The sequence below is a fragment of the Pirellulales bacterium genome (genome assembly GCA_035533075.1).
GTDB lineage: Bacteria > Planctomycetota > Planctomycetia > Pirellulales > JAICIG01 > DASSFG01.
The window spans coordinates 1-41,226 of sequence record DATLUO010000154.1 but is presented as its reverse complement, the minus strand read 5'-3'; the positions used below and the strand labels follow the sequence as shown (position 1 = coordinate 41,226).

Here is a 41,226-nt window from a genome sequence, read left to right as displayed (position 1 = left end):
AATCAAGGAATCTCAGGGTAACAGCTTTCGCCGCCCTGCGTGGGCCGCGTCAGGACGTAACCAACGCAGCGGCAGGTACTTCCGGCAGGAGGTGCTGGCAGAACTCCAACGGGAAGTGTTACCCTGCTTTGAACCACGCCGGAGTTTCCCATGATCGGCGCGGGCGGCGGCGCCGCATCGATTTTGCGGCGCTGCGCGAGCGAATACAGTCCGACCCGCTCTTCGGCCATCACGAGCGCGCTCAAAAACCCGGCCCCGTTCTGGTCCGCCGCGGCCTCGCGCGGCGGCTCGAGCAGGATGATGAAGCCGTGCCGCGGAGCGAAGACGACGGAGACCTGCTCGTCCGGAAAACGAATCAGCAGTTCCTCGTCTCTCTCATCGAACCGTTCGACCCATTCGGCCAGCTTCAACAGCGCCGCCTCTTCGCGGGTGAGCGGTCCGTCAAGCGGCGGCGCCGGCTTGTACTCTTCGACGTAGAGCAGCGGCCGCCATTCGTCGTCGCGTTTTTCGGGATCTCCCAACCTCCATTGAACTCGCACGAATCGCCCGGACCGCTCCAACCGCTGCTCGATCCGCTCGCGCAGGCCGCGCGTCAACGGCGCTCGCGGGTCGAGGGCAAGATACGGTCTCAGCGCCTCGCGATCACGTTCGACGCCTGCGTAGACAATATCACTCGCCTTCGAGCACGCTCCCTCGTCGGCAACTTCCACCTTCAGCGTCCCTTTTTTCGTCTCCCGGTCCGGCTCGATGCTCACTTTTAACGTCGCTCGATAATAGCCCTGATCGCCGGCCAATTCGGTGACCTTCGACCTCAGCCAGGTCTGGTATTCGGCGTTGAACGACGCCGGCGCATCACCGGCCCAAAGCGGCGGCGTGCCGCCCTTGGCTTTGGGCTGGGTCAGCTCCTGCTGGATTCGATCGGCATCGATGGCCTGGCATCCGATCACGCGGACTTCGCCTTGCGTGTAGCGGTCGCCTTCGTCGAGCGTCACCCCGATTTGGTCTCCACCCGCCGCGACGGCGACTTTGACGTCGGGGAAGCCGGCACACTGGTAACCGGCGATCATTTTCTCGGCGACGATCGCGGTGAAAGTGTCGAGCAGCGCGACTTTGTTGCTGGCGGCGACGACCTCCAGTTCGTTGAACAGGGCCTCGCGTATCTCGTCGCGCGAAAACGTCTTCGCGCCTTCAATGGCCAGCCGCACGCGGTCGCCAAGGCCGCCGGCTCGCGGTGTATCGTCGGCGGCCGAGGCCACCACCGTCAACAGAGCAACGCAAAACGGTGCGAACCATCCCTGGACCTTCATCGTTCGACTCCCTTCGAAGAAAACAGCATGGGGCGCGTGACCGACGCTCGCGCGTGTCAGGTCCGCCCAATTTAACGCGGTTCTTCCCATGGGGGCAATGCCATGTTGCCGGAATCGTCACCAGCGGATGATGACGTTGCTGGACGCGGACTACCACCGCCCCGAAAAGCCGGCGCCCGTGAAGAAGTCGTTCACGCGGTCGCTGATCTGTCGGCCGACGCGGACGTCGAATTGCACGTTGGGAGTGGCGTAAAGATAAAGCCCCATGTCCAGAAAGTGCTGGGCGCGCGTGTCGCCGCCGCCGGTGCCGGAGATCATGAACCACTCGTGAAACGCGCCCACCCGCTTGGTCCACTGCGTCAACAGCGACAGCGATTCGTGCCAGGAGTTCGGCGGTGACCGCACGGCGACGAAGCCGGGATTCGACGATCCGGTCAGCGGTGTGACGAACTGCGGGCTCGATGTATGGACAAAATCACAGCCGGTTTGCCACTTCAAATAGAGCCAGCGGCGGAGGCCCCAGCCGGCAAGCAGATTGAAGTGCGGCTGCACGAAGTTGGCGCTGACGCCTGGCGCGCCGGTGGGCAAGGTCATGCCCGCCACCAGCGTCGTCATCGGCCGCCAGCCCCTCTGTTGCAGAATCTCATACTTGAACCCCACGTCGATGTCTTCGCTGCCGAAGTTGTTTTGCTGCGCGCCGGTGTGCGGGTCGCGGATGTTCGACATCAGATAGCCCGGCCACTTCAAGCGCAACTCGAACTCGTCGGTCAGCCCGTGGCGCAGCAGCGATTCGGGCAACTGCCGCGTGTTGACCTGCTGGTCGAAGGTGTTGATCTTGCTGTACGTGAAGCCGGTTTCAAGATAGGTCACGCCTTTGCCCACGGTATAAACGGCGTCGGTGAAGTCGGGCCGGTCGGTGTTGATAATGTTGTAAAAGTCCCACTCCGCTTCAACCGGGACGTTGAAGATGTTGGGCCGCAGCGAATACCAGAAGCTGCCCGGGTCGTCGTTCTCCAGACTTTCCGGCCGCGGATATTCGGCCGGATCGGTAACGACGATATTTGGCGAGCCCCAGTAAGGCCGGCGCGGAAAACCGCTTTGATTGTTCGGCGACAAATCCTCGGCCCGTACCGGCGTCGCGGCAAGCAGCACGACGAGCGACGCGAGAACCCCCAGCGCCCATTTCCGCCACACCGGCGGCAGCCGGGCACGCAAGGACCTCGATGAGTCGGGCGAGCTCAGTGCCTGGGCATTTTTGTCGCGTGCCCGGCGCCGCCCAGTCCGAAGGGAAAGCCGGCCCTTTTTCGGCGGCAGCCATATTCGTGGATCGGACGCCGCGTCGTCGGCCACCGGCGGTTGCCCATTGGGTTGATCGAGCGCGAGTACACCGGGCAGCAACGAATGAACGGCCGCTCGCGGCAAGCCGTCAGATCGCTCGGCCGACGATCCTATTACCGCCGCGGTCGCCAAAACGAGTGTCGCTAGCATCCAAGCATCCGCCGACTTGTGCATTGCAAGTAGAATCGGCATGACCGGCACATTCGCTACATTCGTTTCTCGCAGGGCGACGTCACGCGCGGACACCTGGAATAAGTCAAGCAGCGATTTCCCGGCAACCGATAACCACACGAGGCCGGCGTGGCACAGCCGAACTACTCCTCCACGAACGAGCAGAGCGGCTTGGGCACTTTGCCCCGCTTCGGCTCGGCCAAAAGTTCGGCGATCGTCGAAGCGCCGAGCGCCTTTTCCACCATCGCCGCGGCGTTGTCGAGCCGCCGGTGCAGCGGGCAGAGCGATTGATGCCCTTCGATCCCCAACGGGCAATGCTCGATCCGCCGCAAGGGATCGACGGCCTGCACCACATCGAGCACGGTCAATTTCTTGGCCGGCACGGCCAGCGTAAAGCCGCCGTGCAGGCCGCGTTGCGCTCGGACCAGGCCGGCCCGGCTGAGGCCCTGCATGACCTTGGCCAGGTAGCCGGCAGGCACGCGGGTGATCTCGGCGATTTGCTGCGTCGTCTGCGGTGCGTCGCTTTGGTCGGCCAGGTAGACGATGGCCCGCAGGGCGTATTCGGCGGTCTGTGAAATCATGGCGGCTTGCAGAAAAAGGATAACTGGACCTTGACATCCAGTTTAGGTCGGGTATCTTCGGGCCTGAAACGGATAACTGGACTTTATTATCCGCTATCCGCCGCGTAGAGCAAGCGTTCCCGCTTGAATCGTCGCTCGCAACGCCCCGCCCGGCCGGGCGAAAAGCAAGCGGGACGCTTGCTCTACGAACGTTCCCACCCCTTTTACCCCGCCCGGAGGACTTTGTCGATGTCTCACTTCTCTGCTCGAACTCTTGCCGCCAGCGGTTTGATCCTGGCACTTTCCGCGGCGTCGGTCGCCGTGTTGCGTGAACCCGCCGCGGACGCCGCCGACGCCGCGACCGCCGCAAAAAATCCCGACGTCGAACGGGCACGCCGCGAGGTGAAGATGCTCGATGATCTTTACAAGACGACGATCGTGTTCATCACCAATACCTACGTCGATAGCAAGAAAGACGTCGCGGCCGGCGAGATCGCCCGCGACTTATTTGCCGCCATGCGCGAGAAGGGCTGGCACGATGCCCGGCTGGTTGATGCCACCGGACATCCGACCAACGATGAGAACGTGCCGCACAGCAGCTTCGAGAAGGCGGCGATCAAACGAATCCTCGCCGGCGAAAGCTACGTCGATGAAGTGGCAACCGAAAAAGGGAAACAATATCTGCTGGCGGCCACGCTGGTGCCGGTCGTCAACGAAAAGTGCATGACGTGTCATCCGGCTTACAAGAAGGTCGGGCAGGTGATCGGCGCGGTGAGCTACAAACTGCCGATCGAGTAGCCCCGTCCGGCCAAGCTCTGTCCCAGCCACCATGTATTCTGGCCCCAATGTCAGCCGCGTGCTATATAGGTGCGTCGCGTGGGCCGAATCGAGATAGGCGGAGGGATCGCGCCGTGGGTTATATTGTCGGAACGGATGAAGCCGGTTACGCCCCGAACCTGGGGCCGTTGGTGATCTCGGCCACGGTGTGGTCGGTGCCGGGCGAGCCGCGCGAAGTCGATCTCTATAAGCTGCTTCGCAGGGCGGTCGTCAAAACACCGCCCACCAAGACGCCGAGAAAGAAAACTGCCGGCGAGTGCCCGCCGCGCTCGTCGGCGCCGCGGCGATTGGTGCTGGCCGATTCGAAGGTGGTCTATCGGCCGCCGGAAGGTCTCGGTGCGTTGGAGTTGGGCGTGCTCGCGGCCTTGGCCCTTGGCGGTCATCGTCCGGCAAGTTGGCGCGAAGTCTGGCGAGTGCTGGATCACCATGCGGCCGGCGAACTCGACCGGTTCCCCTGGCATCGCGACTACGACTGCGCGTTGCCGGTCGCGGCCGACGGCGAGCAGCTCGGCCTGCTGGCGGGGCAACTGATCGCCGAAGCCGACAAGGCCGGCGTCAGGCTGCTGGCGGTCCGCAGTCGGGCGGTCTTCGCCGACCATTGGAACGCGCTCACCGAAGAGCACAACAAGAGCACCGCGCTTTCGCTGCTGACGCTCGAATTGCTGAGCGAAGTGCTCGCTGCGCTGCCGCCGGCGCCCGTCGCGGTGATTTGCGACAAGCACGGCGGGCGCAACTTTTATCAACCGCTTTTGCAACGGCACGTATCGCACCTGGTCGAGGTCTACGGCGAGGGCCGCAACGAGAGCATTTATCGCTGGGGGCCGGACGATTGCCGCACGGAGGTCGTGTTCCGCGTCAACGCCGAGCGGTATCTGCCCTGCGCGGTCGCGTCGATGACCTCCAAATACTTGCGCGAGCTGGCGATGCGGCCGTTCAACCGGTATTGGGCCGGGCATCTGCCGGAACTGCGGCCGACGGCAGGCTATCCGCTCGACGCCGGCCGCTTCAAGGCCGACATTGCCGCGATGCAAGCCGCGCTCGGCATCGACGACCGGATCTTGTGGCGGAACCGGTAGCTAAGCCCGCAGATAGCCCTCCACGATCCGGCCAATCCAGAACAGCGCGAAGCCGGCCACCATCACGATCAGCATCCGGCCGACACTGATCGCGTCGGCAATCTGCAAGAGCATGCTCAACGGAAGCAGAACGAGAGCCACGAGCTGCAATCCACGGGCAAACTGTCGCACGGCCGGCCCTCGCTTTATTCGCCGCCAGGCTCGCCGCACACAACTTCGCCCGCCACGATGGTGGAACGGACCGTGAACTGCGGCTGGTCCGACGCATCGAGATCGAAGAGCACCAGGTCGGCCAAGTCGCCGGGACGCAAAGTGCCGGGCGGCCGGCCCAGCAACCGGTTCGGATGAATGCTGGCCATCGCCACGGCCGTCGCCAGATCGATGCCGGCGAACCGCATCACGTTTGCCACACCGACGCCGATCGGCAGAGTGGCACCGGCGAGCAACTGCGTTTGCCCGGCCACCACCAGCCGGCCATCTGCGAGTAGCTCGACGTCGCCGCCGCTGCTGGCGTGCCGGCCCGGCGGCAGGCCGGCCAGGCCCGACACGTCGCTCACCAGGATGCAGCGTTGGGGCGACTTGGCACGCACGATCGACTTCACCACCTCGCCGGGCAAGTGATGGCCGTCGACAATCAAGCTGGCCATCAAGCGGTCTTCGGCCATTTGGTGCCAAACGTAGTTCGGATGCCGACGGATGACGCCATGCGCACCGTTGCCCAGGTGCGTGCTCAGCCGAGCACCCGCCTCGACGGCCGCCTGAATCTGCTCGCCGTCGGCCGCCGTATGGCCGATCGCCGCCACCACCTGATGGGCCGACACGCGGGCAATAAAATCGGCCGCGCCCGGAAACTCCGGCGACATCGTAAGGATGCGGATCCGCCCGCCGGCGGCTTCCTGCAAGTGCTGGAACTCGTCCCAATTCGGTTGGCGGCAATGCTCGCGCGGATGCGCGCCGCGCGGCCCGTCCTCACTCGAGATATACGGCCCTTCCAGATGAACGCCGATAACGGAGCGGGCGATGTCGGGAAAGGTATGGCAGGCAAAATCGATCGCCCGCAGGCCGTGGGCAAGGCAATCGAAGCTCTGGGTCGTCAGCGTGGGGCAGAGGCCGGTCACGCCGAAGGCCCAGTGTTGCCGCACGATCTTGGCGACGTCTTCGGGCGTCAGCTTCGGCGAGCTGAACTCCTGCCCGGCGTAACCGTTGACCTGGAGATCGACGAAGCCTGGGGCGACCCACGGCAGCCTGTGGGCCGATTGTCCTTCGATGGCTTGACGCTGGACGCGGACGATACGGCCTTCATCGATATCGAAGCGCGCTGGCCGGCCGGTATCGAAGCGTCGGGCAACAAAATGGAACATGGGGTGAGTTGTCATCTACTTTTGTTTCCGGTCATCCGGCGGCAGCTTGGCACGCAACCGGGCCAGTTCGGCTTCGAGAGTGGCGGCTTGGCGTTTTGCTTCTTCAGCCTCACGCTTGGCCTTGTCAGCGTCTCGTTTTGCCTTGTTCGTTTCGCGCTCGGCTTTTTTGACCTCGCTTCGCGCTTGCTTGGCTTGTTCTGCGAGTTCGTCGGCCGTCGGCAGTGGCTTACCTCTGGGATCGATCAATCGCAACAGGTGGTCTTCGATCGCCAGCACCAGCCCCAGCTCGCGACTGAAAAGTTGCCCGGCGTCGTTCGGCGGCAGCGCGACGTACTTTCCGGCCACGAGCTCGAAGCCCTGCAGCCGCGGCCGAAGGTATTCGCCCTCGGGGTCGAACGGGAACAGCTCCTTCACTCCGATCGACGCGTAGACCGGCGGTTTTTCGACCTCGTCTTCGCGCCGCGTCTTCTTCGACGTCACTTCGATAATCACCGTCGGCGGAACGCCTTCTTCCCAAGTGCGGAACGAACGGCGCATGTGTTTGCCCACGACGTTTTTCGCCAACATCACATCCGGACCGCGAACCGCGCTGGGATTGCCTTCCTCGTAATAAAGCAGCATGTCCGCGGCGACATACACGTGGTCGTGCGAGCGGAACCATTGCTTCAAGGCGGTGTAAAGATAAACGATCGCGGCAAGGTGATAATCGGTTTCGGCCATCGGTTCCCCGTCCGAATCGGGATAGAGCGGGTCACGGCTGGTGCCTGGCAGCGGGCGAATGGAAATGGACATAATCGTATTCAGCGGAATCAAGGGCAACAATGTATGATACCGTGGAGACTGCCGTTGCTGAAACCTATACCGACCTTGTTCCTGATCGCGCTGGTCTTTGTGGTGCTGCGCTTGCCGGTGACGTACCGGCAGGAAGGCGGCGAAGACGAAGAGTTCTATGCCGTGCCGGGCTGGACCGTGGCGACGGAAGGCGTGCCGCGTGTTCCCTACGTGCCGGCGCGCGACCACCGAAGCTGGTTTTACCGGGTCGATACGGCGCTGTTCGCCATGCCGCCGGCTTACTTTTATTGGCAAGCACCGTTCTACCGGCTTTTGCCGGCGGGCTACGGCACGGCGCGGCTGGCGTCGGCCGTCGCCGGACTGGTCGCCGTCTGGCTGGTTTTCGAGCTGGGCCGACAGGTGTTGGGCGACGAAACGGTCGGACTTTGGGCGGCGGCACTCTATTCGCTGTCGCGGACGTTTTTCTTTCCGGCGGTCCGTGCCCGGCCCGACATGCTCTGCGGCATGCTCGGACTGGCGGCCCTGCTGGCCGTTGGGTCTTGGCAGGCAACGGGCCGTTGGCGGCGGCTGGCGTTGGCCGGCGCTCTGCTGGGCCTGGGACTCTTGACGCACCCGTTTGCTTTCGCTTATTGCCTGCAAATCGCGGGTTGGGTGGCCATCTCGGCGAGCGGCGTCAAACGCCGGTTGACGGACCTCGCCGTGCTCACGGGTTCGGCGCTGGCCACGTTTGCCCTGTGGACGCCGCTCATCGTCCGCTGGCCGGAACTGTTCCGCGAGCAGTTTGTCAAGAACGTGATCGACCAGGCGGGTCCGGGCCTGCTGACCCGGATGTTGTTGCCTTGGGAATCGCTGGTCTACCACTACCACCTGCTGCTGGAGTATGCGCAGCCGTTGCAGTTGGGCCTGATGGCGACGGGCCTTGTCGCGGCGACATGGTTGGCGGTGGCGAATCGCCGGCGGCAGGCAAGGCTGCTCGTGGCCCTGGCCTGGTCGGCGGTGTACCTGCTGGTGACGGTGCAGGGACCGCACGGCGCCAAGGGCTACTGGTGTTACCCGGCCGCGCTGGTCTGGTTGTGTGTGGCGTTCGCGGTGGTCAATCTCGGCCGCTGGCTGTCCGCCGAAGCGCGCCGGCCGCGCTTGAGGAGCATCGCCTTGGGCGGAGTGCTGGCGGCGGCGATGTTGCCAGGGCTCGGCCTGCGCACGTGGTGGACGCACGCGCGGCATTGGAACGATGTGGACTACAACGCGCCGCGGTTTGCGCGCGAGTTGCTGGGCGACCTGCCGCCGGATGCCCGATTGGTGCTTGACGAGGCGTTCGTGTTCGACGCTTATCTGGCGGGGCGCAACGTCGCGCTGGCCTGCAACAATCCGTTTTATTATGAGTCGGCGGAGCGGCCGTACGACTATCTCGTCATCACGCGGCTGGGCCGACAGAAAGGGATCGCGGCTTCGATGAACGGTCGCCTGCTGCGGGAATATGGAGATCCTCACGACCTCTTTGCCTGCTATGCGCAGGTGTACGTGCCGGCAAAGAAGCCGCCATAATCTTGAAGCGCCCGCCGCCACGCAAGACTCGCTTTCCCTGGTTGGTTGCCAGCTTAACCTGCCGGCATCGCTGCCGGCATGTTGCGAACGCCGCGTAAGCCGCGTTACACTGCTGGACGCTGCCCCGTTTCAAAAAGGAAAATGGCGATGATCGCAGCCTGTGGCGAAAGCTCAACGGCTCGCTGGGGCTCTGGTCGATCGACGTGGAAGATATTATCGAGTATTAGCATCGCTCGTCAAAATGAACTTGATGAATCGTCGCGTTTATGTGGAGATCACGATACCGAGTTTTTATTATGAGGTTCGGTCGGAGCCAGAGATGCTGGCGCGGCGGGCCTGGACGCGCCAATGGTGGGACGACCACCGATGGGACTTTGACGTCGTGACCAGCGCAGCCGTTGTCGATGAATTGGAAGGTCGTTGGTCACGCCGCTGGAACTATTAGGAGAGGGCGAACCCTCATGAAGGACGATCCTGCGATTCAAGCCGTGCGCGATGTACGCCACCGAATTTCCGCGGCGGTAGGGCACGATCCGCGAAAGCTGGTCGAGTATTATCGGAAGCTCCAGGAACGCCACCCAGAGCGGATTGTTTCAGCAGCAACGCCACCTGAGCCGCGGGATGCGGCCGCCGCGGATCAGCGCAGTTAAGCGCAAACTTTGACACCGACGCGGCGAAGGCGTTAAACTGCCGGCTCCGCCGTCTTCCTGTCGTGAGGAGCCTACACAACCACACGCATTCGCCATTCAGCGACCTTCGCCGGACAAACATCGTCGTCGCGGGCGCCTCCGCAAACGGCGCCGCGAACGGCCAGATAGCCCGGCGAAAGAGATAGCGCCCGCTCGACGTTCGTCAGGCTGAGCGAACCGGCCAACACGGTCAGCAGGCCGCCGTCGTGCGCCTGGCGAATAAGATCGCCAAGCCGTGTGACACTGAGATGCGCAAAAACGTCCCCGGAGTCTTTGCGCCAGGTGTCGATCAACAAGGCACGGCAGCCATTGCCGGCCGCCTCCGCAAGAACCGCGTTCGGTTCGGGCGCGGCGGCGGTCTGCCAATCGGCATACGCCACCGCGACCGGTTGACAATGCGACGGAAACGAATGAATGGCTCGCTGCCATTGCGACCGCCAGTCGGGCAGGCCGGCACATCGGGCCAGGCCGATCTTGGCGTAGACGATGCCCGGCGGTATCTGGTGGCAGAAGTGACGGTCGCTCGGCGTCCAGTCGGCCAGTTCGCCCAAGGCCATGCTCAGCGGATTGTCCGGCGCCAGATCGCGGCTGACTTCGAGGGCCACGTCGGGCGTCACGCGGCCCAACGGTCCGTGCCGCGGTTCCTTCAGGTCGATCAAGTCGACGCCCGCCGCCGCGGCCAAACGGGCCTCGTCGAGCGAACGGACGCTGACCAGTAAGCGGGTCATCGAGCGGCCTCGCGCGGCAGGGCCTGTTTGACTTCCGCCAGACGGGCGTTCAGACGGTTGACCAAAGCGACGCTCAGCGGCTGGCACCAGGTTCCGCGGATGGTGATGTAGTGCCCGCACCACGTGCCGAGCTGCCGGTTGACTTCGACGCGTTCCCACTCGCCGGCCCGCTCGGCCAGTCGCACGACAAAGTTCGCGACTTGGGCGGCTTCGTAACGTTTGCCCGGCAAGAAGCTAGGGCCTTGTCCCAGCAAGAAGCCTTCCACCACTTCCAGCGGCACCGCCACCGGCCGCAGGCTGCCAAGCTGCACCAGCAGCCGCCGGCCGTCGCACGCCAAGCGGGCCTGCCGCGATTGCCAGAACAAGAACAGCAGCCCCACCAGTGAGACGCCGCTAACCATCGCGCCGGGCACCAGCAGCCATCCGCGCCCTGGACCGCTTCGCGCGGCCGCCACTAGGGCCATTCCCGCAACGAATGCGGCCGCCGGCAGAATCGCGGCAAAGGCCAGAAAGCGGCGATTCGGTCGCAACCAAATCTCAAACATCACCGTCGGTCCGTTGCCGGCCCTCACGCAATTTGGCACGGATCGTCTGCAACCGCTCGGCCAACTCGGCCTCGAACCCGCGCGGCACGGGCCGATAGTATTCGCGCTCCACGCCCAAATAATCCTGAGCGGCGATGCCGCCCTCAACGTCGTGCGAATACTGATAGCCTTCGCCAAGCCCTAACCGCTTGGCGCCCGGATAGTGCCGGTCGCGCAAGTGGACGGGCACCGGCAGCAGCCGCCCTTCGGCCACGTCGCGCCGGGCCTCGCCGATGCCCACCGTGGCCGCGTTCGATTTGGGTGCGCAAGCCAGATACGTCACGGCCTGAGCCAGCGGCAATTGGCACTCCGGCAGCCCGACGAACTCGCAGGCCTGCATCGCGGCCACGGCCAGCAACAGGGCCTGCGGATCGGCGTTGCCGATGTCTTCGCTGGCGGCAATCACAATCCGCCGGGCAAGAAACCGAACATCTTCGCCCGACTCGAGCATGCGGGCCAGCCAATAGAGGGCCGCGTCGGGGTCGCTGCCGCGGATGCTCTTGATCAACGCGCTGGCGGCATCGTAGTGGGCGTCGCCCGTGGCGTCGTACTCGATCGCCTTGCGTTGCACCGATTCCGCGGCCAGCGCCCGAGTGAACACCAGCGGCCGCTCGTCGCTCGACAAGACGCCGACCTCCAGCGCCGCCAACGCACGCCGGGCATCGCCGTCACTCACCTCGGCCAGAAAATCGAGCGCGTTTTCCTCCATGCGCACGTCTTCGCCCCCCAGCCCCCGCTCGCCATCGGCCAGTGCCCGGCGGACGACCGTCTTGATATCGTCGTTCGACAGCGGTTGGAACTGAAAGATTCGGCTGCGGCTGACCAGCGCGCTGTTGATGGCGAAAAAGGGGTTTTGCGTGGTGGCGCCGACCAGTACGATCGAGCCGTCTTCGACGTCCGGCAATAGCACGTCTTGCTGTGCCCGGTTGAAGCGATGGATCTCATCGACGAAGAGCAGCGTTTTCTGCCCCCTGGCCGCCAGCCGGTCGCGGGCCGCGTCGATGACGTCGCGCAGATCCTTGACCCCGCTGGTGACGGCGTTGAGTTGCTGATAATGACTGCGGCTTTCGTGGGCCAGCAACCGCGCCAGCGTCGTTTTGCCGGTGCCGGGCGGCCCGTAGAAAATGACCGAGCCGAGGCGGTCGGCTTTCAACAGCCGTCGCAGCAGCTTCCCTTTGCCCAAGAAGTGCTGCTGGCCGGCGAACTCGGCGAGCGACCGCGGCCGCATGCGGGCCGCCAGCGGCTCGGCGTTCCGCCGATTGGCCGCTTCAGCCGCCTCGAACAGTGATGAACTCATCCGTCTATTGAAACAGGTTTCGTAGCGAAGCTCAATTGCCTGCGCTAGGTCAGGCTGCGGTCCAGCGCTTCGAGCTGCGGCAGGACATGCTCCACGTCAGCGACCAGCGAGGCGCACGCCTGGCCGGCCTCGACGGCATCGCAGTCGTCGGTGAGCGCCTCCAGCCGAGAAGCGGCGTCTTGGGCGGTGGCGAGGCCGAAGTGCCCCAGCGCGCCCTTGACGGTGTGACCCAAGCGACGCACCTGTTCCCAGTCGCCGCTGGCAGCCGCGGCGTCGAGCGCTGCACGCCAGCGAGGCCACTCGTCGACGAAGGCGCGAATCAACTCTTGCAACAGTTCTTCATCGCCTGCCACACGTGCCAGCGCGTGCCGCGCATCGAAGCAAGGGGCCTCGTCCGACGGCGTGCCGCGCCGGCAACACGCATCGCCCGCGGTCGCACACTCGACAAGCTCCAGCAGCCGGCCGGCCTGGATCGGTTTGGAGATGTACTCGTCCATGCCGGCCGCCAGGCAGCGCTCGCGGTCGCCCTTCATGGCGTGGGCGGTCATGGCGATGATCGGCAGACGGCCGCCCCCGGCCCGTTCGCGCCGGCGAATCTCGGCAGTGGCCTCGAAGCCGCTCAGCTCCGGCATCTGCACGTCCATCAATACCAGGTCGAAGCAACCCGTTTCGATCGCCGATAGGGCGGCGCGGCCGTTCGAGACAACCTCGACGTCGTGACCTCGTTTTTCCAACACGTGCCTGACGAACTTCTGATTGACGGCGTTGTCTTCCGCCAGCAGAATCCGCAGCCGCCGGGCGGCCGGTGCGGCAATGCTGGCGGGCTTCTCCTCTTGACGCAACGACACGCCCAGCGAGGTCATGATCGCATCGAACAGCTCCGATTGCTTGATCGGCTTCATCAGCGACGCCGCCAGCCGCGGCTGCTGGTCGCGCGAAAGCGGATCGGACGACGACAACATCATGATCGTCGCCCCGGCGTACTTCAGGTCGTCGTTGATCCGGCGCGCCAGCTCATAACCATCGACGTCGGGCATCAAGGCGTCGAGCAACACCAGCGGATACGGTTCGCCCGCTGCGCAGGCCCGTTCCATTTCGCCCAGCGCCTCGTCGGCACTGGCCACCACCGTCGGCCGCATGTGCCAGTTGCGCAACATCTCTTCCAAGATGCGGCGGTTGGTGGTGTTGTCATCCACCACCAGCACCCGCAAGTCTTGCAGGTCGACCGGGCTGGCGGGCGTCGCGCTCCCCAGCGGCGTGCTGGCGACGGCAAATCGGGCGGTGAAATGGAACGTGCTGCCGCGGCCCGGTTCGCTCTCGACCCAGATCCGCCCGCCCATCAACTCGACCAATCGGGCGGAGATGGCCAGACCCAGCCCCGTTCCGCCGAAGCGGCGCGTGGTTGAGCCATCGGCCTGCACGAAGGGCGCGAAGATCGACTGCTGCTTGTCGGGCGAAATGCCGATGCCCGTGTCGCGGACCGCGAAGTGCAGCACGACTTCGTCCAAAGTAGCAGGCAGAGTCCGTGTGCCGTCCGCAGTCGCCGCCTCGCGCTCCACCCGCATCACCACCTCGCCCGCGTCGGTGAACTTGATGGCGTTGCCCACGATGTTGACCACAATCTGCCGCAGCCGCGCGGCGTCGCCCACCAGTCCGTCGGGCACGTCGGCCAACACCTGGCAGGCAAGCTCCAGCCCTTTGCGGTGTGCCCGTAAGGCCAGCGTTTTCATGGTGTCGCCCAGCGTGTCGCGGAGGGGAAACGCCAGCGATTCGAGATCGAGCTTGCCGGCTTCGATCTTGGAGAAATCGAGGATGTCGTTGATCACCGAGAGCAGGCCGTCGGCCGAATCGCGGACCATGTTCAAGAACTCGCGCTGCTGCGAGGTGAGGTCGGTGTCGAGCGCCAGCTCGGTCATGCCGATGATGCCGTTCATGGGCGTGCGAATCTCATGGCTGACGTTCGCCAGAAACTCGCTCTTGGCGCGGCTTGCCTCTTCGGCCGCCTGCTTGGCCCGGCGCAGCTCCTCTTCGGCCTGCTTGGCGGCCGTGATGTCTTCCGAAATGCCCACCAGGTACGTCGGCCGGCCCCGCTCGTCGAACAGCGGAATCTTGCGGGTATGAAGAATCCGCTCGCCGAAGCGGGTCTCGATCGCCTCTTCCGGAATATCGAGCATCCGCCGCGACCGCAGCACGTCGCGGTCTTTGGCCACGAAAAAGTCGGCTTCGTCGGCGGGGAACAAGTCGTAGTCGCTCTTGCCAAGCAGCTCTTCGCGCGAGAAGCCCAGCAGCCGCTCGCCGGCCTTGTTCAGCCGTTCCAGCCGCAGGTGCTCGGCGTCTTTCACAAACAGCATGATCGGCAGCTCGTCGAGCACCTCATCGAGAAAGCGGGTGAGCTGCTCCAGCTCGCTTTCCATAAGCTTGCGGTCGGTGATGTCGTGCGAGATGCCGAACGTGCCGACGACGCGGCCCCGGCGGTCGCGCAGCGGCATCTTGGTGGTCGAGGCCCAGGTCACGCGGCCGTCGGGCCAAGTCTCCTTTTCTTCCATGTCGATCACCGGCCGGCCGCTGGCGATCATCTCTTGCTCGTTTGCGTATGCCTGCCGGGCGTGCTCTTCCCCAAAGAAGTCGAAATCGGTCTTGCCGCGGGCCTGCTGCGGGTCGTCGACGCCGAAGCGGCGGGCCAGCGAGCGGCTGACCTGAATGAAGCGGCTGGCCAGATCCTTGAAATAGATCGCTTCCGGCAGGTTGTCCATCAGCACTTCCAGCAGGTCGCAGTCGTCGCCCAGGGCGGCGTGCGGCTGTGGAGGCAGCGGATGGACGAGCAGCGTGAACCAGCGGCGGTCGCCCACCTGGTTTTCGACCGCGGTCAGCTCGACTTCGACGGGTCCGCCCGACTTGCGGCGTCCTTCGAGCCGCCGGGCGTTTTCGCCGTCGCGGGGCTGCAGGTAGGGCGTCAATCGGCTGGCAAAGCTGCTGCTGGCCAGGCCCGGCAGCAACACGCCCAGCGGCTGGCCCAGGAGCTCCGCCAGCGCGTAGCCGAAAATGCCGGCTGCGGCGATATTAACAGATTCGATATGGCCACTGGCATCGACGACGATCATGCCGTCGGCGGTCTGGCCTGTTTCGCGAGGTGAAATTTCGAGCGACATGCGAGGCTCCGCCATTCAAGAGTCAGCGCGATCAACGCCAAAGGATGTGCAACGAGCCCATCGTGGCTCTGTGGTGTACTTTAACCTCCCGGTCGGCGGCTGCAAAGGAACCGGATATGTTTTTTTTCTGCCGCACCGCGGACTTGGATCGATTCGGCGCCGGACAATTCGATCGGCTCATCGGTCTCGCGGTTGCGTACCCAGGCCGCGGAGAAAGGCGATCATCGCGCGATAGTTCGGATCCATTGGCATTCTCTCCTCGCTTGGCGGGAAATAATGCATTGCTCGCCGATCCGGACGACGGTGCCCGGTAGTGATGCTTGATGTTACGAAAACGCTCGCTCGCCGTGCGGTTGGGGGAGATCGCCAACGAATCGGTGATCGTCCCCCACCTGGTGCAGCGACCGACGACGCCACGGAGTCAGAGAGTCTCACGATCTGCGTGGCTTATAGATTTCCGTCGCGAAGCCGAGCTGTGCCTCGGCGGCAAAGCAAAGCGTTTCGCTGAGCGTGGGGTGCGGATGGATGACCTCGGCCAGATCGCGGGCCGTGCAGCCCATTTCGATCGCCACCACGCCTTCGCTGATCAAATCGCCTGCATTGGGGCCGACGATGCCGACGCCTAAGACGCGCTCCGTTTCCGGATCGAGCAGGAGCTTGGTCAGTCCCTCCGTGCGGCCCAGCGACACGGCGCGTCCGCTGGCGGCCCAGGGGTAACGCGAAATCTCGACTTGCCGGCCGTCGCGCGTGGCCTGCTCCTCGGTCAGGCCGGCCCAGGCGATCTCCGGGTCGGTAAAGACGACCGCGGGAATGGCCAGCGGCTGAAAGGCGACGTTCGAGCCGTGAATAACCTCCGCCGCCACCTTCCCTTCGTGACTCGCTTTGTGGGCCAGCATCGGCTCGCCCGCCACGTCGCCGATGGCGAAGATGTGCGGATCGGACGTCCGCTGCTGGCGGTCGATCTGTATGAAACCGCGCTGGTCCATTTTCACCGCGGTCTTCTCCAGGCCGATTCCCGCGCTGTTCGGCTTGCGGCCGACCGAAACCAGCACGCGGCTGTATTGTTCTTTGCGTTCGCCTTCGTCCGTCTCGAAGGTGACCTCGATCGCCTTGCCTTTCTCGACCAGCGATTTGACCTTGGTGTTGAGATGGATTGCGGCAAAGCGCTTCTCCAGCCGCTTGTGCAAGGGCTTCACCAGGTCGCGGTCGGCGCCTGGCAACAGGCCCGCCGTCAGTTCGACCACGCTGACCTTGCTGCCCAGCTCGGCGTAGACCGTGCCCATTTCCAGCCCGATGTAGCCGCCACCGACCACCAGCAGACTTTCCGGCAGGTCGGGCAAGTCCAGTGCATCGCTGGAATCCATGACTCGGTCGGTCTTCAGGTCGAAGGCGGGAATCTTCGCAGGGATACTGCCGGTGGCCAGAATGCAATGCTCGAACGTCAGCTTATCTCCGTCGCGGCTTGCCGGATCGCCCCCTTCCAACCGCAACGTCTGCGAGTTTTCGAAGACGCCTTTGGCTTGAACGACCCGCACCTTGCGTTGCTTGGCGAGTTGCTTCAGTCCGCCCGTGAGCGTCTGCACGACCCTTTCTTTGCGGGCACGCAAGGCCTCGATTTTGACGTTTGGCTTGGCGAACCCGATGCCCCAGTCGGCCAACTCCTGGGCCTCGCTGACGATTTTGGCCACGTGCAGCAGGGCTTTCGAGGGAATGCAGCCGCGCAGCAGGCAAGTGCCGCCGAGGCGCGAATCGGCCTCGACCAAGGCGACTTCCATTTCCAGGTCGGCGGCCATGAAGGCGGCGGCATATCCGCCCGGCCCCCCGCCGAGGACGACGATTTGCGAGTGCATATTTGTGCGGTTCCGATAAACTGCCTGTTCCAAATCCGTAAGCGGCGAGCCATCTTAGCCGTTAACGCGGTTGCCCGACAAGCAATCAACTGACCGTCACACGAGCAACTCGCCGACCACCTCACCTTCAACCAACGGCAGCGGGCGGCCGAGCGCGTCGCGGACGATGAGGTGATGATCGATGCCCAGCAGATGGTACATCGTGGCCAGCAGATCCTTGGGGCTGACGGGCCGCTGAGCGACGTCGCCGCCGTGCTTGTCGGTGGCGCCCAGCACGTGGCCGCGCTTGACGCCGGCCCCGGCCAGCACCGTCGAATAGGCCCGCGACCAGTGATCGCGGCCGCCGCCGTTGGCTTTGTTGATTCGCGGCGTGCGGCCGTGCTCGCTGGTGCAAACGACCAGCACTTCATCCAGCAGGCCGCGGCGATCGAGATCGGTCACCAGAGCGTGCCAGCCTTGGTCGAAGCCGGGGCACAACTCCTGCCGCATCCGCGGATAATGGTTCCAGTGCGTGTCCCAGCCGCTGCCGGCCAGCCCGTATTCGTCCCAGAACAGCGTCACCACGCGCCCGCCCGCCTCCACCAACCGCCGGGCGGCCAGGCAGCCGATGCCGAACAGCGTGTCGCCGTAAAGCTCGCGCGTCTCGGCCGCTTCCAGCCGTACGTCGAGCGCGGTGCGAAGCCGGCTCGATTGCAAAAGTCCGTAGGTCATTTCGCGGTAACGGTCCAACTGCCGCCCGCTGGCCGTCTCGGTGAGGTGGCTGCGCATCTGGTCGAACTGCTCGACCAGCGAGCGGCGGCGGTTGAGCCGGTCGAGCGTGATGTCGCCCTCCAGGCTCGTCGCCGAAGGGACGACAAAATAACTGTCGGACGAGACACCGATGTACGGGTCGTTGTCGGTATACGTCTGCTGGCCGAGCGTCTTGATGAGCGAGCGGGTGGCCTGGCCGATGAAGTCGGTCCAGACCGGGTTGTATTCGCCGCCCAGAAACGCGGCGTACGGCCCCGCCCGCGGCACCTCGCCCACGCGGCGGGTGCTCATGTGCCAGGGCAAGGCGATGTTGGCGGGAATCTCCGTCGAGCGCGGCTTGCCCGGCGCGTGCGAATCGACGTAATCGACCACCGAGCCGAAGAACGGCCAATGCCGCGGATCGCGGGGACTGAGCTCCATCGGCGCGTCGATGGCGGGCACGCCCGTCAAGGCGAACGCCACGCCGTGCAACGGATAAGGGTGGGTCATCGAGCGAATGACCGCGCAGCGGTCCATCACCTGGGCCGACTTGGGCAACAGCTCGCAGACGTCGAGCCCCGGCACGTTCGAGGCGATGTGGTTCAGCTCGCCGCGGATTTCGACCGGCGCGTTCGGCTTGGGGTCGAAGGTCTCCAGTTGGCTGGGAGAGCCGTAGAGATGGACGAGAATAATGCTCTTGGCTTTGCCGAACGTGCCGCCGCGCGTGGCCGCCGTCTCGGCCGAGGCGTCTTGCAGCCGCAACACGTCTGGCAAGGTCAGTCCTGCCAGGCCGAGGCCGCCCACGCGCAGCCAATCGCGGCGCGTGAGACCCCCACAGAGATTCCGGCGGGAACCGAGGATGTTGAGCATGGCATACCCGTTTGTGGCGAAGGCGTGCATCCCTCGCTCGCGCGAAGGCATCAGCGCCGCTTGATATGTTAGCGGTTTTCGGCGGTCGAAGCCAGTACATCGGGCGCGGAGGCGCGGAGCAATCATTCTCCGCTTTGCGGTCCGGCGGGGCCGGCGGCGGGCGGGGCGAAGCCGCGGCGCATGGTGTTCTCGGTGATCGTGCGCGGAATCACGAACTGCAAGAGGTAGTCGTGCCCGCCGGCCTTGCTGCCGATGCCCGACATTTTGAACCCGCCGAACGGCTGCCGCCCCACCAGCGCGCCCGTGATGCCGCGGTTGAGATAGAGATTGCCGACCATCAACTCGCGCCGGGCACGATCGAGATGCGCAGGGCTGCGAGAAAAGATGCCGCCGGTCAACGCGTAGGGCGTGCCGTTGAAGATGGCGAACGCCTCGTCGAGATCGCGGGCACGGATCACGGCCAACACCGGGCCGAAGATCTCTTCTTGTGCCAATCGCGAATCGGAATGCACGTCGGCGAAGATATGTGGCCCGACGAAGAAGCCTTGTTCCGCCAACGCGCCGACGTCGACCGCCAGGAGCTCGCGGGCCTCGCGCCGGCCGACGTCGATGTAGTCGCGGACGCGGGCCTGGGCGTCGGCGTCGATCACCGGCCCGACGCTGGTGGCCGCATCCTCCGCCGGGCCGACCTGCAAGCTGCGCGTCGCCTCGACCAGCCGATTGACAAAGGCGTCATGCACGCCTGCCAGCACGATCACCCGCGAACAGGCCGAGCATTTCTGACCCTGATAGCCGAACGCGCTTTTGACCACGGCCATCACGGCCTCGTCGAGATCGGCGTCGTCGTCGATAAGGATGGCGTTCTTTCCGCCCATTTCCGCGATCACCCGCTTCACGTAGCCGATGCCGGCAGCCGAAACTTCCGCCGCCCGGCGGTTGATCGCCAGGCCCACGCTGCGCGAGCCGGTAAAGGCGATCAGCGCCGTGTCGGGATGTTCGACCAGCCGCGCGCCGGCCACCTCGCCCGTGCCGGGCAGATAGTTGAGCACGCCCTTCGGCAGGCCGACTTCGTCGAAGGTCTCCATGAGCTTGGCGGCGATGACCGGCGATTGTTCGGCCGGCTTCATTACCACGGTATTACCGGTGACCAAGGCCGCCGTGGTCATGCCGGTCAGAATTGCCAAGGGAAAGTTCCAGGGCGCGATCACGCCGGTCACGCCGCGGGGAAGATAGGTGAAGCGGTTTTCCTCGCCGGGCACATCGACGCCATGGAGGATGGCCTTCCCAGGCCGTGCCGTTGGTCCTTCGATTTCCGGGACGGCCTGGGAAGGCCATCCTCCAGCGCCTTGCAGAAACATCGCCTCACGCGCATAGAACTCGCAAAAGTCGATGGCCTCGCAAATGTCGGCGTCGGACTCGCGCCAGCCTTTGCCGCACTCGTAGACTTCCCAGGCGGCCAGCTCGAAACGCCGACGCCTGAGCACCTCGGCGGCGCGACGCAAAAAGTCCGCACGGGCCTCGACCCCCAGGCCGTTCCACTCGGCCAAGGCGCCTTTGGCCGCGGCGACGGCCTGGTCGACATGTTCGGCCGAAGCGGCGGCACTGGTGCCGACGACGCGCTCGCCATGCGAGGGATCGATCGACGTCAGCCGGTCGCCGGTGTCTACCGGCCGGCCGGCGATCCAAAGCGGACAGTGGCGGCCGAGCTGCTCGCCAACCTGCGCAAGCGCGGCTTGCATCGCCTGGCGGTTTTCCTCACGGGCAAAGTCGGCCGTGGGTTCATTGGAGAACGTACCGTAGGCCTCACGCTCCGCGTGGGGATTCATCTCGCGGAGCGAGATGCCTACGGTTTTTTCCGAACGATGTTCAAGCGGGTTCATAAGGAGTCTCTCCGGCGAAATCTCTTCGGCAAAACTCGCCCTGAGGAAGGAATCGTTTGACGTGTTTTCCAACAGCCGGCGCACGAGATAAGCCATGCCCGGAATCAGCTCGCCGTAAGGCATGTAAATCCGCATGCGATGGCCGAGATCGACCAGCGCTTGCTTTTCCTGGTCGCCCATGCCGTAGAGCATCTGCAGCTCGAAGGCGCTGGGCGAGAGGCCGAGGTGCCGGGCCACCGCGATGCCGTGCGCCAGCGAGCGGAGGTTGTGGCTCCCCAGCGCGGTCTTGAGCACGTCGCGGTGCATGAGCAGGTATCGCGTAAGCTGCTCGAAGTTGGCGTCCGACTGCCATTTCTCCTGCCAGACCGGCAGCGGCCAGCCGACCGACTGGGCATGGATCGTCTCGTAGTCCCAATAAGCTCCTTTGACCAGCCGCACCCACACGGGCGTGCCGCGCTCGCGCGCCCACTTGCCGAGCGACACAAGGTCGTCGGCCGCATCGCGCAGATACGCCTGAATGACGATGCCCACGTGCGGCCAATCGCGGAACTCCGGCTCCATCAAGATTTCGCGAAAGATACGGAGCGTGAGCGCCTTGGTCTGATACGACTCCATATCGACGTGGATGTGGGCATGATGCTCGCGGGCCAGTCGCAACAGCGGACGCAAGCGGCGGCCGACCCGCTGCATCGTTCCCTCCGGGTCGATCGGGTCGAAGCGGCTGTCGAGCGCCGAGAGCTTGATCGACAGGTTTACCCGCGGCAGCTCGCTGAGTCCTGCGCGATCGATCTGCGGCTCTTCACGCCAGGCGTTGACCGTGGGGCTGATCTGTTCGATCAGGTCGAGGTAGAGCCGCCAATAGCGGTCGGCCTCGACTTCGCTCGTCACGGCTTCGCCCAAGATATCGAGCGTAAAGGCGCGGCGGAGTTTGCGCTCGCGCATGGCGGCGGCGAGAACCTCGGCCGTGTTGGCGCCGGCGATGAACCGCCGCGCGTGTCCCATCGCGTTTCGTCGGGCGGCGATGGCCATGGCCCGGCCCATCAGCGAGTCGGGCGTGGCCGCGGCCAACGCCAACCGGACCGCGCCGGGCAAATGCCGTTCGACTTCGTGGAAGTATTCGTGCAGGTGCCCCACGACCGCGGCGGTGCTGTTGAGCATCGGCAGCACGTCGATGAAGCGGAACATCTGCACCTTCACCGATTCGTCGCGCAGGGCCCAGGCCATGACGCGATCGTCCCACCAACGCCGCTCGAAAACGCTGGCCCGGCGGCCCTCGAGATGGGCGAATAGGTAATCACCCACCTCGCGCGTCGTGCGCTCGATGTTTTCGAGGTCTCGCGGGGTCAGTTCGTCGAGTCGGGCAAACTCGTCGCGCACGTGCGTTGGTCGTCCTTTCGGTCAGCAGGCAGGCTCCGTCTGCAGACAGAGCATGTCGCCATCCAAATCGTAGGCATGCACCGTTGGGCGTCAAGCTAGGCCCGCCAGAACCTCATGATCAACGAGCCCAGCGCACTGACGCTGCCGAAAATCACCATGCCCAGCGCCGCGGAGGTGAGCACGGCGGCGAACAGCTCGCCGGTCTTCTGAAAGCCGGTCGTCTGCTGGATCAGGTAGCCGAGGCCCGACCAACGCGCGCCGCTGCCGGCAAAAATCTCGCCCACGATGGCCCCGACCACCGATAGCCCGGCCGAAATCCGCGCCCCCGTCACGAGGTGCGGCACGCTGCTTGGCAGCCGCAGCTTGACGAGCACCTGCCGGCGCGTCGCCCCGGCGAGCTCGAACAGCTCCAAAAGATTGCGGTCGATCTGCGTGAGGCCCGCCGTGGCGTTTGTGATCACGGGAAACAGGCTGATGATGAAGGCCACCACCACCACGCTGCGAAACCCGTAGCCGAACCAGGCCACAATCAGGGGGGCAACGGCCACGATCGGTACCGTTTGCAAAAAGATGGCGTAGGGATAAATGCTCCGTTCGACCACGCGTGATTGCGAGAACAAACAGGCAATCACGAAACCGCAGGCGAGGCTCAGCGCGAAACCGGCCGCCGCGCCGGCGCCCGTCATCATGGCCGCCGACAGCAAGGCCTCGCGCCGCTCCCAACCCGCTTGGAGCACCTGCGACGGCAGCGGCAGCACATTTCGCTTGATGCCCAGCGCGACCACCGACGTGTGCCAGACGGCCACGACCACGATGAACAGCGCCGCAGGCGGCGCGGCAAACTCCACGAGCCATCGGGCCGATCGCCTCACGAGCGTTCCTTCCGCAGAACTTGGGCGATCTGGCCGACGAAGCGGGCGAATTCGGGGGCGGCCCGCAGTTCCGCGTCCCGGTCGCGACCGAACGGAGTGCAAACATCGGCGACGATCGTGCCGGGCCGCGGGCTGAGCACGACGATCCGCGTGCTGAGAAAGGCGGCTTCGGCGATATTGTGCGTCACGAACAGCGCGGTCCAGCCGCGCCGTTGCCAGAGCCGCAGCAGCTCTTCGTTCAGTGCCTGCCGCGTGAGATCGTCGAGTGCGCCGAACGGTTCGTCGAGCAGCATGAGTTGCGGGTCGACAACGAGCGCTCGGGCCAGCGACACGCGCATCCGCATTCCGCCCGAAAGCTCGCGAGGCCGGCGAGCGGCGAACTCGGCCAAGCCGACCATTGCCAACGTCGCACGCGCACGGTCGGCCCGCTCGGCAGCCGCCATGCCGCCGATTTCCAAGGGCAGGGTCACGTTGCGCTCGGCGCTTCGCCACGGCAGCAACGTCGCGTCCTGAAAGACGAACGAGAGCCGCACGCGGCGGCGGGCCGCACGCGGCGGTGCGCCAGCCACCCATGCCCGGCCTTGGGTCGGCGCGACCAGGCCGGCTACGATTCGCAGCAACGTCGATTTGCCGCAGCCCGAAGGACCGACGAGCGAGACGAACTCGCCTTCGTTGACGGTCAGGCTCACATGATCGAGCGCCGGCACCTCGCCGCGGTAGGTCATCGCCAGACCGTCGAGCGCGACGATGGGCGCGTTGGCGGCGGGCTGCGGCGATGGGGTGGCGTTGGTCATGTATCTCATCCGCGGATACGCTAACGCGATCGGTCTGGCCGAGTCAAGTCGGTGGGATGCGATGGCGAGTGCCCGACCGTCCATCTTGACTTGATCTCGCCGTTGCGGCCGAGAGCTTTTGGCGTTAGCGGGCAGCCAAGAGTTGGGCCAACCGGCTTCTGGTATGCAAATAGGCCCGGTAGGCCGACTCGAACGCGCGCGAGCGAAACGAGAACAGAACGACGATGGCGATGGCCGCCGCGCCGACGCTCCGGTCGCCGTGCCCCAGCCAGAGGGCGGCGCCCCAGGTGAAGAGGAAAAAAAGCGACGTGACCGCGACGTCGATCACCGACAGTGCCCGCGGTTCGCGGCCCCAGTCGAGAAACGTCTCGCGCTGCCGCTGCCAATCGAGATCGAGTTGAAAAATCGCCCCTGTTTCCGATTTACTGTTGCCGTTTGCCATCGCTTGTGCCCTTGCGTCTTCGATGTGTGTGCCTCAACGTTGTCCATTGAAATTCATAGGTCAGGTTTTGGCATCCGTCAAATCGGGGCATCGCGAAGCAGCGGCGGTGGCTGGGGCAGAGCTTGGCCAGGACGGGCCCGGTTTGAGGACACGCTCTGCGGCCAAGCGATGCCCCGACAGAGCACTAACTAAGCCCGGTCGAACAAACGCGAGACCACGTCGACCGGCGGCGGTGAGGTGAGCAGGCTGACGATCACGCCCGACGACAGCGACCCCGCCAGGCCCCACACGATCGGCTCCAGGCCGAACAGATAATAAGGCCGAAAGCGCGTGCTTTGTCCGATCATTGGATCGGGCAGATTGAAGCCGATCACGTATAAGGCGACGACCGTCCCGGCGCCGAGCAGCATCGCCGCCATCACGCCGGCGGCCGTCGCACGCCGCCAATAGGCCGCCATCACCGCGGGCACTGCAAAGGCCGACGCCGCGCCGCTGCCGCTGAACACCACCAGCGCCTGCAAATACTGCACGGGATTCAGGTTCGCCACGAAGGCCATGATCCCCACGCCGATCATCGCCGCGTAGGTCAGCCGTTTGATTTCGTGCATCGAGGCTTGCGGCCGGATCAGCCGCTGATAGAAGTCGCGTACCAGGCCCGAGGCAATCACCACCAGAAACGAGCTGACCGTGGCCATCACCGCGCCGAAGGGGGCCGTCAGGATCAGCCCGGCCAAGAGCGAGCCGCCGCTCAAGTGACTGGTCGTGTGCAAGGCCAACCGCGGAATGATCTCGTCGGTCGCCTGCAGATTCGGAATGATCGCCCGGCCGCAGACGCAGATCACAATCAGCGGCAGGTAGATGAGCATGTTGTAAGCGGCCAGCAAGAACACCGATTTGCGGACCGTCTCGGTGTTTTTGCTGGCCATGATCCGCACGATGCCGGCCGGCGAGCCCACGCCCGCAAAGACCCAGACGAAAAAGACCGACACGGCGAGCCCCAAAGGCATAAACACCCGCCCGTCGGCCGAATAACCCGTGGGCAGCAAAAAGCCGGGGCCGGTCTGCTCGACCGCCGCCTGCGAAGCGTGCTCCAGTCCGCCGGCGGCCGAAACGACCAGCGGCAGGAGAATCAGCACGCCGATCAGCATCATCACGCTTTGAAACAGGTCGGTCCAGACCGCGGCCAGAAACCCCCCGATCACCGTGTAGCCGACCACCGTCAGGGCGAAAATGCTCAGCCCCAGGTAGTAATAAAAATCGAGTTGGCCCTCCTGCGTCTCGTCGAGCGTGAGTGCCCCAGACCCAGGCCAGGCGACCTTGAGCACGATCGCGCCGGCCTTGAACTGGGCCACCATCAGAAAGCACATGAAAAACAGAACCAGCGTCAGGCTGAGCAGGCCCAGGCTGGGGCTGGCGAAGCGTTCGCGGAACAGGTCGGGCACGGTGATGGCTCCGGTCCGGCGGGAAAGATGCGCCATACGTTTGCCGACGACGGCGAAGCCCGTGATCGGCACCACCATGTAACTGGCGATCCACAGGGCCAGCGCCCAGCCGTGCGAATAGACCAGCGACGGAAACCCCATGAACGTGCCGCCGCTCTGCACGGTGGCCGTCAGCGCCAAGGCCCAGGCTCCCAGTCCGCGATTGCCGAGAAAGTAGCCGCGCAGGAACGAGCCGCGCTCGACGATGCGTTGGGCCAGCGTTCCCAACCAGACGGAGGCGGCCACAAAGAGCAGGATGGCGGCCAAGGTGCCGGCATTTCCGGAGCTTTCACTCATCCGTCTGCTCCGCGGGCGCGAACAGATCGTCGGACTCCGCACGTTCTTCGCCCAAGTCGGCGTCGGCCATGAAGGCGAACGCCAGCACGCCGGCGGCGATCGTACACGCGGTCCACGGCGCCACGACACCCCACAGCACCCAGTCGGGCACGCCCCAAATCAGCTTCATGCTCGCCGGACCGCTCCGGTAGCCGAATAGGTAGCAATAGCCGACCGTGTAGGTCATGGCGGCCAGCCAAATGACCAGCGCGGCCAGCGCCTCGCGGCGGCCGCTGCGGACGATAGGGTCTTCAGTTGCGCTCATCGTTCGTTCTCTTGAAAGATGCGCACCTGTGGCATAAGGTGCGATTAGGCGGGCATGATTTCGGTGGGCGCTTGTGGCCACTTTAGCGAACGGCGAGAGGCAGGGCAACTAACGAGAGGAAAATCGCAATGATCGAGCTGACCGAAGAGCAGCGAAATTCGATTCGAGACGGATTGCCCGTCCGCGTTGTTGAAGACGGGAACCAATGCGTACTGTTGCGGGCCGACACCTACCAGCGGCTTGCTGAGCCGGACTATGACGACAGTCCTTGGACCGCTGAGGAAATGGATCAATTGCGGGTAGTCGGTGCCCCAGCGATGATCTGGCAAAGCCGGGCGAGACGAGTTATGCGGCGATCGACGGACCGGGAACGATTCTGGCTGCGGACCACGGATCAAAATTCGAGGAGATCCGCGATGGCACTTCCAACACGGTCACGGTGGTGGAAGCGGCCGGGGCTGGAATCCAATGGATGGAGCCTCGCGACGTGCCGTTTGGCACTCTTCGCAATGGTCTCATGTCGCCGACGAAGGGAGGCATTCGCAGCCGTCACGGCGGTACTTGTGCCGCCGTTTTTGGCGATGGGCACACTTCCAGCCTGCGCTCGACGATACCGGTCAAGACCCTGCAGGCCCTGGCGACGAAAGCGGGTGGCGAACGGATCACGGACGGTTTCTGAACTATTCTGTTTCGTCGACGGGCGTAGCACCAGGCGGCGGGGTGCCGTGTCCGGCATGGACATAGGCCGACCGCTGGCGGGCGTATTCTTCCGGAGTTGGATCGTGCTCGTCCGTCACGCCGCCTTGCACCGCCTCCTCAAACAGCCGTCTGAGATAATTCCGGCACCAGCCGCAGCCGGTGCCCGCTCCGAAGCACTCGCTCAACTGGCCCGGCCGCCGCGGTTTTTCGACCCGCAAAAAGTTCACCACCTTGCGCTTCGTGACGTGAAAACAGAGGCAGACTTCGTCGTCGAGTTGCATAAGTTACGCCTCCCGCTCGCCCTTGACATAGTCCCGCAGCTCGGTCAGCTCGCGCTCGTAGCCGCCGGACAAAATCGGAAAACGACACCAGGTTTTTGGATCGAGGTTCTCGTCGTCGACATGGAACGACGGCGCGTAACGCTCGCGCTTCCACTGGTTGCGGCACCAAAGTCGAAAGAAACGCTCGACCCACAAGCCAAGCTGCTCGATCGTGTATTGCGTGAACCGCGTCCGCACCCGCAACAGAACTTCCAGCGGCGTGTACTTGTCGCGGATCGCCGCCCGCTCGATCTCGTCGAGCAAGGCGTAAGGCATCAGGTCCTGCTCGTCGGTCTGGCAGCGTTCCAACGGCCGCAGCTCGGCCGTCGGCGCCTGGCAATTGACGGCCGCCAACGCCGGAACCGGCCGCAGCCCCTCGGGGCCGTGCTTCTCCAGCCAGACCAGCCAGCGGAGCAGAAAGGCTTTGTCGATGCCGGCAATCGGACTTAGCCCGCCGCTGGTGTCGCCGTCCATCGTGGCATAACCGACGGCCGCTTCCGAGCGGTTGCTGGTCGAGAGCAACAGCGCCCCGCGCAGATTGGCCAACAGCCACACGCCCGGTGCTCGCGCGCGGGCCTGGATGTTTTGCAGCGCCAGATCGTCGCACTGCCAGTCGAGCTGCCGCCCGATCGCACGCGAGACGATGGCTGTGTATTGCCGCACCAGGTCGTCCACGTCCCACTCCAAAAACTCGGCGCCGATCGCTTCGGCCACGCCGCGGGCGGCGTCGCGCGTGGCCTGCGAGCTGTTGCACGTCGATTGATAGACGCATGCCAGCAGCACGCGGACCAGATCGGCCGCCGAGCGGACCTCGCGGCCGCGCGGCAAGTAAGGCAGCTTGCGAAGAAGGCCGTCGAGACCCAGCTCTCGCACGCCGAACTCCACGCCCATCGCCGCCAGGCATGCCACGGTGGCCGAATCGACCCCGCCGGACAATGACACCACATAGCCGCACGAGCGGCTCTTGCGCAAATAATCGAACAATCCGAGACTGATGGCACAGGCGAACTCCTCTTCTTTGACGTGGGGGCCTTTTTCCCAGCCCGCCACCGTCGCGGCTTCGACTTCGGGCACGAGCGTGGGAAAGTCGAACGCGGCGCGGACGCAGTCGACTTCGCTTTCGACGCTGGGCGAAAAGCTGCCGGTGCGAGACTGGGCCATCCGCGTGGCATCGACGTCGATCAGGGCGTTGGTCAACTGAAAGTCGGCGAAGGAGAACCGCGGTCCGGCCGCCAGCAGCTTTCCGCCGGACGCGATGAGAGCGCCGCCGTCGTAGATCGCGCGGCCCGCTTCGTTGCCCAGCAGGTTTGAGTAAAGGTAGCTGACGCCGAATGCCCGTGACCCTTCCAGCACGAAGCGGTGGCGGATTTCGGCCTTGCCGAAGGCGAAATGGCTGGCGCTGGGGTTGAAGATGACGTCGACGCCGCGCAGCGCCAGCTCGCTGCCGGGCCGATTGGCGACCCAGGCATCTTCGCAAATCTCAAAGCCGATTTTCAGTCCGCCGCAGTTGTAATGAATGTCGCCCAGCGGATAGTCGCGGCCGAGCACGGAGACCTGGCCGCGGTGCCCGGCGGGCCAGGGCTTGAACCATCGCGGCTCGTAGTGAATTCCGTCGCCCGCCAGAAAGCGCTTGGCGGTGAAACCGAGAATCTGTCCGTCGGCCGCCAGGCAGGCCACGTCGAACAGTCCGTGATGATAAAGCAGCGGCAGGCCGATCGACACGATCATGCCGCGCGTTTGGGGCACGATTTCGCCCAGCACCCGCAAAGCCATGCTCTGCAAGCCCGGCGACAGGAAGGCGTCTTCGCAGCCATAGCCGGTGATGCACAGCTCCGGCAGGCAGACGAGCGAGACGCCCGCGGACCGCGCGGCCTCGAGGGCGGCCAGGATGCGGGCCTTGTTTCCTTCCCAATCGAGCGGCGTCTGGTTCAGCACCGCCGCCGAGACCTTGATGAGCTTCATGTGTGCATCATACGTCCAATCGTGGAGGCGGCAAAAGACGGCTTGGTCTGGCGATCGGCTTTCCAAACGCGCTCCCTTGCCTCTAGGCGGCTGCTGCAATATATTTCAACAGAGTTGGAGCCACCACTGTGCTGATCGACATCATCTGGGACTTGGACGACGAGCCGCAAGGAAACGTGCAGCATATTGCCGAACACGGTGTGACGAAGGATGAAGTTGAAGACGTGCTGCACAACCCGCGAAATCCAACGGTCGAAAGCAGATCCAGTGGTAATCCGACGACATTTGGATATACGACGACGGGACGACATCTGGCGGTGATTTGGGAGCGTGTGAGCGATTCACCGCTCATCGCGTACCCGATTACGGCCTACGACGTACCCGAACCGCGTTGAGAATTGCGATGCCTATCCGCAGACGTCAAATGAAGATCGAACGCACTCCCGAGCAAAAAGCGCGGATCGAGGCGATTCGTGCGCAGGCACAGCGGGACAAGCCCACGTTGGAGCAGTTGGTGGCCAGCGGCGAATACAGCGACCCAGTGCCGTTGGAAGACTATGTGGAGTTGCTGCAAACAATTTCCGCACTGCGCAAGGCGCGTGAAGATGCTGGACTTAGCCTCGCGGACGTCGCTGAGCGAACAGGCATGGACCGCGGAGCGATCAGCAAGTTGGAAACCGGCGTGCATGGCAATCCGACGATGACAACGCTGCAACGCTATGCCGGCGCGGTCGGGAAACAAATCGTTGTCAAGCTCATCGACTTGCCGTCAGATCCCTTGCCCGTTCTGCATTAATCCCATGCGAACTCTACCCCTCTCGTCCCGTTTGCTGTCAACCGTCGCCGTCAGCATTGGCGCCCTGGCGATGAGCGACGTCAGTCCCGCCGCCGAACCGCCGCCAGGTCCGCGAGCGCTGGTCGATTTTCGCGACCAGCAGGCCGTCACGTTGCGGCCTGCGCAGGCCAAGGCCGAGATCAAACGCAACGGTGCCGGGCCTGTGCTGGAGGTTACGACCGACGCCGACGCCGCGTATCCCGGCATTTACATCGAGCCGCGCGAGGGAAAATGGAATCTCTCAGGCTTCGACGGGGTCGAGATGGACGTTCGCAACCCGCAGGACGTGTCGGTCCGCGTGTTGCTGAGCGTCAACAATCCCGGCGCCGACGGGCGGAATCACTGCAACGTCGAATCGGCCACCGCGCCGCCGCACGGCAAGGCCACCGTCGTCGTTCCCTTCGGTGTCTGGCACGGTGATCCCGGCCATCCGCTCGACCTGAAGAACATCGTCTCCTTCGAGGTGCTGCTCGATCGGCCCGGCCGCGCCTACCACTTTTTTGTCGAGACGATCCGGGCAGTCCGCTTCGACGCGCAGTCGCAGGAGTACGAAAGCGATCCGTTCTTTGTGCAGTTGAAGCCCGTCTTTGGACGCGGCGTGAACCTGGGCAACGCGCTCGAAGCGCCCCACGAAGGTGAATGGGGCGTGACGCTGAAGGAAGCGTATTTCGAGGCGATTCGGCGGGCCGGCTTCGACTCGGTCCGCATACCGGTCCGCTGGTCGAACCATGCCCAGCAGGCGGCGCCGTTTCGCATCGAGGCCGAGTTTGCCAGGCGAGTCGATTGGGCCATCGAACAGTCGTTGCGCCGCGGACTGCGGGCGATCGTCAACATCCATCACTACGACGAGATCATGAAACTGCCGGACGCCCACCGCGAGCGGTTCCTGGCACTCTGGCGACAGATCGCCGAGCGTTATCGCGACCAGCCGCCGGAACTGGCTTTCGAGCTCTTGAACGAGCCGATCGAGAAGCTGACGGCCGAGAAGTGGAACCGGCTGGCGGCGGAGGCGATCGGCGTCATTCGCGGCAGCAATCCGAGGCGGCAGATCGTCGTTGGTCCGGTGGGCGCCAACAGCATCAAAGAGCTGCCGCTGCTGGAGTTGCCGCCGGACGACCGCCAATTGGTCGTTACCGTGCATTACTACAGCCCGTTTCACTTCACGCACCAGGGCGCCACCTGGGCCGGCCCACAAGCGCAAGAGTGGCTGGGCACGAAATGGACCGGCACCAAGGAGGAGCAAACGGCCATTCGCCGCGACCTGAACGCGGCCATCGCTTACGGCGTCAAGCACCGCCTCCCCGTCTTCTTGGGCGAGTTTGGCGCCTACGGCAAGGCCGATCTCGACTCCCGAGCTCGCTGGTCGCGATTCGTCGCCGACGAAGCCCTGAAGCGTAAGATCGGCTTTGCCTATTGGGAATTCTGTTCCGGTTTCGGCGTCTACGATCCCCACCGCGAGGCCTGGATCGGTCCACTCAAGGACGCCTTGCTTTCGTCGGCCGGACAGTGACCGTGCCCGTTGCGTCCGGCGATCTACGTCGCGCGACCCCAAATGGGCCCGTCATCGCTGACAAAATGCGGTGGCTGGGGCAGAGCCTAAGCGATGCCCCGATGCGCTACCATCGGGGCATCGCTTAGGCTCTGCTCAAGCCACGGCCATTCCGTTTCTCTTGTTTAGGCGGATTGAAAATTAAGAAGCGACATAACGCTTAGGGGGGTTGTGCCGGTTGTAAGACGCTTCTAGGTTCAATACAGGCGGCAGGACGCGGCCTCTCCGCGGGGCAATTCCATTCATCCGCGACATCACTCCACAGATTGTGCCGCGACGGGCACGCACAGCTTCCCTCCGTCTGGCCGTCGTCATGGCCAAAAGCTTCGCTGCGCCGCTGGGCCATGCCGGCGTAGAAGCGATCGAGGCTGAGCGACCAGGCGGCACGACAATCGGATTACTCGGCTTATGCTTCCACCGGCCAACGTCGGCGACCCTCTCACAGAGTGCCAGTCTTCTTTCGCGCTGCCGCTTTCCGCAGGGGCGCTGCGCCACGATGCCCGCGAGCTTACCGCGGCGCCCGACGCACAGATCGACGCTTTGCCGCGGCACGCCGCAACAGGCATGGCCGATCCGATGCGCCTCTATCTGTCGCAAATCGGCGGCCGGCCGCTGTTGACGCGCGCCGAAGAAAGGGCCGCGGCCGAACGGGTGGCTCTTACGCGGCGGCGGTTTTACCGCGATTTGTTGAGCAGCGACTGGGTGCTGGCCGAAATGGCTTCCCTGCTCCGCAAAGTGCGCGACGGCGGCGAACGGCTGGACCGCGTGCTCGACGTGCTGGCGACCGATGCCGACCGCAAACGCCAGTTGCGCGGTCCGTTGCTGGCCAACCTGGCCACGTTGGAGTGCCTGTTGCACCTCAACCATGCCACATTCCGCCGCGTGATGGACAAGCGGCTCGCGGCCTGCCAGCGGCGGTCGGCCTGGCGCAACCTGCTGGCCCGCCGGCGGCGCGCCGCCCGGCTGATGGAAGAACTGGGGCCGCGGGGCACGCGGCTGCAACCGTTGGCCGACAAGCTGATGAGTCTCGCTCGACGCATGGGCCGGCTGTCGGACCGCTTGGCCGCGCTCAAGTCGTCGCCCGAAGCCTCGCCGGCGGCGCTGCAAGCCATCCGTTGCGCCCTGCGGTTCTTGGTGCAAGTGACCGGCGAAAGCTCCTCGACGATGTCGGCCCACGTTGCGCGGCTGACTGCTTTGCAGGCCGAGTATGCCGCGGCCAAGACCGAGCTGTGTACCAGCAATCTGCGGCTGGTCGTCTCCATCGCCAAGCACTATCAGGGACGCGGACTGTCGTTGCTCGATCTGATTCAAGAAGGCAACGCGGGACTGATGCGGGCGGTCGACAAATTCGAGCCGCAACGGGGCTTTCGCTTTTCCACCTACGCGACCTGGTGGATCCGTCAGGCGGTGACCCGCGCCATCGCCGAGCAGGCCCATACGATTCCGGTGCCTTCGCACCTGGAAGAGACCATGCGTTCGGTCCGCCGTCTGTCGGCGCTGCTGCGTCAGGAGTTGGGCCGCAATCCGACGCGCGAAGAGATCGCCGCGGCCGCCGGGCTGTCGCTGGAGCAGACCGCCACGGCCCTGCAGGTCGAGAGGATGCTTGCCACGCCGTTATCGCTCGACCAACCGCTGCACGAGCACGATGCCGGCAGCTTCGGCGATTTCGTGGCCGATTATCGAGAACCGGCCACCCTGGTGGAAACGACCCGCGAAGACCTGCGCCGGCGGCTCGACGAGGCGTTGGCCTCGTTGGCGCACCGCGAGCGGGAGGTGGTGCGGCTGCGTTACGGGCTGGCCGACGGTTATTGCTACACGCTGGAAGAGATCGGCCGCATCTTCAACCTGACGCGCGAGCGGATACGCCAGATCGAGTCGAAAGCGCTGACCAAGCTGCAATATCCCGCGCGTTCGCGCTCGCTGGCGGCGTTCATCGACTAGCCGGAGCGGGCAATCCTGGCAAACCACCGGCTGGCCCGACCCGTAGGTCGCTTGACACGCGATCGAGAAGAGGTTTTTCGCGGCGGTTCCTTCGTCAGCTTGGGCGACCGGACCAATGGTCAAGCGATCGTCCAAGGCGACTAGCCGAGGCGGCCCTGCAGCCACATCGAGCGGCAAGAGCCGGCCTGGCCGGCGGCTTAGGTGGTCGACAGGTTGACAAGCCGGCGGCCCCTGTTAGGCTGACGGCCGCCTCTGCGAACGGCGTTCAGCCTTCGGCGTAAGTGCCATGTCCCGACAAGCGATCTTCGAAGCCAGCGTCAGCTACTTTCTGGGCCCGATCGGTCCCTTTCTGGAAGACGAATCGGTGACCGAGATCATGGTCAACGGGTACGACCAGATTTACATCGAACGCCGCGGGCGGCTGGAATTGACGGCGGCCCGCTTTTCCAGCGACGACGCGCTCTTGTCGGCCATCCACAACGTGGCCCAGTGGGTCGGCCGCGAGATCAACGAAGACCGGCCGGTGCTCGATGCCCGGCTGCCCAACGGCTCGCGCGTTCACGCGGTCATCCCCACGGCCTCGCGCCGCATCTACCTTACCATCCGCAAGTTCTCGCGCGAGACGCTCACGCTCGACGACCTGCTCCGCTTCGGCAGTCTGTCGCCCGCCGCCAAAGAGTTTTTGGAACTGTGCGTGCGGATGAAGAAGAACATCTTGATCTCCGGCGGCACGGGCACCGGCAAGACGTCGCTGTTGGGGGCGCTGTCGAGGGCCATCCCCGACGAGGAACGCATCGTGGTCATCGAAGACACCTCCGAGCTGCGGCTGCTGCAGCGGCACTGCTTGTATCTGGAGGCGCGGCCGCCGAACGCCTTCGACCGCGGCGGACTGACGGTGCGGCAGTTGTTCGTGGCCTCGCTGAGAATGCGGCCCGATCGCATCGTGGTCGGCGAAGTGCGTTCGGGCGAGGCGCTCGACCTGGTGCAGTCGATGCTCAGCGGGCATGCCGGCAGCCTGTCGACGGTGCATGCCAATTCCGCCCGCGACGCGCTCACGCGGCTGGAAACGCTGTCGCTGATGTCTGAGGTGGAGATTCCGGTCTATGTGGCCCGCGCTCAGGTCGGTTCGGCCATTCACCTGATCGTGCAGCTTGCCCGCTTCGCCGACGACGGCTCGCGGAGAATCACGCAAATCGCCGAGGTCAAGGGGCTCGACCGAGACAACCGTTATGAGCTTGTCGACCTGTTTTTGCACAAGATCGTAGGCCGCACGCGAGAGGGCGCCGTGCTGGCCGAACTGACGCCGACGGGCGTCGTGCCGGGCTTCCGCGAGGAACTGGCTCAGTACGGGCTGGAGCGGGAGGTGAAGCTGACGGGCCCGTAGTGGGCTGAATAACTTGCACTTCTGGCCCGGCTGCCTTAGAGTGAGCGTTATGGGCGGGCGACGTACCAGACGCGGAAGTCGGAACCGGCGAGATCGCGCCGGCGCGGCGACGCTCGACTATGCGCTGTTGATGGGTGTGGTCCTGCCGATGGCCGCCTTCTGTATGTGGGCGGGGCCGCGGTTGATGCGGCAGGTGTACGAGATGCTGTTGGTCTGCATCTCCTGGCCGTTCCTGTGATCGCCATGAATCCAAAGCCAAGTCCAAAAGCCTCGATGTCGAATTTGCTCCGTCGCCTGCACCGCGACGAACGGGGCGCCGTGAGCTTCGAGACGATATTGATCATCGCCGCCATCGCGCTGCCCATTTTGATCTTCTTGCTCAAGGTCGGCTGGCCGCGGATCAAAGCCCTGTGGAGCAAGGGCATGTCCGACATCGAAGGGGCGCAGAACAGCGCCACCCAGTAACAGCCGCGATGATCGCCCTCGCGTGCCTGTTTGTGCTGATCGCCGTCGCCGCCGCGACCGACTTCACCCGGCACAAAATCTATAACTGGACCACCTACCCCGGCGTGCTGATCGCCCTGGCGCTGAACGCCTCGGCCGGCGTGCTTGAGTCGAACGGGGCGGTGTCCGACGAGCAGGCGCGTCGCTACCTCGGCGCGGTCGGCATCGAAGACAGCCTGGCCGGCCTTGCGCTCTGCGGCGGATTGATGCTCGTTTGCTACGTCCTGTTCCGCGTCGGCGGGGGCGACGTAAAGCTGATGGCTATGATGGGGGCGTTCCTGGGCGTCGAGCGCGGGCTGGAAGCCTTGCTCTGGACCTTCGTGCTGGCCGCCTGTCTGGGCATCATCGCCTTGGCTTGGAAAGTCGGTCCCGGCAGGCTGATGGCGAGAGTTTTTCGCCAAGGTTTGTATACTCTAAAGATCGGTGGCTGGGCCGAGCTGTCGCCGGAAGAACGTGCCCTGATGACCTTTCCTTGGTTCCTGGCGCCGACGGCGCTGGCGGCCGTCATATTGGTGCATAGTGGGTTGCTGCGATGAGGGTTCAGAGATTAGAGATGAGGGATGAGGGATGAGGGATAAAGGAGTTGTCCGTGCCCCGTTCCTCAATCTGCGATGTCGTAGGTCGGCGTTGCACGCTCGCTCTCGTCCTCACGACGTCCCTCCCTCATCCCTCGTCCCTCATCTCTCATCCCTCATCTTTACGCCGCAATGAACCGAGTTGTCCTGCAAGCCTCTTGTCCCTGGTTGCTGCTTTTGGCGATCGCCACAGCGGCGGCCTGGGCGATCGCGCGCGCGAGCGGTGCGCGGCCGCGGTTCGGCAGGCTGGCGCGGTTGCACGGCGACCAAGCGGGCGCGGTGCAGAGCCTGAGCTTCGTGCTCGTGCTGCCGATGTTCGTGATGGTCATGCTGTTCATCGTGCAATTGAGTCAGGTGTTGATCGGCACGATCGTGGTGCATTACGCGGCCTTCGCAGCGGCGCGCAGCGCGGTGGTTTGGGTTCCGGCCCGGCTCGAGCCTTACGATCCGCAGTATGACTTCGATTTCGACACCTACGGCCCTTACTTGCGGGAGAACCAGGTGGGGCCGCTACTCACGGTCGTCGGGCCGGGCCAAGGCGGCACGATCTATCGCATCAACTCGCCCACTCCGAAGCTGCAAAAGATCCAGACGGCGGCGGTGCTGGCCTGCTTGCCGATCTGCCCGTCGCGTAACGTGGGTATCGGCGGCCAAAACCAGCCAGCCGGTGGTGTGATCGAACGGCTGTACCAAACGTTGGCGCCGCGAGCGGCCGTCAACCCGCAAGTCAACGTTCGGCTGCGCAACAAGCTGGCGTATGCCGCGGCGGCCACGTCGGTGGAAGTGACGTTCCTGCACCGCGGCGATGAACCGCCGTTAGGTCCGTATCTGGTGCGCAGCCTGCTCGGTCCGGACCTGGAGCGGTTCTACGTCTGGGAAGTCGGTTGGCAGGATCCGATCACCGTGACGGTGACGCACCAGTTTGCGCTGCTGCCGGGTCCCGGCCGGTTCTTGTCTCGGCCGCTGGTATCGCCGTCGGGCGAACCCGACACCTTGGCGCGCAAAATTCGCCAGCGCGACGGCGTGTTTGTCTATCCCATCTCCGCGACCGTTACGTTGGGCAACGAGGGCGAGAAATCGGTGCTGCCGTATGTGCAAGCGTTGTAAGCTTCGCAGGACGACCGTGGAGGATGGCCTTCCTAGGCCGTCGCGTGCCTCGTTGGACGGCCGGTGGCTGGGGCAGAGCGTGGCCTCGATCGAGCCAGCCATGCAAAACCGCGCGGCGGCCACGCGATGCCCCGGTGGTGCGACGACCGGGGCATCGCCTGGCCATTCCGCCCTACGGTATTCACGGCCGTCTCGCGGCCAGGCTCTGCCCCAGCCACCCATGCGTACCTTGCAACGCCTGCACCGCGACCAGGATGGCACGATCAGCCTGCTCTCGGTGTTCTCGCTGCTGCTATTGACCATGCTATTGGGCATGGTGATGAACGTCGGCCGGCAGGTCGATCGCAAGGTGCGGATGCAGAACGCGGCCGATGCGGCGACCTATTCGGGCGGGGTCATGCTGGCGCGAGGCATGAACTCGCTGGCCTTCACCAATCACCTGATCTGCGACGTGTTCGCCCTCACCGCTTATATGCGCGAGGCCCGCGACCGCAGCTCGGCAACGCTTGCCCCCGACGCGCTCGCCGCCTGGGCCGCCATGGCGCCCTGGCTGGCGGCCTCGCCCTTCCCCAAGTTCTCCGCCTTAGGCACCGCGACCGCGCTCAAGGTGCCCATGGAAGCCGAGATGGTCCGTTCGTTCACCGAGTGGTCGTCCGCCGCCAGCGCCATGATTCTGCCGGTGCTGGAAGAGATTCTCGCGCAGGAGCTGATTCCCAAGTATCAGCGGGCCCTCGTCGCGACGATGCCGCAGGTCGCCCAGATGACCGCCCGCGAGATTGCCCGGCAGCACGGGTTGCTCGACGGCGGACGCGGCGATTGCCTGGCCACGCTGTGGCGCACGACCGGGCAGGCACTCGGCACAACCTACGATGGCCCCGGCGCTTGGATGATGCGCACGTTGCCCGTCGTCGATCCGATCAGTGACCTGCCGGGCGGCGATTACTTTGTGATCTCGACGCAGCAGCGGCACGCCTTGGCGCACCAGTATTTGGACGCCTGGAACAAGGAGACGCTGCAAGGCTTCGACAGCGAGGGGCAGATGAGCCAGTTCGCCAACTTCTGGCGCGGGTTCACCTGCGGCAAGCTCGACTGGCTGCTGGACGTCGAAAACACCGCCCAGAACATGCTGTTCGTCATCCGTACTCCGGTCGAGTCGATCGCCGACCGCCAGAGTCATCTGGAACGGGAATTCACCTGGGTGGGCATTGGTTATCGCCCACAGCTTCGGCAGACGTTGCCGGGCCTGTATCGCAATCCGCTCGTCGCCGACGACATGGCCTACGCCCAGGTGACGATGTTCATTCCGCGGCCGCGGCTGGTGCAATACGAGCCCGGCCTGCCGCCGCCGGGCGGACTGTACGGCGGCGTGCCCGGCGACACCGGGCCGCCGCCGGCGCCCGGCGAAGCGGCGTCGGCGCTGGGCGGCAATCGTCAGATTTGGTGGGTCCGCTGGCAGAACCGGCCGCGAAGTTGGGACTTGCTCAATCAGAACTGGACCGTGGCGCTTGTGCCCGCGACAAGTGCCAGCCTTGGGCCGCTGCTCAGCATGCCTCCGCCCGGATTCGGCAATGTGCGCGTGCGGTACCTGCAAGGCTTTACGCCGTGGGAATTGCAAAGCGTGAATATGCACTGAGACGGGATGAGAGATGAGGGATGAGAGATCGAGATGTAGGGTGGGCCGGCGCTCGCAAGCTCGCTGGTCCCACCCTACGACGAAGTCGAACAACGATGCGGTCCACACGCCGAGGGCTGGCGCCTTTGGAGTTCGTGCTCTGTCTGCCGGTGCTGCTGTTCGTGTTGGCACTGATGGTCGACACGGGCAGCAAGTCGTGCTGGAAGCTGCGCGGCGTGGTGGCCGCGCGCGACGCCGGCTGGCGCACACGTTGGGACCGCAGCTCGGGGCCATTGGGAAACCCGATCTCGTGGCCGCCGCCTGCGGAAATGGGCACGGACGCCACAGGACCCAATGCCAGGCTCGAGACGCCGCAGTTGAACCATCCGGTCGTGCGCGGACCCACGCTGGGCACAATTCTTGTTCGCAGCGAGCTGCTCGATCAGACGCGCGGCGGCTTGGTCGGCTATTCGGGACGCACCTGGACGCCACCCTTGCTGCCCAAGCTCGGCGCCAAACCGATGAACCAACAGCACCCGCTGATCGATGGCAAGTGGCAGTATCCGCAGATGGGAATTCCGCAGACGAATTGGCACCGCATCCCTTATATCTACGTTTTGCCGCAAACCGATCCCAGCCTAAAGGCGGCGTATCTGCTGGCGGTGGCGGCCATCCAAATGGCGCCGTTCCGCCGCGCCTTGGACGTGCTCGACCGTGACGAAGAAATCCACGCATGGTACGGTAGCTACCGAAATTTCCATCCGCGCGTGACCTTTTGCGACTACGACTTGCAGCGCGTGGCCACCAACCAGCGGGCCTCGCTCGTCCGCCGCATTCAAGGCGGACTCTACACTCACAAACCCAAGAACGGAATACCGGGCACGCTCACGCGCTTTTGGATCAACATGTACACGCAACAGCGGGCAGTCGCGATCCAGTCCGGCCAACTGGGCCAGGCCGCCGCACTGCAAGCCCTGATCGAGCTGTTGCAAGGTTATTTGGATACGTTGCCATGAGCGTTGACAGAATTGTAGGGTGCGACCAGCGGGTCGCGAGGGCTGACCCGCCAGGTTCAAGGCATCGGCTTTACAATCTCGTCAACAAATAAAACCCTCGCGGCCCGTTGGGGGCCGCGTCGTCCTGCCACAGCCGCTCGTATGCGAAGCCGCATTCGGCAAAGAGTCGAAACAATTCCGGCCGCGTAAGCCAGAACGAACGCGGTCCGACGCCGCTCTGCTCGTCCTGCCAGCCAAATTCGCCCGCCCAGCAGCCTTGATAACCGTCGACGACGTCGATCGGCTCGTTCGGCCGCGCCGTGTGCGTATCGAAAGCCATTCGCGACGCCATCCCGGCGATGCTCCGAAAATGCTCGACCGGGTTCTCCAGATGGTAGAAGACGCCGGAATGGTAGACCAGGTCGAACGTGCCCAGGTCCGCCATCCGCCGCGCGTCGTACAGGAGCAGCCGTGGATGAAAATCGAAAGCCAGGCAGCGGGCGAACGTTTTGATGACGCAGCTCGGCCGCACGTCGAAGGCCGTCACGTCGGCGCCGGCCCCACACAGACCGACGGTGATGTGGCCGTCGAGGCAGCCCGGCTCCAGCACGCGCAGGCCGGCAATCCCGGACGCGCCGAGGCGGTCGAGCAGCAACTGCAGGCGGGTGTCGACGAGCGGATAATCCCAACTGCCGCCGCCGACCATTCTGCCCGCCCCGTCGCGCTGGAACATGATCCACTTCAAACCGCCGTTGATGTCCGCAAGTTGCTCGTCGGTGACCCGGATGTGCATGTGGTTCTCCTCGAATCAGCGCCGCGCCTCGCGGTTCACGCGCGTTCGCGACAGGCACAGCGAAGGCGGCAAAAGAGGCGCGTCGCGGTCATGCGCGGCTCCGGGCCAATCTGGCGGCTTCTTTCGCCGCGTCGTGCGGCTCGTCGGCCCGCGCGACGAAACACGCTCGCGCGCGGGGCGGGCTCCAAAAGTACACAGCCACGCTCTTGCGCCGCACCTCCGGCGGACAGCGCAAGGGCTCGCTGTGGCCGTGAAAACTATGGGAGCTTGTCTCGAACAAAACCGCCCGGTTCCACAAGGGGGCGATGCGCCTAACGACGCGGGTGCGGGCACGGTCCCAGAATTCGAGACATCCGCCCCATTCTTCCCGCCACCCTTCGGTGCAATACACGATCAGGTTCAGCCGCCGGGCCAGCCCCGTCTGCGGATGGCGCTCGTTGTCGAGGTGAACGCCCAGAAAGCCGCCGGGCTCGGTCATGTGCAGCAATTCCCGCTGACCCAAAAAATGGCCTGAAATTGGGGGTTGGGGCGGCCGGCTTTCGCGAACCGGCGGTCTGAACAGGTGTTCTCGCGCGGCAGGTCGGTGGCTATAATCTGGCCAGCGGTTTCGGATGACCGTA

General features: G+C 64.6%; 38 protein-coding genes. 16 read left to right on the top strand and 22 right to left on the bottom strand.

All coding sequences use genetic code 11. The annotated features are described in order from the left end of the window. Positions 1-2: 2 nt before the first annotated feature. The 3 genes from VNH11_19685 to VNH11_19675 form a co-directional block, all read right to left on the bottom strand. Positions 3-1,307: a hypothetical protein gene (locus VNH11_19685; protein ID HVA48597.1), complete on the bottom strand. Its 1,305-nt coding sequence runs from the start codon at positions 1,305-1,307 to the stop codon at positions 3-5. A 150-nt stretch (positions 1,308-1,457) separates the two neighbouring features. Further along, positions 1,458-2,795 (bottom strand): transporter, encoded by a 1,338-nt coding sequence (locus tag VNH11_19680; protein ID HVA48596.1) that lies wholly within the window; start codon positions 2,793-2,795, stop codon positions 1,458-1,460. Between the two features lie 164 nt (positions 2,796-2,959). Then, positions 2,960-3,397: an Rrf2 family transcriptional regulator gene (locus VNH11_19675; GenBank protein ID HVA48595.1), complete on the bottom strand. Its 438-nt coding sequence runs from the start codon at positions 3,395-3,397 to the stop codon at positions 2,960-2,962. A 228-nt stretch (positions 3,398-3,625) separates the two neighbouring features. On the opposite strand from VNH11_19675, the gene VNH11_19670 reads away from it, so the two are divergent. Both VNH11_19670 and VNH11_19665 read left to right on the top strand, forming a co-directional pair. Continuing rightward, positions 3,626-4,174 carry a DUF3365 domain-containing protein gene (locus VNH11_19670; GenBank protein HVA48594.1) on the top strand — a complete coding sequence of 183 codons (549 nt, stop codon included), beginning with the start codon at positions 3,626-3,628 and terminating at the stop codon, positions 4,172-4,174. A 113-nt stretch (positions 4,175-4,287) separates the two neighbouring features. Further along, complete coding sequence (locus VNH11_19665; GenBank protein ID HVA48593.1) at positions 4,288-5,289, top strand: hypothetical protein; 1,002 nt, start codon at positions 4,288-4,290, stop codon at positions 5,287-5,289. Here VNH11_19665 and VNH11_19660 read toward each other — a convergent pair whose 3' ends face one another. The 3 genes from VNH11_19660 to VNH11_19650 are packed head-to-tail and all read right to left on the bottom strand — an operon-like array spanning position 5,290 to position 7,442. Continuing rightward, the gene (locus VNH11_19660) at positions 5,290-5,430 is read right to left on the bottom strand and encodes a hypothetical protein (protein HVA48592.1); all 141 of its coding nucleotides are present in this window, start codon (positions 5,428-5,430) and stop codon (positions 5,290-5,292) included. A 44-nt stretch (positions 5,431-5,474) separates the two neighbouring features. After that, positions 5,475-6,665 carry an amidohydrolase family protein gene (locus VNH11_19655; GenBank protein ID HVA48591.1) on the bottom strand — a complete coding sequence of 397 codons (1,191 nt, stop codon included), beginning with the start codon at positions 6,663-6,665 and terminating at the stop codon, positions 5,475-5,477. Beyond that, positions 6,666-7,442: a Uma2 family endonuclease gene (locus VNH11_19650; GenBank protein ID HVA48590.1), complete on the bottom strand. Its 777-nt coding sequence runs from the start codon at positions 7,440-7,442 to the stop codon at positions 6,666-6,668. It lies immediately after the preceding gene. Positions 7,443-7,496: 54 nt separating this feature from the next. Between VNH11_19650 and VNH11_19645 the strand changes: the two genes are divergently transcribed. After that, positions 7,497-8,987, top strand: a complete 1,491-nt coding sequence (locus VNH11_19645) for a glycosyltransferase family 39 protein (protein HVA48589.1) — start codon at positions 7,497-7,499, stop codon at positions 8,985-8,987. Between the two features lie 250 nt (positions 8,988-9,237). Further along, the gene (locus VNH11_19640) at positions 9,238-9,432 is read left to right on the top strand and encodes a hypothetical protein (protein ID HVA48588.1); all 195 of its coding nucleotides are present in this window, start codon (positions 9,238-9,240) and stop codon (positions 9,430-9,432) included. 276 nt (positions 9,433-9,708) lie between these two features. Here VNH11_19640 and VNH11_19635 read toward each other — a convergent pair whose 3' ends face one another. From VNH11_19635 to VNH11_19580, 12 genes are all read right to left on the bottom strand, one after another. After that, entirely contained in the window at positions 9,709-10,404 is a 696-nt protein-coding gene (locus VNH11_19635; GenBank protein HVA48587.1) for a (5-formylfuran-3-yl)methyl phosphate synthase, read from the bottom strand. After that, entirely contained in the window at positions 10,401-10,949 is a 549-nt protein-coding gene (locus VNH11_19630; protein HVA48586.1) for a hypothetical protein, read from the bottom strand. The genes VNH11_19635 and VNH11_19630 overlap by 4 nt, the downstream gene beginning before the upstream one ends. Continuing rightward, complete coding sequence (locus VNH11_19625) at positions 10,942-12,285, bottom strand: replication-associated recombination protein A (GenBank protein ID HVA48585.1); 1,344 nt, start codon at positions 12,283-12,285, stop codon at positions 10,942-10,944. Before VNH11_19625 ends, VNH11_19630 begins: the two co-directional genes overlap by 8 nt. 44 nt (positions 12,286-12,329) lie before the next feature. Further along, a complete protein-coding gene (locus tag VNH11_19620) occupies positions 12,330-15,434 on the bottom strand; it encodes a PAS domain-containing protein (protein HVA48584.1) in 3,105 nt (1,034 codons plus the stop codon). A 431-nt stretch (positions 15,435-15,865) separates the two neighbouring features. Beyond that, positions 15,866-17,284: a dihydrolipoyl dehydrogenase gene (gene lpdA / locus VNH11_19615; GenBank protein ID HVA48583.1), complete on the bottom strand. Its 1,419-nt coding sequence runs from the start codon at positions 17,282-17,284 to the stop codon at positions 15,866-15,868. A gap of 96 nt (positions 17,285-17,380) precedes the next feature. Then, complete coding sequence (locus VNH11_19610) at positions 17,381-18,934, bottom strand: DUF1501 domain-containing protein (GenBank protein ID HVA48582.1); 1,554 nt, start codon at positions 18,932-18,934, stop codon at positions 17,381-17,383. Between the two features lie 71 nt (positions 18,935-19,005). After that, complete coding sequence (gene pruA / locus VNH11_19605; GenBank protein HVA48581.1) at positions 19,006-22,140, bottom strand: L-glutamate gamma-semialdehyde dehydrogenase; 3,135 nt, start codon at positions 22,138-22,140, stop codon at positions 19,006-19,008. 95 nt (positions 22,141-22,235) lie between these two features. Next, on the bottom strand, positions 22,236-23,012 hold the full coding sequence (locus tag VNH11_19600; protein ID HVA48580.1) for an ABC transporter permease: 777 nt from the start codon (positions 23,010-23,012) through the stop codon (positions 22,236-22,238). Next, entirely contained in the window at positions 23,009-23,806 is a 798-nt protein-coding gene (locus VNH11_19595; protein ID HVA48579.1) for an ABC transporter ATP-binding protein, read from the bottom strand. The genes VNH11_19600 and VNH11_19595 overlap by 4 nt, the downstream gene beginning before the upstream one ends. 124 nt (positions 23,807-23,930) lie before the next feature. Then, positions 23,931-24,248 (bottom strand): hypothetical protein, encoded by a 318-nt coding sequence (locus VNH11_19590; protein ID HVA48578.1) that lies wholly within the window; start codon positions 24,246-24,248, stop codon positions 23,931-23,933. A 188-nt stretch (positions 24,249-24,436) separates the two neighbouring features. Next, positions 24,437-26,026: a sodium:solute symporter gene (locus VNH11_19585; GenBank protein HVA48577.1), complete on the bottom strand. Its 1,590-nt coding sequence runs from the start codon at positions 26,024-26,026 to the stop codon at positions 24,437-24,439. Beyond that, positions 26,019-26,330, bottom strand: a complete 312-nt coding sequence (locus VNH11_19580; protein HVA48576.1) for a DUF997 family protein — start codon at positions 26,328-26,330, stop codon at positions 26,019-26,021. Before VNH11_19580 ends, VNH11_19585 begins: the two co-directional genes overlap by 8 nt. 517 nt (positions 26,331-26,847) lie before the next feature. Here VNH11_19580 and VNH11_19575 point away from each other — a divergent pair. Continuing rightward, the gene (locus VNH11_19575) at positions 26,848-27,009 is read left to right on the top strand and encodes a hypothetical protein (GenBank protein HVA48575.1); all 162 of its coding nucleotides are present in this window, start codon (positions 26,848-26,850) and stop codon (positions 27,007-27,009) included. Between the two features lies 1 nt (position 27,010). Here VNH11_19575 and VNH11_19570 read toward each other — a convergent pair whose 3' ends face one another. Both VNH11_19570 and nadE read right to left on the bottom strand, forming a co-directional pair. Further along, complete coding sequence (locus VNH11_19570) at positions 27,011-27,310, bottom strand: (2Fe-2S)-binding protein (protein ID HVA48574.1); 300 nt, start codon at positions 27,308-27,310, stop codon at positions 27,011-27,013. A gap of 3 nt (positions 27,311-27,313) precedes the next feature. Next, a complete protein-coding gene (gene nadE, locus VNH11_19565) occupies positions 27,314-29,311 on the bottom strand; it encodes an NAD(+) synthase (GenBank protein HVA48573.1) in 1,998 nt (665 codons plus the stop codon). 128 nt (positions 29,312-29,439) lie between these two features. Here nadE and VNH11_19560 point away from each other — a divergent pair, with 128 nt between their 5' ends. The 11 genes from VNH11_19560 to VNH11_19510 all read left to right on the top strand — a co-directional run bounded on the left by VNH11_19560 (position 29,440) and on the right by VNH11_19510 (position 39,834). Beyond that, positions 29,440-29,706, top strand: coding sequence for a hypothetical protein (locus VNH11_19560; protein ID HVA48572.1), 267 nt, complete (start codon positions 29,440-29,442; stop codon positions 29,704-29,706). A 29-nt stretch (positions 29,707-29,735) separates the two neighbouring features. Further along, positions 29,736-30,107, top strand: coding sequence for a helix-turn-helix domain-containing protein (locus VNH11_19555; protein ID HVA48571.1), 372 nt, complete (start codon positions 29,736-29,738; stop codon positions 30,105-30,107). Positions 30,108-30,111: 4 nt separating this feature from the next. Beyond that, the gene (locus VNH11_19550; GenBank protein ID HVA48570.1) at positions 30,112-31,656 is read left to right on the top strand and encodes a cellulase family glycosylhydrolase; all 1,545 of its coding nucleotides are present in this window, start codon (positions 30,112-30,114) and stop codon (positions 31,654-31,656) included. Between the two features lie 447 nt (positions 31,657-32,103). Next, complete coding sequence (locus VNH11_19545; protein ID HVA48569.1) at positions 32,104-33,636, top strand: sigma-70 family RNA polymerase sigma factor; 1,533 nt, start codon at positions 32,104-32,106, stop codon at positions 33,634-33,636. A gap of 286 nt (positions 33,637-33,922) precedes the next feature. Beyond that, positions 33,923-35,020 carry a CpaF family protein gene (locus VNH11_19540; GenBank protein ID HVA48568.1) on the top strand — a complete coding sequence of 366 codons (1,098 nt, stop codon included), beginning with the start codon at positions 33,923-33,925 and terminating at the stop codon, positions 35,018-35,020. A gap of 49 nt (positions 35,021-35,069) precedes the next feature. Then, the gene (locus tag VNH11_19535; GenBank protein ID HVA48567.1) at positions 35,070-35,258 is read left to right on the top strand and encodes a hypothetical protein; all 189 of its coding nucleotides are present in this window, start codon (positions 35,070-35,072) and stop codon (positions 35,256-35,258) included. A gap of 35 nt (positions 35,259-35,293) precedes the next feature. Continuing rightward, on the top strand, positions 35,294-35,485 hold the full coding sequence (locus tag VNH11_19530) for a hypothetical protein (GenBank protein ID HVA48566.1): 192 nt from the start codon (positions 35,294-35,296) through the stop codon (positions 35,483-35,485). A gap of 8 nt (positions 35,486-35,493) precedes the next feature. Beyond that, positions 35,494-36,060, top strand: coding sequence for an A24 family peptidase (locus VNH11_19525; GenBank protein HVA48565.1), 567 nt, complete (start codon positions 35,494-35,496; stop codon positions 36,058-36,060). A gap of 171 nt (positions 36,061-36,231) precedes the next feature. After that, positions 36,232-37,206, top strand: a complete 975-nt coding sequence (locus VNH11_19520; protein HVA48564.1) for a TadE/TadG family type IV pilus assembly protein — start codon at positions 36,232-36,234, stop codon at positions 37,204-37,206. Positions 37,207-37,426: 220 nt separating this feature from the next. Then, a complete protein-coding gene (locus tag VNH11_19515; GenBank protein HVA48563.1) occupies positions 37,427-38,839 on the top strand; it encodes a pilus assembly protein TadG-related protein in 1,413 nt (470 codons plus the stop codon). A 95-nt stretch (positions 38,840-38,934) separates the two neighbouring features. Continuing rightward, entirely contained in the window at positions 38,935-39,834 is a 900-nt protein-coding gene (locus VNH11_19510; protein ID HVA48562.1) for a TadE family protein, read from the top strand. Between the two features lie 70 nt (positions 39,835-39,904). On the opposite strand, the gene VNH11_19505 is transcribed toward VNH11_19510, so the two are convergent. Next, positions 39,905-40,606 (bottom strand): methyltransferase domain-containing protein, encoded by a 702-nt coding sequence (locus VNH11_19505; protein ID HVA48561.1) that lies wholly within the window; start codon positions 40,604-40,606, stop codon positions 39,905-39,907. Positions 40,607-40,694: 88 nt separating this feature from the next. Next, entirely contained in the window at positions 40,695-41,084 is a 390-nt protein-coding gene (locus tag VNH11_19500) for a 2OG-Fe(II) oxygenase (GenBank protein ID HVA48560.1), read from the bottom strand. Positions 41,085-41,226 lie beyond the last annotated feature (142 nt).

Coding starts and splice junctions, on each gene's coding strand:
- VNH11_19685 (HVA48597.1), bottom strand. CDS start 1,307: ATGAAGGTCCAGGGATGGTTCGCACCGTTTTGCGTTGCTCTGTTGACG.
- VNH11_19680 (HVA48596.1), bottom strand. CDS start 2,795: ATGCTAGCGACACTCGTTTTGGCGACCGCGGCGGTAATAGGATCGTCG.
- VNH11_19675 (HVA48595.1), bottom strand. CDS start 3,397: ATGATTTCACAGACCGCCGAATACGCCCTGCGGGCCATCGTCTACCTG.
- VNH11_19670 (HVA48594.1), top strand. CDS start 3,626: ATGTCTCACTTCTCTGCTCGAACTCTTGCCGCCAGCGGTTTGATCCTG.
- VNH11_19655 (HVA48591.1), bottom strand. CDS start 6,665: ATGACAACTCACCCCATGTTCCATTTTGTTGCCCGACGCTTCGATACC.
- VNH11_19650 (HVA48590.1), bottom strand. CDS start 7,442: ATGTCCATTTCCATTCGCCCGCTGCCAGGCACCAGCCGTGACCCGCTC.
- VNH11_19640 (HVA48588.1), top strand. CDS start 9,238: ATGAATCGTCGCGTTTATGTGGAGATCACGATACCGAGTTTTTATTAT.
- VNH11_19635 (HVA48587.1), bottom strand. CDS start 10,404: ATGACCCGCTTACTGGTCAGCGTCCGTTCGCTCGACGAGGCCCGTTTG.
- VNH11_19630 (HVA48586.1), bottom strand. CDS start 10,949: ATGTTTGAGATTTGGTTGCGACCGAATCGCCGCTTTCTGGCCTTTGCC.
- VNH11_19625 (HVA48585.1), bottom strand. CDS start 12,285: ATGAGTTCATCACTGTTCGAGGCGGCTGAAGCGGCCAATCGGCGGAAC.
- VNH11_19620 (HVA48584.1), bottom strand. CDS start 15,434: ATGTCGCTCGAAATTTCACCTCGCGAAACAGGCCAGACCGCCGACGGC.
- lpdA (HVA48583.1), bottom strand. CDS start 17,284: ATGCACTCGCAAATCGTCGTCCTCGGCGGGGGGCCGGGCGGATATGCC.
- VNH11_19610 (HVA48582.1), bottom strand. CDS start 18,934: ATGCCTTCGCGCGAGCGAGGGATGCACGCCTTCGCCACAAACGGGTAT.
- VNH11_19595 (HVA48579.1), bottom strand. CDS start 23,806: ATGACCAACGCCACCCCATCGCCGCAGCCCGCCGCCAACGCGCCCATC.
- VNH11_19590 (HVA48578.1), bottom strand. CDS start 24,248: ATGGCAAACGGCAACAGTAAATCGGAAACAGGGGCGATTTTTCAACTC.
- VNH11_19585 (HVA48577.1), bottom strand. CDS start 26,026: ATGAGTGAAAGCTCCGGAAATGCCGGCACCTTGGCCGCCATCCTGCTC.
- VNH11_19580 (HVA48576.1), bottom strand. CDS start 26,330: ATGAGCGCAACTGAAGACCCTATCGTCCGCAGCGGCCGCCGCGAGGCG.
- VNH11_19575 (HVA48575.1), top strand. CDS start 26,848: ATGTCGCCGACGAAGGGAGGCATTCGCAGCCGTCACGGCGGTACTTGT.
- VNH11_19570 (HVA48574.1), bottom strand. CDS start 27,310: ATGCAACTCGACGACGAAGTCTGCCTCTGTTTTCACGTCACGAAGCGC.
- nadE (HVA48573.1), bottom strand. CDS start 29,311: ATGAAGCTCATCAAGGTCTCGGCGGCGGTGCTGAACCAGACGCCGCTC.
- VNH11_19555 (HVA48571.1), top strand. CDS start 29,736: ATGAAGATCGAACGCACTCCCGAGCAAAAAGCGCGGATCGAGGCGATT.
- VNH11_19550 (HVA48570.1), top strand. CDS start 30,112: ATGCGAACTCTACCCCTCTCGTCCCGTTTGCTGTCAACCGTCGCCGTC.
- VNH11_19545 (HVA48569.1), top strand. CDS start 32,104: ATGCTTCCACCGGCCAACGTCGGCGACCCTCTCACAGAGTGCCAGTCT.
- VNH11_19540 (HVA48568.1), top strand. CDS start 33,923: ATGTCCCGACAAGCGATCTTCGAAGCCAGCGTCAGCTACTTTCTGGGC.
- VNH11_19535 (HVA48567.1), top strand. CDS start 35,070: ATGGGCGGGCGACGTACCAGACGCGGAAGTCGGAACCGGCGAGATCGC.
- VNH11_19530 (HVA48566.1), top strand. CDS start 35,294: ATGTCGAATTTGCTCCGTCGCCTGCACCGCGACGAACGGGGCGCCGTG.
- VNH11_19525 (HVA48565.1), top strand. CDS start 35,494: ATGATCGCCCTCGCGTGCCTGTTTGTGCTGATCGCCGTCGCCGCCGCG.
- VNH11_19520 (HVA48564.1), top strand. CDS start 36,232: ATGAACCGAGTTGTCCTGCAAGCCTCTTGTCCCTGGTTGCTGCTTTTG.
- VNH11_19515 (HVA48563.1), top strand. CDS start 37,427: ATGCGTACCTTGCAACGCCTGCACCGCGACCAGGATGGCACGATCAGC.
- VNH11_19510 (HVA48562.1), top strand. CDS start 38,935: ATGCGGTCCACACGCCGAGGGCTGGCGCCTTTGGAGTTCGTGCTCTGT.
- VNH11_19505 (HVA48561.1), bottom strand. CDS start 40,606: ATGCACATCCGGGTCACCGACGAGCAACTTGCGGACATCAACGGCGGT.
- VNH11_19500 (HVA48560.1), bottom strand. CDS start 41,084: ATGACCGAGCCCGGCGGCTTTCTGGGCGTTCACCTCGACAACGAGCGC.